Origin of the sequence: Halobellus captivus, assembly GCF_007655485.1 — an archaeon.
GTDB classification, from domain to species: Archaea; Halobacteriota; Halobacteria; order Halobacteriales; family Haloferacaceae; genus Haloquadratum; species Haloquadratum captivum.
The window spans coordinates 106,437-161,997 of sequence record NZ_VJXQ01000001.1 but is presented as its reverse complement, the minus strand read 5'-3'; the positions used below and the strand labels follow the sequence as shown (position 1 = coordinate 161,997).

Here is a 55,561-nt window from a genome sequence, read left to right as displayed (position 1 = left end):
ACGGAGTACTTCGAGAGCGAGGACGTCGTCGTCGTGCCGCTCTTCATCGCGGACGGCTTCCACACGCAGGAGGATATCCCGGAGGATATGGGACTCACAGACGACTACCGGACGGGCTACGACGTCCCCAGCGAGGTCGACGGCCACCGCATCTGGTACGCCGGAGCCGTCGGCACTGAGGGGTTGATGGCCGACGTGATCCTCGAACGCGCCGCCGACGCCGGTGCCGACATCGAATCGGCCATCGCGACGGTGCGCGAGGCGACCCGCAAGACGGAGGCGGACGGGGAGCCGGGGAAAACCGACACAGACAGAGAACCGCGAGAGACCGACACGGACGGAGAGACGCAGGCGGCGGGTGACTGACGTGCAGGCGACAGCTGTCGACGTCAGAGACGAGCAAGTCGATGCGCTCTTGAAACGGCTCGGCTCGAACGACGGTCCGATCGAGTTCGACGGGTTGTCCGCCGCCACCGACGCGGACGGATACGCGCTCTCGACACCGGAGAGCGGGGACCATCGCGGACTCTCCGAGGCCGAGTTCCGAGCAGCAGCAACCGAGGACGGCGTCGCGCCGTACGTCACCAACTGGCACTACTGGGAGGAGACCGTCGGCCACCGCGGTCGGCACCGGCGCGCCTTCCTCCGCCGCGCCGAGGCGGCGGACGAGCGGTCGGTTCCGGCGCGTTACGTCGACCTGGATTCGGGGATGGAGACCGAGTGGGGTGAGGTCGTCGTGACCGCGACGCTCGGTGAGAACGGGGACCGGCGCTATGAGATCCGCCACGCCGACGACGTCGGCGCCGCGGAGGATGAACTCGACGGCTACGACGACCCGCTCGACGCGAGGCAGATAGCGACGGACGACGACCGCGGGCGGTACCGGCCCCTCAAGAGTGCGCCGACCCTGATCTCCGGGTGGATCTTCGAGAACCTCGGCGGTCGCGACGCGGTCGAGACGCTCGACGTGCTCTACCCCGCCTCCGTCGCCAACTGGAACCTCGAACGCGAGGACGAACTCGACGTGACTCACTGGCGCGAGACTGCCGAGCGGCAGACGGGGATCTACGACATCATCGAGGACCTCCCGCGAGAGGCGGTCGAGTGGGTCGCCGAGGCGTGCTGCGTCGATTCGCAGTGTCTCAAGCGCCGCGAGTGGCAGTACGACGAGGGCGACGACCTCGCCGCCGACAACGGCGCGGGCGCGTTCCCCTGCCGGGAACCCTGCTCGCTCGTCGTCGCCGCCGCGCGCAAGTGGACGAAACTGGAAGAAGAGGAGACGCACACCTACGAGTTCGAGCTGACACCCTCCGAGAAGGAACAGGTCGAGGCGATCGTCGACGCCGTCGCGGACGGCCGAATCGACGAAATCCGCGAGGCCGACGTCTACGAGGGCGCGAACCGCTACCGGACGCGGTTCCTGCGCGCGAAGCGGTTCGACGAGGACGGAAGTCTCTCGGGGACGCCGACGGATCCGACCGACGAGAACTGACGCTCCCGAATCCTACCGCTCGTCGAGCAACGTCTCGGCGTGCTCCAACGACTGCGCTCGTTGCCACCGGACCTGTTCCGCGTCGCCGTAGGCCAACTCCTCGCGGAGTTCGTCCGGGAGAAAGCCCGCCGCGGCCTCGACAACGGTTCCCGAACCGTCACCGAATTCGACGATTCCGTACGCCTCCGGTGCGGATCCGACCGTTTTGCGAGTCAGCGGTTCCCACCCTTTTCTGAGCGCCATCACTCGCCGTCGGTGTTCTCAGCGGCGTCGGCTGGGTCGTCGGCAGCGCTCTCTTCGACTTTCTGCACGAACTCGTAGGACTGTTCGCTCCAGTCGTCCTCGACGAAGACGAACACCCGGCCGCGCGCGATTTCGGGATCGGCTTCGATCTCGGTCCGCATCCCGCCGGGACGGCGGACCGTGACGCCCGGGAAGATCTCCTCAGCGTCGCCGTCGTCGAGAATCACTCGACCGACGCCCGTCGATTCGAGGATGTCGTCGTGGGTCTTGAGATCGTTGACGTACAGCATCACGCCCTCCGTCTCCGTGGGATCGGTCACGAGGACGTGCGTCTCCTTCTTCGGGGGCGTGGTGAGCGTGTCGGTGACCGGTTCAGGAACGCCCCGGTAGACGGTCTTCCGGCCGTCGGAGTACTCGACCTCGACGCCGTAATCGAGGAGTTCGACGCCGACGGTGCTCGGCGGGACGTCGTTGCGCGCGCTCATATGTCGAGACACGAGCGGCCGACTCAAAAGGAACGCGATGGCGACGCCCGCTGCGAATGGCCTTCGTTCCGTCGAGGCGACCGCGGCGAGCGCAGGCGTTTTCACCGCGCTCATCGACGACTACGCTATGACGAATGCAGATCCGCCGGACTCGGACGCAACGCCGATTTCCCCGCCCGACGAGCCGCTGACGTACGACGATCTCTCGGTCGGTGACCGCTTCGAGGCGGATCAGACAGTGGCGTTCACCCGCGAGGAGATCGTCGACTTCGCGACGGCGTACGACCCGCAGCCGTTCCACCTCGGCGACGAGGCCGACGACGCATCGCCCTTCGAGGGTCTCGTCGCGAGCGGCCTGCACAGCTACTGCGCCTGCAACCGGCTCGCGACGGCGGCGTTCTTCGCCCGCGTCGCGTTCCTCGGCGGCCGCGGCGTCGACGATCTTAGGTGGTTCCGACCGGTCGAACCCGGCGACACCCTCTCCGTCGACGTCGAGGTCGTCGCAATGCGTCCCTCGGATTCCGACCCGCGGCGCGGCTACGTCGACGTCGACGTGACGGGACGCGATCCGGCGGGAGAACCGGTCGTTTCCTGGCGCGTGCTGGGGCTGATTCGACGCGGCGATGCCGACGCCGACGCGGCCGAGTGAGGCCGTCGTTCACAACGAACAATCGCTACACCTTTCCCTTCGGTCGACAGTCAGCGAGTATGTACGGCCGTGCAGTCGCCTTGGGGGCGGGCACCGTGCTGAACGCCCTCTCGACGGGCGTCGGGTCCGCGTTCGCGATCGACGCCGAGACGACGGCGACCGTCGAACTCGACGACTCCGAGACCGTCACCGGTACCGTCGCCGAAGACGGAGACGCCGACACCCGTCTCATCGAGCGGTGCGTCGAACTTGCGATCGAGGCGTACGGCGACGGTGACGCGACGTACGGCGGGAGCGTCCGAACCGAGAGCGCCGTCCCGATGGCCGCGGGGTTGAAAAGTTCGAGCGCAGCGGCCAACGCGACCGTGTTGGCGACGGCCGACGCGCTCGGCGCCGACCCCGAGCAGCTGGAAGCGTGCCGCCTCGGCGTCGAAGCCGCTCACGACGTCGGCGTGACCGTCACCGGCGCGTTCGACGACGCGTCGGCGTCGATGCTCGGCGGCGTGACCGTCACCGACAACGACACCGATGAGCTCCTCGCCCGCGAGGAGGTCGAGTGGGACGTGCTGGTCTGGACGCCCACCGAGCGCGCTTACAGCGCCGACGCCGACGTCGAGCGCTGCGCGAACGTCGCGTCGATGGCGGAGCTCGTCGCGGACCTGGCGCTCGACGGGCGCTACGCCGAGGCGATGACCGTGAACGGCTTGGCCTTTTCGGCCGCGCTCGGGTTTTCGGCGGAACCGGCGATCGAGGCGATGCCGCACGTCGCTGGGGTGTCGCTGTCGGGCACCGGTCCGAGCGTCGTGGCCGTCGGCGACGACGAAGGGCTCGACGCGGTGCAGAAGCGCTGGGACGAACGAAGCGGTCGAACGTGGCGAACGACGACCAGAACGGACGGAGCACGCATTCTATGAGTCAAGACACACCCGAATCGGACATTGACGCCGAGGCCGACGCGGCCTCACTGGACGAACTGCGCGAGGAGATCGAAGAGATCGACCGAGATATCGTCGAACTGATCGCTCGACGGACGTACGTGGCCGATTCTGTCGCACAGGTGAAAGACGACCGCGGACTGCCGACGACGGACGAGGGGCAAGAAGAACGCGTGATGGAACGCGCAGGGCGCAACGCGGAGAACTTCGATGTCGATTCGAATCTCGTGAAAGCGGTGTTTCGCCTGCTCATCGAATTGAACAAGGTCGAACAGCGCGAGAGCCGCTGATATCGCTGTTCTCTCCCGTTGTAGGCTATCAATTGTATGTCCGGCGGCTGTCGTTCAATCCGAACGTGAAGCCGACTGAGTTCCTCCAACGGGATCGATTCCTCTCAATAGCGGTAGTCATTAGCCGCGATGTATACATTTGAGTCCCGAGTTTGTTAGAATCCGAAGGAAACGACTTTAGGTCGTTCTGATATGATTTGGTCATGAACAGACCGGGGTATACTCGTCGCCGCCTTATCCAGCTAGGCGCTCTCGGTCTTAGCACAGGCATCGCCGGCTGTAGCGATAAAGACCCCGGGAGTAGCGCCGGAGAGGACTACGAAGACCCGCCCGAAAACGACACCGAACCCGACGGCGATACCAACGACACGCCCACCGCCGCTCTCAGCTTCAACGCCCCGAATAGGGACTACACGCTCTATCGCCTGCCCCTTGCCGAAGGTCGCCCAGACCCGGACGATATGTCCGTTGACCACCCCGATAACACGCTGTTCACCATCGAAGTTCACGGTGAGCAGATGGCAACGGCCACCCTCGAACAGACGCAGGTAGAACGAGACCTCGAACTCCGCCTCTACGTTCGTGACACCTACGGCAACTTTAAGTCTACTACCCAGACGCTCGAATCGAGCGGAGGCAACACGTTCGAAACACACGAAATCGAGTTCGATATTTCCAACATCAATCTCCCACGAGGTGCAGGCAGTATCTGTGAACTCGTCGCCGTAGACGCCACCTTCAACGAAGACTACGAATTCATCATCAAACGCCACCAGTTCGTCGGCGTCGGCCACAAGAACGGCGTCAACTGGGTGAACAGCGAGTATCTCAACCACACCTATCACACAGAACCCGACGGATTCCGCAAGCACGACAACCCCCGAGGAATCGGAGGCATCGGCGGCGGAAGCGAAACCTCCGAACCCGCCGGATACGTTGAAACCCGCGATGGGGACAACGAACGCACCGTCTTCCTCGTCACCCGGACGAATTATAACGGCGAAATCTTCGGCGTCTCCAGCCACATCAAACACGAACCCATCAACCGCTACCAGAATGGAAGCCACCGGTATCAGTACCGCTACGGCCAGCAGTACGAAGCCCACCACGCAACCGAAATCAGCCACTTCCAAGAACTCGCCACCAAAACCCACACCGCCATCGCTGACATCGGCGTCAAGGGTTCGAACAACCGCCTTGAAGTCCTCGGGGACATGATTCAGATGATTCCGTACCTCCGACAGGGAACTGACCCGATGCCCAGCGTCATCCTGTACGAACACTACGGAGACTGCTCATCCAAGTCCGTCCTCATGGCATGCATCCTTCAGAACGACCCGTGGAGTATGATGCCCGCATACATCGACTGTGAAATCAGCGGCGTTGGTCACTGGACGATTGGCCTCGACGTAGATGACCTTGGAAGCGGATTCGATAGGGACTCCGCATTCCTCGTCGAACCCTCCGACGACATGAAGAACAGTGGGTTCCCCAATACGAGCTATGCATTCTTCGACATGACCTACGACTCCACCATCGGACACCGCACCTCCGGCGTCGAAAACAGCTTCATCTACGACGAAGGAGACTTCACTCACAGGAACAACCGTTACGCAGAAAACGACTCCCCCGACTACTGAGCCCGCTCCGCAACATCCCCCTCCTCTAAGTCATCCTCCCCCGCCTGCAAGTACGACTGCATCGACCGCCCAGTAGGATTTATTTATATGCGCCGTTGCCTCAGGGCCTAAGTTGGCGTATTCCGGGGTTTCATGACGTGGATCTCTGTATTTTCCATTCGAATGTATAGTGGATTTTAGCTACCTGAACAAGGTAGAGCAACGAGAGAATCGCTGAATCTCTACTACTACTGATTGATGGCTATTCGTGCGTCTACGACCCCGTTGTCGGCTGGTTTTGACGACGTGTTTCGTCGGATTCTCGGCCAAGACGGCGTGGCAAATCCGTGGGTTTAAACCGACCCACGCGATTATTCCGAAGTGAGGGCGCTTAGCTCAGTTTGGACAGAGTGCTTGGCTTCGGACCAAGTTGTCGCGGGTTCAAATCCTGCAGCGCCCATGGCCTAACAAGGCGATTCTTCCCTAATGCTATTCTGGCCTTAGAGGACTCTATAGGCTTGTTATCTGGTTTTGAGGAATCTGATATTTTCCTCTCAGAGCCGATCAAATGTTGTGACAATCCGCGGGTCCGCGCTGTCCGGCGGTCGGTTTCGCAAACCCGAGGTGAGATCCGATGATGGATCTCTCGGGGTGGTCACCTGGAGATAGATCCCACTGCCACAACTGTGGCGCACACGTCAGCCGCGACTTCGCGCGGACCTTCGGCGACGAGGACGGCCACGTTCACCGCTGTCTCGCGTGTGACAGCCGCGCCCGTCTACAGAAGGGATCCGGCGCTGGTCAGCACGTCAGATACCCCGATCCCGCCGAGCAGCAGGGACGCAATCACGGCCCGCGTGTGCGCGCTTCTGAGGCCGTTATCATAGGAGGTGACGACGGGTGACTCCCAACGGAACCGGCCGCTCCTATGGAGGTGATCCACGTTGAGCACCGAGGTCTCACCGCGGGTCGCCCGAGCGAAAGAGATCGGCGTCGACGTCGAGTTCCGAGTCGTCGACGCACTCGGCCCCGTTCGCGTCGCCGACGATTCCGACGCCTACTACGACGCGGTCACCACCAGCGTCCTCGCTCCCGACACCGTCGCCGGTGATCTCCCGATCCGGTTCGGCGTCCCGCTCCTCGAGGTCGGCACCGAGATCGAGACGAAGAGCGCGAAGCGCCGGACGTCCAACGGCGGCGATCAAACGATCGCGGGACGGTGGCTGTTCAAAGGTCGCGACGACGGACAGCACGCAAAGCTCCTCGAGGCGAGTGCCTACTACGCGCTGTCGGTCTACGACGACGTCGACGGAGACCGCGAGCTCTTGGCCGTCGCCGTGGTCCCCGCGTCGATCGTCGACGAGCTCCTCCGTGATCGCTGGTACTCGATCGACCGCTCGGAGGGAACGCTCGCTCGGCTCTCCTGGACGCACGTCTTCGACCGCCTCGGGGGTGACGGTCGGTGATCCGAACGACGTACTTCTCGGCGCTGGCGAACGGCTACGACGAGCCCGCTCCCGAGTCGAAGGTACTCGCGGTCGTCCGTCGCGATCTTCCCGATTGGGCGGAGGAGCTCGTCGACCGTCACGTCCCGACGCTCGCGCCGCCGGACGATCTCCTGGACTCCTACAAGAAAGTCGAGGAGGCCGCCGACCGAGACGGTCACGAGGAACCTCGTCGCGTCGCGTGGAAGAGTGTCGACTTCGAGGCTCGGTTTCACGAGTATCTCGAGAAGGGTCCGACGCAACAAGTTCTCGAAGCGGTCGAACAGGAAGCCGCACAGCGCGCCGTGTGGCTCGTCTGCTGGGAAGCGTCCGATCGGTGGTGTCACCGTCGACTCCTCCGACAACGGCTACAGGACGCCCGCACCGTGACGTTCTCGACCGACGTCTCACTCCCACCGAAGGAGAACGAGTATCCGGGCCATCGCGTCGACGAGGTCGCGTGTGATCCCGGCGAACACGAGCTCGTCGACGGACCAGCGCCGTACACGAAGGTCTGCGTGAACTGCGGGTACGGTCTCGGTACGCTCGTCGACGTCCTCGGTCACGATCCCCGACGGTCAGGTAGTGAGATCCGATGACTACGGGGGAGTTCGTCGAGCCGCAATCTCACGAGGCCGATATTCACTTTGTTTTCGACGAGGACGGGTTAGATCCCTACTACGCGCTCAACTCGGTGATCCGCGTTCAGTACGACGACTGGAAAACCGAGGGAAAGCCGACCGAGACGATGGATTTCTTAGGCCAGAGTTGGGCGCTCGCCGCGGACTACGATCAACAACCGGTCGATCCGTGGGACCACGAGAGTTACCGAATGGAGTCGGTCCCGCTCTTCCGGATCTACTTCGTCGCGAAGGACGGACTGTACGACGGAGAACCAGCGCAAAAGTCTAAGCGCGTTCGTGGAGGGACGATGACGATTCGGCCTCGGTGGCCCGGGATGACGAAGGACGGCAAGAAGATTCAGGGAGTACCCGACCTCGGAAAGCCGTACATCGACGTTCAGGTACAAGCGTCGAACATCGAACACTCGCGATATCTCGAGCTCGTGAAAACGGCAATGGCCGCGTTCGGTGTCTCGTATCGGTATTTCGAGAAGCCGCACGAGATGAGCAACGTCATCGACCTCGCCCGCTACGTTCGCGTGCACCGCTCGAAGTCGAGCCCGCTGCACGCCGCGGATGGTCCGATCGCCCGCACCCACGCGGTGCTCGAGGCCGGTCAGCAGGGATACCGGAAGCACGTCGAAGACCACACGAAGATTCCGGGCTACTTCGTGACCACGACCGTCGACGACGAGCGGGCCCGGGACATCATTCCCGGCCACCAGCTCGGCAAGGAGATCAAACACTACTACCCCGAGGATCCCTCGTCGTTCGAACCCGGCGACGCGCTGTATCACCCGAAGCTCGAAGTCTCCTATCAGACGAAGCGAACGGACGAAACGCTTCGATGGAGTGAGCTTGACCAAGCGGTTCGAGAGCTCGATACGACGCTCTACAACTATCTCGACTGGGCGGACCTTCCCGTTCGAGCGGACGGCGACGTATTCGTTACAGACGAGTATTTCTCTGCCACGTCGGAGTCGCACCGATCGGTGAAGCTCGTTGAATGTCCGTTGCCCGACGTCGAGGACGAACAAGAGCACGTCGTGATGCGTCTCTGGGGAAACACGCTCGAATCGGACCGGGATCTTATTGACTCACTCATATCCGACGGTGGTCGTCCCACGCGGGACGAGCTCGCCGATCGGACGGGCTACTCGTATCGCACGGTTCGCCGGTTCGTGAACCGCTGTGAGGACGTCGTTCGCGATGCCTACGACGGGCTGAGCATCGACTCGAAGCACAAAGAGCAGATGCTCCTCAAGCGGGTTCGGACTGCGGAATCACAGTTCCGCGAGAGCGTCGAGCACGCGGTGATGAACGCCGCGGACGCCGTGGAGGACCGGGCGCGCTCGAAGTGGTCTGAGGTCAAGCAACGTTACAACGTGAGCATCAGCGAGGGGAAGGTGAAACAGACGCTCGAAGTCGGGTACCGTCCCGAAGATCGCGAGGATCTGGCCGAGGTTATTCGGTCGATTCGGCTCGCCGCTCGCGAGCGGTACCGTTCGATCCGTCGGTTCGCCCTGGAGGTGACGACGATCGACGGGGAACGCCGTCGAATCACGAACCTCGATTCGTGGCGACCGTCAGCGGCGAAGACGACGCGAGAAGTGAGTAAGCCCGACTGGGTGGAGGACGCCGAGCAGCTCGCTCAAGAACGACACGGCCGCCCGCTGGATGAGCTCTGTGACGCCCGACGTCGGAGGGTGATCGACGACGTCACCGAGTAGAGCGGTCCCTCGTGAGAGGCATCACTATCCTGTACCCCTGATTACGGCGCTCGCGCGACAATTTTCCCGGGTTCGACCCTAGTTTTGCTGTGACCGTGACCGCGATCGCGACGACGAGGAGAGCTCTCGGTCGCGGACGATCGGCCGGGGGGAGGCCGATCGTCCGTTAGAACGTGTGGCTAAGGCCACGAGTCCAAAAGACTCCGCACGCCCTCGGACGGACCACCGCCCCTGCGGCTGCGCAAAAATTCGAACCCTTCAGTTGAAACAGTGCGTTACTGAGGTTCAACTAAGGACGTCTGTCATTCCATCTGGGAGACGACCCAGTCTTCTCGACGTGTTGATCATAGTGCTTCCTCTCCTTTTTTTGCGGGCTCGTTAGAAATCCGACCGTCTGGTAACGGTAATAATTCGGATTTCGCTCGTTAAGATGAGTCAGTAATCTATTCTTCAGATCTTTTGAACTACCAATATATACCGTTTCGCCGAAAGATCTCAATTCGTAGATCCCCTTTTTGTTCGGTGCATTTGATTGGATGTGATTCGTTGTCGCTTTACTCCAGTTCTTACTTATTGGCATATTTGGATTCCTTGCGATCAGGTATTGAATAATGATATGGCAATGAAAAATAAAGTATCGTAACCGGGGTGAAAGTGAAATACCCCTGCGGCTGCGCAAAAATTCGACCCTCTATTTGAAACGCAGTAATGGGTGTAATACAACGGTTCTTCTACTCGTTTTCCGCTCCGTCGATTCGCTCAGTACAGACGAAAGCTGTATCAGTTAGTGCAGCGGATGCACGAATCGATTTGACCGGCGATTTGAATGTGGGTTAGTACCGCCTGACGAGGAGTGTGATGAGCGGTGTACCGATGACCGTTGGCCATAACCAGCGGGCAACTGGTGGAAGAAAGACGAAATTCACGGACGAGAACGCAGTGACCGTCGCAATGTACCCCGCCCCCATCCGGGAAAGATGTTCGTACAGCCACGCCCGCGATTCGGGCTGGCCGTCTCGAAACAGGCCAACATCACGGACGCCAAATCCCACGCTGATGCCACCGAAGACTGCCATCACCGTACCGAAGGACTCTCCCTCCAAGAGTCGTAGGCCTCCGAGTGCGAGAAGGCCGATGCCGACGGCAACGAGTGTGATGGCCGCGCCCCAATCGAGACCAGTTGGTGTGTCAGCTGGTCGCTTCCGCGAGAGGACACGGTAGCCCGAGAACACGAAGTAGAAACTAAACACGGCGACAAGCGCAAGAAACTGCCGTGTCGGCGTGGCATCGTAGACGAAGAGGGCGAGGGCAGATGCCGCCACGAACGCCATCGAATAGACGTATGCGCGACCGAAGCGTCGATGCGTGAGACCGCCTTTCTTCGTGAGAAACGCCCCCGCACCACCGAACAACGCGACGAACCCCGCCACGATGTGGAGACTGAGCGTCAGTGAGTCGAGGGTTTCGATGGCTGTCACGAGTTACTCCCTCGCCAACAGGGCGTACCCGACGGTCACCGGGAGCGCGTAGACGATGTGGCCGCCGACACTCCATACCTTCTCCGGCATCGTCAAGTCGGGGAATACTGGCGCGTGCGGATACCCGACGGCTTGGAGCCACAGAGGCATCAGCAGGACAGAAAGCAGTGCGGTGGTCACGACGCCGACGAGAACGGCCAATCCGAGTGCGCCACGAACCGTCGTTGCGAGTGATCGGATGGGCGACCACTGGACGGCTGCAATAACGAGGACTGCAAGGGCAACCCCGTGGAACTGATGAATGGCCCACCCAAGCAGGAGGTTCGGACCAGCTAAGCCGTACATATTCGGGAGTGCAAGCGCAATGAGCGGTTCTGGATTACCGTACTGCATCATTAGCCCAAGGGGGATACTGCCGACGAACCCGGTGAGAATGGCAGCGATCCATTGCTTCGGCGGAACGCCTCGAATACGTGATGTAAAGCCATCCCTCCGTGATGGTGGCTCTTCGTCCTCCGTACGCGAGGATGAATGGGTAGACATCTACGTCACTAATCGTATATCTTATATAAATCTATGTGGGACGCTAGCTGTGCTCCGTTCTAGCCAGCGTTCTAACCCCACCGTCGATACGCATAGCTACTGAACAGGCAATTCACTTCAGACAGTCCTCAAATCAACCAGCTTGTGAATCATCCTATGACCACTCGGAAGCGCAGTGAGAACGACGTCGGTTAGAACAGTATCTCCACGACCCACCGGAACACGCGGCGCGCGGGCTCGGTTCCGCGCTCGATCGCGACCGAAGCGCCTTCGCGTACGTGCTCCATAGCCACACCCGGGTTTGGGTCCGCCCATCCGAGCGCGAGTACGAGCGCGAGCACGACCAGGCTCGCCACCGAGTACGCGATCGCGGCCGCGCTCATCGTCGCCGCGCGCGAGCCGATCCGTTTCGCCCGCCACAGATAGAACGCCACGAGAACCAGCGAGGCGGCCCCGATAGCGCTCCCCCGGAGCCCGAGGATACGAAGGGCCTCGATGATCGCGGACATCCTCACTCCTCGCTGTTCCCGCTCAGATCAAGCGTGACCTGGGTATCCGGCGTCGACGCCTCGGCTTGTGCGGTCTGTCGCCGCTGGTAGATCAGATACCCGACGAGCCCGATGGTCGCCAGGACGACGAGCCCGCCGTACTCCGAGAGCACGACTTCGAGCGCCCCGAGAATCGATCCCGGTCGGATCGCCTCGAGCGCGGCGATCGCTGAGATCCCCATCGCGGGACCGATCACCCACCACGGGATTGTCGCCCGGGTCCGGGCTTGGATCTGCCAGAGTGCAAGGAACACCGCGATCGCGGCGAAGGCCGCTCCGATCCCGCCCGCGATCGAGTCCCCGACCGCGAACACGACTGTCGAGAACATCGACGAGAGCGTGCCCGGCGCAACGAGCTCGACGGCGGCGATCGCGACGACTGTCGAGCCGACGAGGAGCAGCGCGTTCCCTCGAATCCCGCTCGCGCCGCCGAACCGACGTCCGGCACAAAAGAGCCCCGTCACGGAGAGACCCACGGCCGGAACGACCAACACGAGCGGCGCGCCAGCTTGTTGAGTCCGGGGTGGAGCGGTGCCACCGACTCCGGAACCAGGTGCGTCCATCTGCCGGATCGTGTACGTCTCGGCGTTCCCGTCCGTCGTGAAGTCGACCGGGCTCTCCGCTCGGTCGGCGTCGATCTCTCGATCCTGGGTCTCGCTCCACAGAACGTAGCGCTCACCGGAGAGCGTGTCGTAATAGGTCACGTCGACGTTCGACGCGCCGGTCGTGTTGCCCTCGCGGATCTTGAACCGCGGCTCGTCGGGATCTTCGATCACGACCTCCGACTCGCCCGACTCGGGAACCACGTTGAGCGGAGCCGTACGCACGCGCGTTGTTGAGCCCTCCGACGCATCAGGGAGTCGGAGCTCCTGACCTCCCGAGGAGTCGACGATGACGTGTGGGGAGGCCGACCAGGACTCTTCTGACGTGTAGTGAATCCGGTCCGATCCGGAGACGTCGATCGCGAAGTCCTCCGAGCGGTCTATGATCTCAATCTCCGAGTTGAGCGAGTCGCCCTCGACGGTCGGGTCGGTGACCGTGATCTCACCGTTCAGCGTTCGGACCTTCCGACCGGTCGCCCGGACCTCGAGCGTTTCCGAGCTCTCGACGGGATCGAAGCCGACGATCAGCGTCGTATTGTCGTGAACCCACTCTTTCGGGAGCTCCCAAGAGGAACCGTTTCGGCGGACCTCTACGGAACCAATATTGACTACCTCGCCGTCGAACGGGATCGTCAGTGTCGGATCCTCTCTCGCATCGCCGAACGTGTGCGAGACGTTGTAGCGCTCGCTCCACGCTTCCGCGGAGTAGTCGACGGTTTGCTCGTCGGTGGCCTCGTGGCTGTACTCAAGCCCGACGCTCGGATCTGGTGAACCATCGGAGAGTGTACCGTCGCCGACAGAGACATTGATTCGGTTCGTTCCCTCCTCGAGTGCCGACGAATCGAGCGATAGAGTAGTCGTTTCGCCATCGGAGAGTGTTCCCGAGTGCGAGACGGTCTCGCCGTTAAGTTCGACTGTGGGATTTTCCGTAACAGTCCTTTCTATATAATCAAGCGTGTAATCGACTGTTCCCACCGATCCCGTGATATTGATATCGTTACTACCTGTCGACAAATCGAGCGCCGTGGTCTTTGTCTCTCCATCGTCAAGGTCGCCGAGAGAGGCGCTTTCTAGTCCATTGACAGAGACAGCGACGTTATCCGGAGCAGTTGATACCCCATTAACCGTAAATTGAGGGTAATAGTCTTCTGACGGTGGGTTGTCCAACGAGTAGGAAACCGTTGCCGAGTCAAAATCTTGGTGTTCATCCGGAACATCAAAACCGAAACCCACGCCACCATCGTATTCCGGATAGCCAATCTCATACTGTCCATCGTAAACTTTCTCCCAACTGTTCGACGCGACTTGAGTCCCATCGACGGACAGTGTAATAGTTACATCACTCGCGTCACACTTGCAGGATCCCCCAGTCACGAAAAGATCCCCAGAGACACGTCCGAGCGAGTCAAAACTAACCTCCGAGGAATCTATGGTAACCGATCCCTGTGTGTCCGTTGCGATGCGTTCCGAGACGGTCCCGCCGGTTACGGAGATTTGAGAATCCGGCATCGTATGTCCCTCCGGATCGGCATTGCCCTCAACATCCACGGTAAAGGGATCTCCGATCGACACAGATCCCGACACAGACTCGTTCTCCGTTGTGGTATTCCCTGTCAAATTTATCATCGGATCACTCACCGCATTGATGTCCGAGAGCTCGTACTCGAAAGTCGAACCGTCTGTGGCTGGGCTCGCGTTGATCGAGACGCCGCCCGTGAACGAGACCGTATTAGTCGAGAAGTGCGGCACGTGGAAGGTTCCGACCATCCCGTCGCGCTCGATCGCCGATTCCCAGCGCTCCCCGTCCTCGTGCGTCCCGTACGCGACCTTCGGCACGAACCCGACTCCGGCCTCGAGGACGTCAAGGTCGACGGCGACGTCGCGGCCCTCGTGGACTTCGTCGTCACGGAGGACGATCGCGATCTCGTCGTCCGCGAGCACGCTCGCGTTCTCGCCCATATACTCGTCCGCCCGCTCGGGCGTCGTGAGCACGACCTCGAGCGTGCTCGCGTGCTCGCTCGCGTAAATCGCGCCCTCGAGGTCGCTCGCGCGGATAGGCACGTCAGCGCCCGCGGCTATGTCCTCGGACACCTGCGCGTCCCCGAGCGCGAGCATCCCCGCGGGTCCGCTGTTCGTTGCTCCGGCTGGCGAGATCGCGACGCCGCCGAGACTCGAAACCACGATCAACGACGCGAGAAGCGTCGCGATGAATCTCTTTGAGTCTGTCATATCATATCACCGAATCGTTCGCCGACGTCGCTATTCAGGGGGGTAGGGGGGTGGTCGGCGTAGTAGTTGAAGCTACGCGCGCGTGCGAGGCGCTCGGATCGCGCGCTCGCGATCGGTCTGTCAGCCGCGAGAGGTGTGGATCCCGATCTCGACCCACGGGTTCGATCGTTCTTTTTCGATTTTCTCTCGAAAAATCGAATTTCGAAATCAATCATAGCCCCACCGCCTCGAGATCGAAATCGATCGAAACCTCCGCGTCGAGCCGCGCACCCCGCTTGATGTTCGGCCAGTTGATCGAAGCGTAGTTCGTCGAATTCCAGACGAGCGCCTCGCCGCTTTCCATCTGTCGCGAGTAGCGCGTCGTCGGGATCGGACACGACTTGTCGCCCGGGAGCGACTTCCCGACCGGCGGCGTCGCGCCGTTCATCGTGACCCACCAGCGCTGTTTCGCTCGGAAGAAGTGCGAGACCTCGCTCAGCGCGTGAGCGTACGTGAACACGCTCACGCCCTTTTTGCGCGCGTCCGCGAAGTCCTTCGCCCATTGGCGGATCTTCTGATACTCGTCGTGCTCGTCCTTCTCCGCGTCCGGATCGAAGAGGTTCCCCGCCTCGTCGAAGAGGATCGACGTCCAGTGAGCGAAGATGTCGCGCTTGATCCGCGCCTGGACGAACGCAAACCACCACTGGTTTGCCGGAGTCGGCGAGCTCGGTCCCGGCTCTCCCACCGGCGTCACTCGCTCCGGTCCGTGGAAGGAATAGCGAGAGACGTCCTCACAACCGCGGTGGAGCGGATCCGGGAACACCACGTAGAACTGACCCTCGACGAGCTGGCCGAGGAGATCGACCGGAGAGGAGTAGCGAACGACGTCGCGACATATCTCCTCGAGGTCGATCGTGAACGAGGAGACCTCCGGCGCTTCCGGAACGATCCGGACCTCGACGGGGATCCCCGCCGGGATCGCGATCGTCGTCCACGGCGCGAGGGGGAGCCACTCGGCGCGCTCGTTCGTTCCGGAGTCGTCGAGCGTGTCCGCGAGGAGCACCGTCTCGTTGTTGACTTGTTGAAGCACGGCCGCGGTGAAGTCCATCAGCGTCGACTTGCCGCTCCCCGGTTTCCCGTACGCTAAGTAGTCGGTCCCGCCCGCGGTCCACGCGTCGATCGTCCGCTTCCCCTGAGCTTTGAACCCGGTCCGATCGCCGTCGTCGTCGGCGATCCATTCGAGCACCTTCGCCCGAGGCCGCGAGAAGTCCTCGAGTGCCTCGTGTGACGGGTGCGGGTTTTGCGGGTCGTAGTCCACCTCTCCGGCCAACGACTCGACGAGGTCGATCTCGCGGCCCTTGAGGTGGACCAGCGGCGTCACCCACGCACTCGGGAACGTCGCGACGTTCTTTCCCTCGCGTTCGTTGAGCGCGAGGTACTTGTGAAACGGCGCGATCCCGAGATCCTTGTAGATGTCTTGCCCGTCGTTGTGTCGGTTCAGCGTGGCGTCTCCGTACGCCTGCGCGCTTTTCTCGTGGAAGTCGAACACTCGAGAGAGCTGGTCTCGAATCTCCGACTCGGTCGTGACCGCGCGAAACGCGGAGTGTAGTGCTTTGCTCATCGGGTCGGGTACTTCGCTGGACTGTGGTCGGTTTTCTCTCCGCCGGAGACAGCCTCTCCGGCGCGGTCTGCGAGCTGTTCGACGGCCGCATTGAACGCGGGTAAGAACTCGAGCGCGAGGAACGACTCGCGGTAGAACTGAGCGGCCGGGTCGTCGCGATCGACGAACATCGCACGGAGCGGTCGCTCCGACCAGAACGCCGACGCGAGGCTCTCGTCGAGCTCGCCAAACGAGGCGTGGATCGCGACCGGGATCCAGCTCTCGACGATCTCGTCTCGGGAGTCGAAGCCCGCGAGCCCGCGCTCGATCACCCACCGCTGACGCGTCGCCGTCTCTCCGAGCCCCGGCCGCATCGCGGGTTCGTCCTGGTCGGCGACGTCGACGTACGCCGGGTTGTCGTCGTCGTGGTCGCTCGTGTACTCCACGGCTGACCACCGGATCCGACGAAGCGCCGTCTGACACGCGGGGATCAGGTCACTCGACGCGACCGCGAGCCGCCACTCCCGAGCCCGCTCCGCGTCGAGAAGCGCGTCCTGGTCGAGCCACCGCTCCCGTTCCGCGTCGACGACGACCAGCGTCGTCAGCTCCGAGAGCGACATCAAGCGGTCTCGATGCCACTCCGGCGGGAGCTGTCCGAGCGTCGCGATCGTCGCCTCGTGGCACCACCGGAGGAGACCGGCCCGATCGGCGAAGCCCGCGAGCCACGATCGGAGGAGCTCACGTTGATCCCGCGAGAGCGTTTCGAGCGCCGGGCGCGTGGGTTTGTTGAAGCTCGGCGGATCGATTCTCGGTGACGTCCCCGCGTCCGAGTCCTCGTCGACGTCGGGATCGACGCCCCACGTGATCGCGTTAGTCATCCGCCGTCGCACCTCCGGAGACGTCGGCGTCGTCGATCGCCTCGGAGAGGCTCTCGGGGTTGCCCTCCTCGATCGCTGACAACACCTCGTCGAACTTCCCGAGCTCCGTCTCCTCTTTCGTCTTCTTGCGCTCGGCGACGTTCTTCCCGAGCTCTTCCTGATACTTCGATTTGAAGTAGTCGCGGTCGGCGACCTCCTCGAGTTGCTCGGTCGCGTTGATGAGCGAGACGATCACCGAGCCGAACGACGACGGCGCGACGTGCCACTCCGCGCGGCCCTTAATCGGACGCCCCACCCACATCCCGGCCGGGAGGAGCGCGACGAGCGCCCCGATCGCGCCGGAGGCCGCGAGTGCGCCGCCGAGAATCCACCCGGCCGCGACGATCCCGATCGCCGGGATGATCTTCTCCCACGCGATCGAGCTCGCGTGTACGGCCACTCGGTCGACCGTCGACGCTTCAGGATCGATCTCCGGAGCGTCGTAGAGGTGGCTCAACGACCACCCCTCACGCTCGACGGTGAGCGGATCCTCGTCGAACGGGTCCGCGAAGTAGATCGTATCGAAAATCCCCGTCCCGCCGGAGAACTCGAGGCTCGGGTCGCTCGTTCGCTCCTCGCCCATACAGAACAGCCGAAGCTCGGGGATCGCTCCTCGAGCCCGGGCGAGGTACGGCGTGATCCCGTTGACGACGAGGCCACGGACACCGCCGACCTCGGCGATCTCATACGTGCGCACGTTGACCGGGATCTCCCCGGATCCGTCCTCGTTCGCCTGCGGGGAGGTCAGATCGACGTGGATTATGCCGACGCGCTCGGTGTCGTCTCCCCACCAGTTGATCGCCGCGATCGTCGCGAACAGCGCGACGCCCGGGACGAGGATCCACGGCGCTTGTGCGATCGTATCGAGTACGTTCCGGTAGCCGAGCATCAGCGTCATAAAGCCGACAGGGACGACCCCGGCGAGGTAGAGCCAGATCGGATAGCCCGGCCCCTTCCCGGCTCGCTCGTGCCACCGATGCGCGATCTTCATCAACGCGAGCGTGAGGACCAGCGTGAGGATCAGAAAACCGACCGCCCATAGCGCGAGATCGCCCGCCGTGTCGACGTTGACGGGCTCGGCGGTCGGCGAGGTTTTGACGTCGAAGCGCCACGTCGCCGAGCCCTCCTCGCCCTCAACGAACATCGTCACGTGCCGCGCCTCGTCGTAACTCGGGCGCAGTTCGATCGCCTCCTCGGCGTACCCGCCGGAGAGCGTCACGCTCGTCTCGTCGACGGTCTGATCGACCGCCGCCGGTACGTACCGGACGTTCCCCTCGTCGTCCTCGACGCGCTGCTCTCCGTCATTCCAGTAGACGATCGTGACGTCGAGCTCCTCGTTCGCACCCCAGCCGATGAACCCGCCGAGGTAGACCTCGTCGCGCTTGATCGTCGTGCCTTTCGTGAGATATTGGTACGTCTGCGAGTCGTCGGGGTTGCCGCCGATCGAGGCGGGCGCGTATCTGAGCCATAGCTGCCCGTCGCCGTAGCGGCGGACTGACGGCGGTGCCGCCTCCGAGCCGCGGACGCCCCACGACCGAAGCTCCTCAAGCTCGTACGGCCCCGTCTGTGCCGTCGCGTTCGTCGACGAGTTGTTGGTCCCGTTCTGGGCGGCGACGCCCGTCGCTCCCGCGGCGACCGCGAGGAGAGCGACCACCACCATCGCGACGACGACGCCGCGAGAGGTTCCCGTCATCTTAATTCCGTACCGCGGCGGTTCCGGCGATGATCGCGAGCACGAGTATCGTCCCTGCGACGACACCCATCTCGACGTATCCGGCGAAGCCCGCGACCGCGAGCGTGGCGAGGACGAACTGACCGACCGCTCCCGGCCACGTCGAGACGATGTCCCCGAGGACACCGAAGAGCCCCGCGAGATTCGAGAAGGCGATCACGATCGCGAACACCGCCGCCGAGATCACGCCGATCACCTTCCGAGAGGTCCGGTCGGTCGCCCGGGTCGCGTCCTCCGTTCGTCGGTAGTTCAGGAGCCACAGCCCGACTACCCCGACGAAGGCACCGAATCCCACGATCACTGCGATCGTCGAGATCGCGCCGTATCCGATCATCTGTCTCTCCTCCGCCCCGCATCCGGAGGGATCTGTGCACCGCTCTGGGTGTTGTGCTTAGTCATCGTCGAATCTGTCCGTGAATCTATTTGTGAGTCGATACAGCGCGTAAACCGCGGTGAACAGTGCGATCGCCGTCGACGCCGCCTCGAGCGTTCCGGCCGGAAGCCAGGACACGTTCGGAGCCGCCGCCGAGAGCCGCGCCACCAGGAGATAGATGAGCCCCGACTGATCGAGGAGGAACGTCGCGAGCAACACGAGGACGTCCCCGCCGTTAACCACGAGATCAGCGGCCGCCGCGAACGTCCCGCCGACGGAGAGCGCTCCGAGGCCGTCACGGGCGCTCATATTATCACCACGATTGCCCGCCACGTCAGGTAGACCGTGCCCGCCGATATCGCGGCGACGAGCGCGAAGACCAGCGCCGAGGAGATCGGCGCGAAGATCCACGTCGACGTGGCGAGATCGCCGGTCGATTCGATCGGCGTCTCGATCACGACCTCCACGATCATCGAACCGATCGATCCGGCCTCGCTCGCGATCCCCGCTCCGGCCGACGTCAGCGACGTCCTGATCGTGTCGATGATGTCGATACCGAATCCGGCGATCGTAGCGAACAGCGAGAGCACTCCCGTGGCGATGACACCCGCGACGATCTTCCGGACTTCACTCTCGATGAGTCCGCCGTCATCGTCGGCCGTGCCGTTGTTCTCGGCGACCTCCTCGGAATCGGGGACGAGACGGTTCGAACTAGACATACCGACTCACCCCCCACAGGACGAGAGTGACCATCGCGATCGCGACGAGGACCGCGACCGGGAACGCTGCCGGTCCGAACAGCGAGAGCCCGTCGGCGGCCATCTGTGCCGCCCGGTCGAACTGTTCGGTCCCCGCGTCGAACGGCGCGCCGACGAGCGACGCGTACCACGAGCCGATCCCGTCGACGAATCCGGTCACCCCGTCACGAAGGAGCCCGATCACCGAGGCGTACGCGTACGCCAACACCGCGATCCCGATCCCGGCGATGCCTGTCGCGAGATCTCCCCACAGGACGCTCCCGCCGTCGGTGTAGTCGTCTTCGATCTCGCTGGTGTCGGCTCCGCTCATCGTTACTCGTCCTCGTCTCCCAGAATCGACCACGGCGTGATCGAGTTGTTCGAGAGGAACCACAGGAACACGAGGATCCCGGCGACAGAGACGGCCACCGCCACCGGGAACGCGGCCGGTCCGAGTAGCGCCGCTGTCCCGCTCGTGAAGGAACTCGCTGAGGTTTCCGCGCCCGCGTCGGTGATCAGGATCGGCGCGCCGAGCGTCCCTCCGATGAACGTCGCCATACCATCCGCGAAGGCCCGCACGGGAGCGAACAGCGTTCCCTGAACCGAGAGGATCAGGTCCGAGATCGCATAGCCGAGTGAGGCGAGAATCCCACCGATCACCGCGGCTTGAGCATACCCAGGAACTCCCCGCTCGTCGACGCCTTCCGTCCCGTCCTCGAGTGCGTCCGAAGCGGTGTAGTCGTCACTCGACGACATCTACGCCCCCGTATCGTCCGAGGAGATCCACGAAGCGATCCCGATCGCTCCGAGGATTCCCGTCACTCCCGCGGTGACCCACCCCCAAATCGAGGACATGAACCCGCCACCGGATGCGGGTGCGGCTCCACCGCCGCCGGAGGAACCGACCATCGCGTTCACGATCTGCTCGCCCTCGCGAAGGTCGTAGTTCAGGCCGATCGTATCGCCCGCCGTGACCGTCGTCGAGATCTCCACCTCCGAGTCACTGTCTCCGTCCTCGAGGACGCTCGTCGCGTCCGTCCACTCGACGTTGTCGACCTCGTCGATCGTCGGCAGTTCCGAGAGGTCGTGTGCATACTCGACGGATTGGTAGACCGAGTCGGGGTGACGCACCTCGTCGACCAGCGTTCCCGGCTCGACGACTTCGACCTCGTAGAGCCCGCCCGGGATCTCGAGGCCGCCGACGAGGTGGTACTTCTTCGTCTCCTCGCTCCGCTCGACGTCGGAGACTTCGATCTCCCAGTTCGAGAGCGGGGCCTCGTCGGCGCGCACTTCGACCTCGTACTCGAGATCGACGATCGTCGCGTCGCCGAACTGTTCGGTGAGCGAGGAGAGCGACGTGATCCACGTCATCCCCGCGGGCTCGACGAGCGTCTCGGTTTGGATCTCCTCGTCCTCGGAATCGTACGTCTCCCGCGTTCCGAACGACCATTCGGAATCGAGCTCGAGGTTGATCCCGTGGATCGTCAGCTCCGCGTTCGCCTCGGAAACCTCCACGATCAGCTCGTCGAGCGTGTCGAGATCGGTCCCGCCGTCGAGCTCGCCGATCTCCGTCTGATAGACGATCCCGCTCCCCTGTTCGATCGCGATCGTCGAATCGTCCGCCTCGTCTGCGTCCGGATCGATCGACGCCGTCACCGATGAACCGCTCGCGTCGACGACGTTCACGTCGACGACCGCGCCCGCCTCGAGCTGATCGATATCGAGAACGAGTTGGATCGTCTTTCGCGCTTCGCCGCTTCCGATCTCGAAGTCCGAGAACGTCGCCGAAGCGACGTCGCCCGATCCCTGCCCGCTCGTCGAGATCGAGAGCGCGTCATCGTCCGCGTCCTCGACCGTGATCGAGCCGGACGTGTCCGCCTCGTCGGTCGACCAGTGCGTCGAGTCGACGGCGCGAACGGGCGCGTCCTCGTCGTCGCCGTCGTCGTACGTCTCGCCCCGCGGAAACGCGGTGTACTCCTCGGTCTGGATTCGGCTCGGATGGAAGCCGACCGGGTTGTGCGGCTCGTCCTCGTCCTCCGGGTCCGGCGCGAGCACCGCGCCGAATTCGTCGGTGAACGACTGGACGTTGCCGTCGTTGTCCACGTAGTCGAGCGCGCCCATATCGCTCGCGTCGTGCTCTCCCACGCGGAACTGTGCGCCCTCGACGTGCGGGATCGGCGTGTACTCGCTGTCGAAGTTCGGCACGGCATCCGACTGTGCGGCTCCGACACCCGCGGTCGCGGCTGTCGCGGCGGCCGCGCCGACTCCGTAGAGGAACGTCCTCCGGGTCATCGGCTGGTTGATCGAGAGCGAGGGGATCGCGAAGTCGACGGCTTCCGGGCGCGCGTAATGGGCGGCCTCGAGGAAGGCGTCGCGGTAGTCCTGCGTCTGTTCGTCGTCAGTGTGTGTTTCTGGCATAGGTTCGATAGAATGGACGTTTCCGCCGTCCGCGGCGTGCTTGTACGTCTCTCGGAGTCGTGCGACGTAGTCGGAGAACGCCTCGCCGACCACGATCCCGGTCGGTCTCCAGGTCACGGCCGCCCCGCGTCTGTCTGTTCGCCTCGGTCGGTCTCGGTCAGGGGCTCACCCCGTCTGGTCCCGTGCATAGTTCTCTATCGGTCGAATCCTTCGACCGATAGAGCGGGCGTGACGACCCCTCCCTATGATATTCAGCCTAAACGGGTGTCTCACTCCGCGAACACTGGCCGGGAGGTAGTTTTATGACAGGAGGTCGTCAGCCGACGGCTATGCAGAAACTCAGAAAAGACAGCGGTTCCGGTCTCGTCACGATCCCGAAGTCGTTCCTGAAACAGGACGACGTCCTCGAGGACGGCGAAATCCCCGATGTTCAAGTGAGCGTCGAGCGGCTCGGTCGACGAACGTACTCGGTCCGGATCACCGACGAGGGCGATCTCCCCGAGCTCCAAAACTCCGAGATCGTCGAGCGGCTCGCCGCCCAGCGTCTGTTCAACGAGGGAATCCGACCGGAGACCGCGGACTGATGCTCGTGAACACCTCGGAGGCCCGACCTCGGCGCGCACCCTCGCAGTCACACGTAGAGAAAACACGATCCCTCGAATTGCACAAGGGACTCCTCGAAACTTGTGCGAAAGCGGTCGGCCTTCGGCGTGATCGTGGCGACGTCGAACGGCGGACACGTCGGGGGTATATAAGCGCACGTGTATTCGGCTCTGTTCGCTCGGTCGAAATCGACGCCGATTCGAGGGGGTTGTGCAAGAAATGAGGATCGAAGCGACCGACGAACGGCAACGGTTGTGGGAGAATCTTCTCGAAGCGACCGATCAGTCCGCCAAGTCGAAGGCGCTCGACGACGCCGCCCGGTACTACTGTCGGATGCGCGGCGACGTCGCGGCCTACGGAACCGGGAAGATCGAGGAATTACTTCGGACGGCTGACGAGCGAGGCTCGCTCACGGCATCGGAGATCTCAGATATCCTCGATGCTCGGGAGCTGCCCGTTACACACGAATCGCGTGTTCTCATCGGGACCGAAACGGATTGAGAATCTGATCTTGGGGCGTCTCAGTTTGCTCTTCGTCTCCAAAACTACACTCCTCTTCGGGATTAGGAGCGAGCTCCCGTTCAACCTCTGCGCTTTCTGTTTCACCGGCCTCCTCGAGGCTCTGTGCTCGGTAGAATGCTTGTGAGCGTTCAACCATCGTTTCAGCGTAGCAGATCATCTCATCGATGGTTGATTGGTACTCGTTCAACCAATCCATACCAGCATACGACTCAGCGTTGCTCCGGTACTTTTCCTCCGCTTTTTCGTATTCTTCCTTTTGCCAGATCCCATTGGCCTCTTGATGCAAACGGATCTGTTCAATCAGCAGTTCGCCCTGGTCGATCACCTGCTCGTACCGGCTTACAACCGCATCGTAGTCTTCGATCCCATACCCCTCCAACTCAGCGAGTCCTTCTTTACTTGAGTCCTCTTTCAAATCCTCTAGACGGCCAGACGCTGTAGAGAGTGTCTCTCGTAATGGATCGACGGGCAAACCCGTTCCTGAGGATCCTCTTTCATTGTCCCACGAGTTCGGCACGGCGTCGATAATCACCGCCGCGTCATTATGCAAGAGCTCGAGCCACCACACAAACCAGTAGGCGCTCTCTAGGCGAGAATAACGCTCCTGCTGATCGCTCGTCAGATCATCGGTATCGATATCCCCCCGTTCAGAGCGAGCTTCATACAGACGGTCGTTATTCCCGGCATCTTGAACAGTGGCCCCTAACGACCTCGTGTCGATTTCTGCATTGATCGAGAAATCCGTAAGTTCAGCAACGATCTTCTGTTCAATGCTATCGAGAGCTGTTACGCGTGGATCAGGAGTCGAAACTTCGGTTTCAGTCTCAGTCTCTGTAGCCTTCGATGTTGCCGACTCGGTTGGCTCGTCGGTTGTTTGAGTGGTGGTCTCTGTTTGTGTTTGAGTTGTAGTAGTTGTCGAGTCCGATTCTTGAGGTTCAGCGCACCCCGCCAGAGAAAGAATAGCCCCTACCCCCATCAACAAATCACGCCGGAAAGTCATACTGAGAATACTATTTTTTAGAATGCAAAAGACTTGGCAATAGAGTAAGGATTCTCCGCCTTTCAAGAACGACTGTACTATCGCTCACGTCGTCGGAGATCGCGGAGACCCTCAACGCGCGGGATTTCTCCGTAGAGGTGGAGACGAAGGTGTGGGTCGGGAACAGTGAGAGCAGAAGGTTCGAACTCAAATCGGATTTATCGCTTACGAGAGATCCGGGTGTTCGCTTCGCTCAAGATAGCGTCGAGCGGGATCCCGCTGACCGCCCCGAAGACTCTCTCGTACCTCACGGCATTCTTCTGCGTGGATCAACCGACGGGGTTTCGAGAACTTGATCCTGAAGTCACGAGCCTTCCCGAATCGGTCTTTGACGCCTGATGCTGCAGTATTATGCTTATGAGGTTGACTCGGTAGACCAGAGATCTTAGTCACCTGTCCCTGGTTATTCCGGAGATAGGTATCCAAGTCGTGGAGGTCAATTTCGACCGCTTCTCCGTACAGAGGTGTCTTGCCGTACTTCAGTCCAGGGCTGTCCTTCGGCATACCTCCGCTTCGGCGTGTATATCTCTCTTTGCCGTTGAAGAGAGACGAGAACCCGTGAGCCCCTTTGTCGGATAGGTGCAGTCCGTACCAGCCTGACCGGGGCAAGATTAGCGGAGTATTCCGTGCCCGAGCGATGTCACTCACGTCTTGGACGAACTTACTCAGCCGTATTCCGAGCTGATTGTCCCAAACCTTCTCGTACCCCGAGAAGGTCAGTGCGACACCTGCGAATCTGTGGTTGTCGAGCCCCTTCTCGATCTTGTCGATGATTTTTCCGTCGTTCCTGCTATTCGATTTCAATACCCCATAGTCCACGTAGACGTGGTAATAGGGGTAGACTGGATTTCCAAATCCTTTGTTTGCGGCATCACACATCGCGGACATCGCCACGTTACTGCCGTGCATCCGCTGGAGTACATATCGATCACTACTTCCCAGGACCGCAGGGACCGGGGGAACAACGTGGGCGTTTCGCGTCGAGGAGGCGTCCTCGACGATCTGACGGAAGTAGTCTTCGTAGCCGTTGTCCGCTCGTGAGTCCCGCCAGCCATCCACGAGTTTTCCGTCGGTATCTTCCAAGCGAGGAGGTACCGCCTCGTCTTCTGAGCCGAGAAGACTCTCGCGCTGAAGTTCCATAAACGGCTGGAAGAACTCTGGGAGAACCTCTATTGCACCATCAACATCCCCTGAGCGAAGCTTCTTATTGAACTTCCGCACCTTCCCTCGGCTCCGACGAAGTGCATACGTCTTCAGAACCCCCGGCATTTTGTACCGGAACAGCTCCGGAGGTTCGTAGTAAACGAACGGGTGGTCGTGGAGGTTACGGATCTCGATATCGTAACGGGAAAACTCGTTCTTAGTCCAGAGAGATTCCCAGGTGTAGCCGGGAACCGTAATGGGGGTGTTATCATCGAGAGCTCCCAGATTCTGAAGCACCACGTGAAGATCCTCGGCTCCTTTGATCTCGGGTGAGAACGCTGGTGCTTTGATATCGTCAACAGTGCTGATACGGTACTGTTCGAGTCCGTCCGAGTCGTGTGTCAGGAATGGTTTGGCAACGCTCATTCTTGGTCTACCTCATCAGCAAGGTCGTCGAGCTCTGCGAAGAACTCGTCAAGCTTGTTCAGCGGGAACATCACAGCTCCCTCTGTTCGCTCTCCTTCAAGCAGCGAGAACCGCTTTTCAGTAACGTGCACGAATAACTGTTCTCTCCGCCCCTGAGCCAGTTGCATTTCTATGATCGTATCCCCATCGTCAGATTCGATTCGACGGGTCCCGAGTCCGTGGAGCGGCTTTCCGTTTGGATAGTACAAGTACATCTGCTTGTTCTTTTTTTGCTTGTACACCTCGCGAAGACTACACAGGGTCTCGAGATGCTTCCGAACGGTTTCGTTCGACATTTCGAGGAGATCCGCGATCATTGAGACGCTAATTCCGTCTTCCCCGTACTGCCGGACAGCACCTCTTACTTGATCGAGGGCGACACTCTCACGGTATTTGTCGGTGAAGGCGTCGGGGTCCTTCTGCCGAGTGTCATCCAAATCTTCACGACTAACGGAGTCTGATCCGAGATCGAGGAGAGAAGTTCCCTCGGTATCTTCGTCAACCATTTCTTGTAACCGCTTAAGCGATTCCGTCTTATTAGTAATAAAGTTATGGGTTATCTACCAGCTCAGTATCCACTGCCTACTTCCACACCGAAATGTCGGATATCAGAAAGTAGCTAAATATCCCGAGACGTGATTTGAACCGCCTGTATCCTCAAATTGCGTCTTATCTGCAGTTGTTGGCGTCCTCCTTAGATAGACACTGATTGCATAATTCTCCTGAGGTCGGCTTCGATCCACTGGTTTCGTAACCCGAACGAGGGTAATTGCTGCAATTAGAACACCAATGCCACGTGTCTTTTCCGTTTCGACGGCGGTATTGTGATGCCATCAATCAATTATCATCATATTAATTAATAAATGTTTTCCGGGTTGATTTAATGACTCACACCAATTAATCTCTAACTACTTCCACTCCGGACGGCTCGCTTACTAGTCACCGAATCGAGAACACCGAGCCGTGATTCAAAACGCCCGCGTCCTAAGGGAGGACTGGGTCCCCCAAGAACTCAAGCATCGCGAAGGCTCACTACAACATCTCTCCGGCGAGTTGAAGCCGATTGTACACGGTCTCGGCGCGGAAGCGATTCTTATCACTGGCCCCTCTGGAGCCGGGAAGACGACGATCGCGAAGTACATCGTTCGCCAGCTCGAACAAGAGGTCCTCGGGATCCGCTGGGGGTACGTGAACGCGATCTCCGAAACCTCGATGTCGTCGGTCGTCTTCTCACTTGTACGCGATGCTGGCCGCGGTAACGATCTCCGGGCGAAGGGGACGCCGACGGGTGTAATGTTCGATCGCCTCCGCCATCTCGACGACCATTTCATCGCGATCGTCGATGAGGTCGACGTCCTCGATGACGACCAAACGATCCAAGCGCTCTGGGAGATCCCGAACCTCACGCTGATCCTAATCTGCGTCGACGACGACGATTTCTTTGCAGACCTGGACTCCCGCGTCGCGTCTCGGATCCGCGGCGCGGCGACGGTCTCACTCTCGAAGTACCAACACGAGGAGCTCGTCGAAATTCTCTGGAGTCGGATCAACACGGGACTCGCGTCGGGCGTCGTCGACGAGGAGGCCGTCGAGTACATCGCCGATGTCGCCGCCGGGGACGCCCGCCACGCGATCACGCTGCTCAGACGTGCGGTCCGTGAGGCCGTCGAGAAGGGAGACGAGAAGCTGACTGTTCAGCACGTCGTCCCGATTCGTGAGGACGCCCGCGAGGAGATCCACGAGCGCCACGTCGACACACTCGGGACGCATCAACGACACCTCTACGAGATCATCAAGGACGCGAGTGAGATCGACGCGTCGACGTTGCACGCTCGATACGAGGATCGCGTTGCGGATCCGAGGGTGAGATCAACTCGTCGGAAATACCTCCAGTCGCTAGAGCACTACAAGTTGGTCGAGTCATCGGGATCTGGCCGTGGGAGGGCGTATCGGTTTAGTGAGCCCTGATTGGTGGGGAGAATCGCTCAGTAGAGTCACAACATTGTTCAAACCACCTGGATGTGTAGATTATATGTTGAAAATGCAACTCCCTGGAAGACAAATTGAACAGCAGTATTGGGCAGACCTTCTACTCTTTTTATACTCTAAAGAGTCAAAATGGGAAAATTTTGGACGAGGAGATCCACCAGTTATAGACTCAGATCATCCACTAGTAGAGCGGACGAATCTCAATAAATCGCAAGTAAAGTCAGCCTTGTCATTCCTTGAGGGACACGACCTTATCGAGGAAGATAGTAGCGGATATTTTAAACTTACCTCGAAAGGGTTTGATGTGGCTTATGAACGGGAAATAAAAGAGAAGGAACTTCAGAACAATAGTTCCATTATATTACTTACAGTAGTTTTAGCCATAGGAGCACTTGGTCAAACTCTGGCTGGATTACAAGCTCTCAACCTTTCGCCTCAATGTCTGCTCCTTCCTGGATTGTTATTATTGATTATCGGCTACGTACTTGGAAAATATGACCGCTCTTAATACACACATAACATTTCTAGTATTTTTGATGCACAGTCGTGTTTTACCGGATGCATCACTTGATGCAGGTCTGAAAATGATGTTTCCGATATTCCGGTAATCGCATCACTGCGGCACTTCCGATATTTCCGATATTTTGCCGTTTACAAACGTCTCGAACTACTTAGAACGCCCAAATAGACGTTTGCATTCCGTTTCCGATATGACGCCCGGTTTCACTTTTTAGATACCCCTTCTCGGATCACGTGGATGCACCGAACAACACCAAATCCACGAAACGCGGACCACGTCACGACGATCGAGTCCGACGACGTCGACGGGGACGGCGTCGGCCCGATCACGCTGTTTGTCTTCGATGATCCGGATAGCCGCGTCGTCGTCGACGCAAACGACACGTGGGAGTTCGTGATCAACGAGGAGATCGCGTACGCCCGCTGGGATCATCGCGAACTGCCCGAGTGGATCGAGCCGGTCCTCTCGCGGATCGGGATTCGAGCAGTACGGCCAAAACAGGAGGAAGCGTAATGCCCGACGCGATTTTCCCGTATCCGGGTGGAAAGAGTCGCTTCGCCTCGTGGATCCTCGAACAGGTTCCCGAGCACAGGTGTTTCGTCGAGGTCTTCGGCGGTGCGGCGGGTGTCCTCGCGAACAAGGAGCCGGGCACGAGCACGGTCGAAGTCTACAACGATCGCGACGGTGACCTCGTTCAGTTCTTCGAGGTCCTCCGTGATCGGTGTGAGGAGCTCGTCGAGTGGCTCGATCGCGTCCCCTACTCGCGTGAACTACACGAGGAATGGGCGCACAAGTTCTTCAACGGCTACCGCCCGGCGGACGAGATCAAGCGCGCTGGCCAGTTCTTCTACCTGCGATACTCGCAGTGGGGGAGCAAGTATAGCAAGCAAGCCGGATTTGGCACCTCGAAAGTCAGCAGTCGGGCGCTCACTTACTCGAACAAGATCGATCGACTCGACGAGTTCGCCGAGCGGTTCGCGGAGGTCGTCATCGAGAACCTCGACTGGGCGGATCTCTTCGAGAAATACGACAGCGACGAGACCGTATTCTACTGCGATCCGCCGTACGTCGGCTACGAGGATTACTACCTCGTCAACACGATCAGTCACGAGGCGTTTGTCGACGCGCTCGATGATCTCGACGGTCGCTACCTCTGCTCGTACGAGGATCTGCCGGAGGGCTTCGAGGACGTCTACGTGCTCGATCGCGACGAGAAGCGGTTCATCAACAACGGGACGTCCGGGTCTGCGAAGTCAGCGAAAGAGCGGCTCGTGATGAACTTCGATCCGGAGGACGCGTGAGCGCGTCAGCGATGCTCGTCGATCCAGCGGCACCACGCGTGGAAGTCATTCGCGCCGCACTGCTTGGCGATCTCTCGGAGGGTGTTGCCGCTGATCTCGTGGCCCATCGGGACGGTGACGTTCCGGGTTTCTCCGGTTTTCGGATGCACGTATCGGAGTTTCAGATGGCTGCCCGTCCGGTCGACGGGCGTGTAGTTCATACTCGTCAGTGTGGAGACGATCTCTTTCCCGGTAAAATGCTGCCGGACCACAGTTACGCCTGCTCTTCGGCTTCGTCGAACCACGGCGCTTCGGGGACGCTGACCTCGTCCGGGACCGAGTCGGGATCGAGGCCCCACTCCTCCAGATCCTCGTCTGTGACGGGTTCACCAGCTTCGCGGGTGTGGAGGGCGACCGCTTCGTCGAGCATTTCTAACGCCTCTTCGCGCGTCTCGCCGCACGATGCGACACCGGTCTCCTCGTCGATCGCCGACCAGCCGCCTCTGTCCTCCTCGATCAGGCGGATCTCGCGGCCCATACTCATACTCGGTAGTAGACGACAATTCGGGATAAGCGTTCTGTCGCTACGGCTCGGGGAGGTCGTCCTCACCGACGTCACCGGCGAGGAACTCCCGACCCAAGTCGGTCAGCTCGTAGATGCCATCATTGCTTTCGATAAGCTCGGCCTCAGTCAACACCCGGAGGCGCTTGTAGACGTACTGTCGGTCATACTCGATATTTTCAGCGAGTATCTTTGGCGACACCAGTATATCGTGATTCTCCAAAAAGAGAAAAATCTCGTAATCAACTGGCGAGAACCACGGTATCCGTTCCACCATTTCTCTGAGAGCATCTGTCGACATAGTGCAAAAATCACCAGCATCGTTGTTAGATCTAACCACGTTCATATTCTTTCTAAGAATACGTTCGTAGTCAAGATTTATAATACCTCAGTTATATCGTGGATAGTGGCGGTGCTCATCGGGCCAATTTGGTCTGGAAAACACACAGACCGCTGCTTTGGACAGCGGTCCGGTGAGTGGTCGTCAGATCCTATGACAACCGATTACGGAAACGTTGGGGGCGTGGATAAAACCCCCGACACGGCGGTCGCATCGACGACGAATCACGGCACGTGCGAGAAGCGCGGGCGCGAGGTCGCGGGGATCTCCGCGGACGCTCCCGGGCGACGCACGCTCGAACCCTGCGGTCACGAAACCGGATTCCTACGAGCGAGTACGATGTACGGAAACAACACACCCACGAGCGAGGGGCATAGCCTACGAGCGGACGGACGCGGCGCACCGCTGACTTACGACAAGCCGACGCGTCGCCGTGATCGGGCGGCGTCGCACTGGTGCGAGCGCGTCGGGTCGCGGGTGTTCTGTCTGAAAGAGCAGTGCGGTCACTGCGGCGGGAAGGATGGTGAGCAGCGGTGAGTGGTTACTCAAAGAAGCTCGTGATCGTCGGCTGTGGCGCGGCGAAGCGCGACGAGCCGACACCAGCCTCGGATCTGTACACGTCGACGTACTTCGCGAAGAAGCGCGAGTACGCGGAGACGATCGGCGACGCGTGGTTGGTCCTCTCGGCGGAGCACGGGCTCATCGCCCCTGATCGAGTGATCGATCCGTACGAGACGAACATCGATGATCTCGACGAGGACGAGCTCGACGTCCTGGCGCACGAGGTCGGGATGTCGCTGATCGACTGGATCGCGAACGAGATCGGGAAGGGCGTCGACGTCGAGGAGATCGTCGTGCTCGCGGGTCGGAGGTACATCGATCCCCTTCACGAGCGCGAGGCGTTCTCGGCGGGGATTGATCCGACCGTGACGTTCCCGCTTCAGACGAACGATCTCGGTGGGATCGGCGAACAAATGGGTTGGCTCTCCGAGCGCGTGGACGTCGAGAGAGCGGAACACTCGAGGCTTGTCACTGACGGCGGCCGAACCTCGAAAGCCCCGAAGGGGAAGATCATCACCTGCGCCGGGTGCGGGTGTATCCATCCGAACGACACGCCGTGTAAGCCGTGGGGTGAATCGCGTGAGTGATCGGCTCGGGGGCGAAAAAGAGCGTCTTGCCCGCCGCTACCTCGGAGACGACTTTAACGCCGATGCCGTCACGATTCCGACCGAGAGCTGCGGTCTCTGTGGCCGTGAGGCTGCTACCGGAGAAGACGGCTGTTGTCGCTGGTGCCGGACCTACCAGCGAGAGATAGCCGAGGTGGTTCACTGTGAGTAAGAGACCCGGTGACGACGTCTATCACGTCGTCTGTCACGGATGCCCCTTCGAGCAGATCGTCGAGGGCGATCGCGTTCTCGCGGCAGTGAACGAGATCGTCCATCGGAAGCGCACTGATCACGCGGTGGAATACACGGAGATCGGCGGGGGTGACTCGGGTGGGTCGTGAGGACGACCTCGTCCCGATCACTCCCTCCGAAGCGCGCGATCTCCACCTCGAGGCGATGCAGGACGATTCCGCGGCGTGGACGCAGACGTCGCATCGGAGTCACCTGCGGGCGTTCGTCGAGTGGTGTCGTGAGGAGGGTGGGATCGATAATATGAACGATCTCACCGGCCGGGATCTCTACCAGTTCCGCGTCTGGCGTCGCGAGGGCGGCTACTCGAAAGGGATGGACGAGGAGATCGCGCCGAAGACACTCCATTCGGCGCTCGCGACGGTCCGGTCGTTCCTTCGGTTTTGCGCTCAGATCGAGGCGGTCCCGGAGGATCTGTACGAGAAGGTCGCGCTCCCGGTGCTGTCGGATGCTGAGGAGGTTTCTGATTCGACGATTGACCCGGATCGCGTTCTCGATATCCTCGATTGGCTCGGTCGCTATGAGTATGCGAGCCGTGATCACGTCGTTTGGACGTTGATCTGGCATACGGGCGCTCGCGTAGGTGCGATCCGCGCGCTCGATTTGGGTGACGTCGAACTTGATAGCCCGGAGCCTGGCCTCGATTACAAGCACCGGCCCGAGTCTGAGACGCCGCTGAAGAACGATGAGAAGGGCGCGCGTTTCAATCGGATCACTGAGCGCGTGGCGGAGGTGCTGCGGTCGTATATCGATGGCCCGCGGAAGGATGTTCTCGACGAGTACGGACGTGCTCCGTTGGTGACGACGAGTTACGGCCGTGCGTCGGGTGGGAGTATCCGCGATTCGTTCTATCGATGGACGCGGCCGTGTTTCATTGGGAAGGAGTGTCCGCACGATCGGGATCCGGAGACGTGCGAGGCGACGTCGTTCCTACATAAGAGTAAGTGCCCGTCGTCGCGGTCTCCGCACGACGCGCGGAAGGCTCGGGTGACGAAGTATCGGAACGACGGGGTTCCTCGAGCGGCGGTTTCGGATCGGTTGGACGCGTCTGAACAGGTTCTCGACAAGCACTATGATCGCGCTTCGAGGCGCGAGAAGGCAAATCGACGATGGAGGTTTTTCCAAGAATGATTAGTAGACAACTCGGTATCGAAGGGGTAGCGCATAGTTCAAATCCAGAAACCTGCAGCGCCCATTCTGCCACATAACGGTTAGCAATCGACGTACTGCGGCGGGGCGTTTATAAATATAGCCGCCCACTCCGCCGACAGTTCGTTATGCCCCATATCGATTCCAACTTACGAGCCTCGTGTCTTGCGGTTCTCTAGAGCTAACGACGGGCGGAGGTAACATAAACTCGACCCTCAGACTGTGCCGACATGGAGGTACCAAATGCAAAGCTGGTACCGGTAGTCGTCGGGCTAGACCCATCGTCTGAGTCATTCGACGCGGGACGCGAGCGTGTCAGAACCGACGACGCCGTCGAACACGTGCCCATTACGTCCCAGGGAGAACGCTGGTGCTATCAACGGGGTCGCACAGAACGTCCGGCCGTGGGTGAACCCGTTTCTCGATGGCGCTGACTTCGGTTTGGAATCGAAAGTAAACGCCGTTGATTACCCCCACTATCCAAGTGGAAACCCACCTAACGGAGTAGCCCCTATCGTATAACAATGGGATCACGCATCGCACATCTTGACATCACAGGGATGACCTGTGCCAACTGCTCGGGGACGGTCGGCGACGCCCTGGAGTCACTCGACGGCGTCATCGAGGCGAACGCCAATTTCGCCACGAACGAGGGCTCCGTCGAGTACGACCCTGACGAGGTATCGCTCGCAGAGATCTACGAGGCGATCGAGGACGCCGGATACGGTGCGGTGTCTGACACGGTGACCATCGGCATCTCCGATATGACTTGTGCCAACTGTGTGCAGACGAACGAGACCGCACTCGAGAACACGCCGGGTGTTATCGCGGCCGAGGCGAACTTCGCCACCGACGAAGCGCAGGTCAGGTACAACCCCGCGGACACGTCACTCGACGCGCTCTACGACGCTATCGAGGACGCCGGGTACTCGCCGGTCCGTGAAGACAGCGACAGCGGTGAATCGGGTGAGGATGCTCGGGACGCCGCACGACAGGGTGAGATTCGAAAACAGCTTCGACTGACGCTGTTCGGAGCCGCGCTCTCGGCCCCGATGCTGTTTTTCCTCGCAGAGAGGTTCCTGCTCGGCGGGGGAATTCTCCCGGAGACGATCTTCGGCGTCGAATTCGGCTGGGTCGAGTTCCTGCTGGCGACGCCCGTACAGGCCGTGCTCGGCTGGCCGTTCTACAAGAACTCCTACAACGCGCTGGTCAACAACAGGCGCGCCAACATGGACGTTCTCATCGCACTGGGGTCCTCCACTGCGTATTTCTACTCGGTCGCGGTACTTGTCGGACTGATCGCGGGGAGCTTGTACTTCGACACTGCCGCGTTAATCCTGGTGTTCATCACCCTCGGGAACTACCTCGAAGCCCGATCGAAAGGGCAGGCGGGCGACGCCCTTCGGAAGCTCCTCGAAATGGAGGCCGAGACGGCCACCCTCGTCGACGAGGACGGTTCCGAAGACGAAGTGCCGCTGGAGGACGTCACCGTCGGCGACCGTATGAAGGTCCGTCCGGGCGAGCAGATTCCGACCGACGGCGTCGTCGTCGACGGGCAGAGCGCCGTCGACGAATCGATGGTCACCGGCGAGTCGGTCCCCGTCGAGAAAGGCGAGGGCGACGAGGTCGTCGGATCGACGATCAACGAGAACGGTGTCCTCGTCGTCGAGGCGACGAAGGTCGGTGCGGACACGGCGCTCCAGCAGATCGTCCAGACAGTCAAGGAAGCCCAGTCGCGACAACCCGACATCCAGAATCTGGCGGACCGTATCTCGGCGTACTTCGTCCCGGCGGTCATCGCGAACGCGTTGTTGTGGGGAACTGTGTGGTTCCTCTTCCCCGACGCACTCGCCGGAGTCGTCGACTGGCTCCCGCTCTGGGGGGCGGTCGCTGGCGGACCAGCCGTAGCTGGTGGCACTGTCTCGGTCTTCGAGTTCGCGCTCATCGTCTTCGCCTCGTCCGTGTTGATCGCCTGTCCCTGCGCGCTGGGGTTAGCGACGCCCGCTGCAACGATGGTCGGGACGACTATCGGAGCACAGAACGGTGTGCTGTTCAAGGGCGGTGACATCCTCGAACGGGCGAAAGACGTCGACACGGTCGTCTTCGACAAAACGGGCACGCTGACGAAAGGTGAGATGGAACTAACCGACGTCGTCGTCTTCGACGGTGGCGGACAGTCGAGCACAGACGGCGGTGACCGAATCGACGGTTCGCGATCCCCGTCGGACCGCCGATCCGACGGCGGCCAACTAACCGCACGTGACCGCCTCACCGAGGACGACGTGTTGCGGCTGGCGGCAACGGCCGAAAGCGGGAGCGAACACCCGCTCGCGAGGGCCATCGTCAACGGAGCTGAAGCCCGCGGCATCGACGTGAGCGACCCCGATGGCTTCGAGAACGTCCCCGGCCACGGCATCCGGGCAACCGTCGGCGACAATGAAGTGCTGGTCGGTAACCGAAAGCTCCTCCGTGACAACGGGATCGACCCCTCGCCAGCCCAAGAGACAATGGAGCGTCTCGAGAACGAGGGGAAGACGGCGATGCTCGTCGCCCGCGTGCCCGCTGGCGCGGACGGGGGCGAACTCGTCGGGGTGGTCGCTGACGCCGACACGATCAAAGAGAGCGCGGCCGAGGCCGTGAGCCAACTGCAGGAGCGCGGCGTCGACGTGATGATGATCACCGGCGACAACGAGCGCACGGCCCGCGCCGTCGCCGATCAGGTCGGGATCGCCCCCGAGAACGTCCGCGCCGAGGTCCTCCCCGAGGACAAATCCGACGCCGTCGAGGCCATTCAGAACGAAGGTCGCAAGGCGATGATGGTGGGCGACGGCGTCAACGACGCGCCCGCGCTCGCGGTCGCCTACGTCGGGACTGCCATCGGGAGCGGGACGGACGTCGCCATCGAAGCCGCGGACGTGACGCTGATGCGCGACGACCCGCTCGATGTGGTGAAAGCCATCCGTATCTCGGACGCGACACTCCAGAAGATCAAGCAGAACCTCGTGTGGGCACTTGGCTACAATACGGCGATGATCCCGCTCGCGTCGCTCGGGCTCCTCCAGCCCGTGCTCGCCGCCGGGGCGATGGCCTTCTCGAGTGTGTCGGTACTGTCGAACAGTCTCCTGTTCCGTCGGTACACGCCAGATCACGATTACGAGCTGCTCGGCCGACTCCGCTAACCAGCTCGTGTCATCCGCAGCGTTCTTCCTCGTCCTCGGAAAGACGATTCTCTGGAGAAAATTCCGCCGTTTCCGACGTATCGAACGGCTGCAGGCGTCTCAACCTGTGTCGTGGCCGGAGATTCCACAACCGACGAGAAGCAGATGGTACCATTGCCGGGCAGCATTCAATCGACTATCGATCTCGGATCCAAATGTGTCCGCTCCACGCTTTCGTCGGCGGTCACGACTGTCTCGTACTCGTCGAGAAGTGACGTGACACTGGCAGCGATATCGGCGTACACGGATTCGAACACTGAGTTACCGTAGCCGTGGGGATCGGGAACCTGTATTTCGTTCCCGCCGTCGAAAATGCGAAGGAGAAACAGCTTCCCAGTCGCTTCCGGATACTGGTTCAAGTAGTGGTGATAGTTGCGGTAGTCCATCACGAGCAGCAAGTCAGCCTCGTCGACCTCGCGTGCCGTTTCGCTGGTCGCTCGATGGTCCGTCAGATCGACGTCGTACTGTTCGGCCGTCCGCCGGGCAGTTAGGGGTGAACGCGGATCACACAGTTCGGCACTTCCGGCGGATCTCACGTCGAGGGTGTCAATACCGCGAGCGGCCAACTGATTCCGGGCATAGCGCTCCGCAAACGGGCTTCGACAGACGTTCCCATGACACAGAAACAGGATCGTGCGTGAATCTGTCAATCGGTTGACTGCGGCTCGCCGACGGTTCTCACGGACAGTCGCCGTGGCGTGAAGTCGGCGCCAGTAAAACGCCTCGACGACCCGAGAGCGGAGTTCTTCTGACACGAATTGCGGAGCTAATCGAAGTAGATCGAGGATCGACTTCCCCTGCAACCTGGTCAGAAACTCCTTCACTGAAGGCATATGTACGCGCAAAACGCCGGATCGGGTTTGTTAGGAACCATCAAACTGTGACTGGGTTAACAGGACATCGCATATCGGCGGTGGATTCTTGAGACGTCCACACCACCGAGTCGTATGTCCGATCGACAGTCGTCTCCGACGGTCTCCGTCGTCGCCGTGTGCGGGAGCCTCCGCGACGAGAGCTACACGCGACGGGCGCTTGAACGCGCCCTCGACGGGGTCGAGGAGGCGGGAGGAACGGGAGCGGTGCTCGATCTCAGGGCGTATTCGCTGCCGGTGTTCGACGCCGATATGGACCAGCAGGGCGACAGCGCGGCCGTCGTCGAAAAAATCCGGGAAGCGGATGCCGTGTTGTTGGGGACGCCGATGTACCACGGCTCGTACTCGGGCGTGCTGAAGAACGCGCTCGATTACTGCGGATTCGACGAGTTCGAGGGCAAGACGGTCGGGCTCCTCGCGGTCGCGGGTGGCGGCTTTCCCGTCTCGGCGTTGGAACACCTGCGCTCGGTCTGCCGGGCGCTCGACGCGTGGGTCCTGCCGCACCAAGCGGCGCTGCCGAACGTGTCCCGTCGCTTCGACGGCGACGACATCGTCGACGAAGGGCTCGACGAGCGGGTTCGCCTTCTCGGTCAGCGGGTCGTCGAATACGCCAGGATCGAACCGGATCCGTCGACCTTCGAGGCCGACGAGAACGTCGGCGGGGCCGGTCGCTGAGGCTCCATCCGGACACCTCATCCACTGCATTTCCCGGATTCATCTCTCTGCCCGCTGCATTTACGGATCCGTCTCTCTGCCCCTGCATTTACGGATTCGTCTCCTTCCCCGCTGCACCTCCTCGACTCCCCCTCTTCCTCGCCGTACTGTCCTCACTCGCCGTGCCAACCGACTGCACCGCCACTCCCGAATTCGAGCGAATGAACAACGGTTTTGACCTTCCACCGCACTCGAACGTCGTATGCACGCCATCACGAACAGCGGATGGATCGAGGTCGTCACGGGCTCGATGTTCTCGGGGAAGACCGAGGAGGTCCTCCGCCGACTGCGACGCGCGGAGATCGCGGGCCAGGAGGTCGCGGTGTTCAAGCCCGCGATCGACGACCGCTACGGCGAGACGACCGTCGGGTCGCACGTCGGCCGCCAGTGGGAGGCAAGCGTCGTGGCCAACGAGGGCGAGGACGTCTGGGAGATTCGAGAGCATCTCAACGGCGAGGACGTCGTCGCCGTCGACGAGGCGAACTTCTTCTCGAACGCGCTCGTCGACGTGTGCCAGCAGTTGGCCGACGACGGCCGCCGCGTCATCGTTTCCGGAATCGATCAGACGTATCGCGGGGAGCCGTTCGAGCCGCTCCCGCAGTTGATGGCCGTCGCCGAGTACGTCGACAAACTCCAGGCGATCTGCGCGCTGTGCGGCGAGCCAGCGACGCGGAACCAACGCCTCGTCGACGGCGTCCCCGCACACGTCGACGAGCCGACGGTCGTCATCGGTGCCGACGAATCCTACGAGGCGCGGTGCCGCAACTGTCATACCCTCCGGAGGGACTAGGGGAGACAGACCGTGACCACGTGGGTCGAGGATCCGAGCGGCGGGCGAGAGCGCGGAGCGCGCGGGATCGCGCGGGCGTGGGTCGAGGTGATCCTGCGGCCGCGGCAGTTCTTCAGGACCGGCGTCGCGCCCGGCGATCAGGCCCCCGGACTCGTCTTCGCCATCGTCGTCGCCGTAGCGTACACGATCGGGCTGTTCACGTTCTCACCCGAACGGATTCCGGAACTAGCCGGAGGCCGAACGGTCTCCGCTTTCATCGCTCTCGCAGCCGTCGCGCTCGTCGTCGCGCCAGCGGTACTGCACCTGACCGCCGCGCTCCAGACGGTCGTTCTCATCATCGCCGTTCGCGACCGTGCGGGCATCAGCGAAACCGTGCAGGTCATCGCGTACGCGACGGCCCCGTGCGTCCTCGCGGGGATCCCCTCCCCGACGCTCAGGCTCGTCTGCGCGCTCTACGGGTCGGCACTGCTCGTTCTCGGCCTGCGCGAAGTGCACGGCACGACGACCGGTCGCGCCCTCGCGTCGGCTGCGGTTCCGGCGACGCTGCTTTTCGGATCCGCGTTCGGCGGTCTCGACGCCGGAGAGGCGGTTCTCCGCCTCGCTGGGATGATCTGACGCCGACGGCGTAGTCCGGCGACGACTGCCCGATCGGCGAGCGGGAATTCGACAGTCGTTTTAGGCGCGACCCATTTTACTCTGTCAATGGATTGGATTACGCACGACGAGGACGTCTGGTTCGATTTCAGGGGAAATTCCCCGAAACAACTCACGCCGGGGCGGTTTTACAAGGGTACCGTCGATGGATTTGCGGATTTCGGCGTTTTCGTCGATCTCGCACCCGGGGTCACCGGGCTGCTGCACCGTAGCGAACTCGACCGCCGCTTGGAGAGTCTCGATTGGGACTCTGGCGACACGGTGTTCGTGCAAGTGAAGAACGTCAGAAGCAACGGCAACATCGACCTCGGCTGGTCGATCCGCCAGTCCGAATCGGAGTTCCGCGGCGCTCGGGTTCACGATCCCGACGGCGACGACGACGGGGCGGAGATCGACAGCAGCGAGTCCGACGACGGTCCGACGCCGGTGAAGAAGAAGCCGAAGGGGATCTCAACGGCATCACGTACCGGGAACGGCACCGAGGCGGCCGCGACGCGGGAATCGGAAGCGTCGGGAGAGTCGGAAGCAGACAGCACATCCGACGACGCCGGGTCGGAGCGCACCGAAGAGAGCGCGTTCGAGTTCGACGAGGCCACGTCCGAGGGCGCATCGGCGGGCGAGGCGGCGGGGAACGGAGCCGCGACGACCGAATCGGACGCAGCGGATGTATCGGAGCCTGAATCCGACGATGCAGTCGAATCGGATGTTTCCGAGAAATCGGATGCCGCCGAGGAACCGGATGCCGCGGAATCCGCCGCGGCGGACGACGAGGAACCGGAGCGAGCCTCCGTCGACTCTCTCGACGATCGCGTCGGCGACCTCGTCAGAATCGAGGGCGAAGTCGTCGGTGCGCGACAGACCGGCGGTCCGACGATCTTCGAGGTGCGAGACGAGACTGGCGTCGTCGACTGCGCGGCGTTCGTCGAGGCGGGCGTCCGCGCCTACCCCGAGATCGAGGAGGGCGACGCGGTGCGACTCGACGGCGAAGTCGAGCTCCGCCGCGGCGAACTCCAGATCGAGACCGAGGACCTGGTCGCGCTCACCGGTGACGAGGCAGAGGCAGTGGAAGAACGGCTCGCGGACGCGCTCTCGGCGAAGGCCCGCCCCGAGTCGGTCGAACCGCTCGCCGACGACGACGCCGTCGAGGCCGTCACCGACCAGCTCGCTGACGCCGCCGAGGAGATCCGCGCGGCCGTGTTGGAGTCGCGTCCGATCGTCGTCCGTCACGCCGCCACGGCGGACGGCTACGTCGCTGGCGCGGCCGTCGAACGGGCCGTGCTTCCGCTGATTCGCGAGGAGCACGCCCGCGCGGACGCGGAGTACCACTTCTTCACGCGGCGTCCGCTCGACGACCCCGTCTACGGGATGGACGCCGCGACGAAGGACGTGACGCGGATGCTGCAGGACAACGAGCGCCACGACGAGAAACTGCCGCTCGTCGTCCTCGTCGGCGTCGGCGGCACGACCGACTCCCTCGACGGCCTCGGACTGCTCGGCGTCTACGGTGCCTCCAGAGTCATCGTCGACGCGGAGGCGGTCGATCCGGAGATCGTCGACGAGGCGAGCGCGCTCGTCTCGCCGAGCCTCGCCGATGTCGACGGAAGCGACCTCTCGACGGGCGCACTCGGTGCCAACCTCGCGGCTGCGGTCAACGCGGATGTGTCCGACGACCTCGCGCATCTGCCCGCCGTGAGCTACTGGGAGAACGCGCCGGGGGCGTACGTCGACCTCGCGGGCGACGCGGGATACGACGTCGACCGGACGCGAGAGCTCCGCGAGGCGGTCGCCCTTGAGGCGTACTACCAGTCGTATCAGGACAAGCGGGAACTCATCACCGACCTCCTGTTCGAGGACGACGGCGGCCTCGCCGGTCACGTCTCCGAGCAGTACCGGATCAAACTCGGTGACGAGGTCGAAACCGCGGAGGCGAACCTCGAAAGTCGCGAGGTCGACGGCGTCGACCTCGCCGTCCTGGATGCGGACTCCTACAGCCATCGATTCGACTTCCCGCCGACGTCGCTGCTGGCGGACGCGCTGCACCGGCAGGCCGACGACCGGTCGGTGACAGTCGTCTACGCGACCGACGAACTGTTCGTCCGCGCGGACGCCGACGTCGACGTTCGAGAGGCCGCCGCAGCCGCCGACGAGGCGGTTCCCGAGGGCGGCATCACGGCCGTCGGAATCCGGCAGAACCGCGTCGAGTTCCTCTCCGGCGCGCGCGACGCCGTCGTCGACGCCGTCACCGAGGCCGTCGTCGACCAGCTCTGAAGACAGTTCCCAGCTTTTCTGTGACGGTCTCCGATCAACGCTGAGACGGTGTCGGTCAACGCTGGAGCTGCCGTCAATCCACGCTGAGATTCCGCCGACCACGGCCAAAGTGATATCCCGACACCGCTCGGGTCGGGTTTCCGACCCGTTCGGCGTGATTTCGACAGATGGTTGGATGCTCCGGAGCGACACGCTTAACCGCGAAACGGGACCAACTGGGAGTAATGAACCGCCGCTCGTCGCGACCGCGCGAGGTGATTTCCCGATGAGTACCGACGCCGGGTCGGACCCCGAGTCGGAGGCGGACCCCACAGAATCGGAGGCGTTCCGACGCACCTGCGAGGCCCTCGTCGAGCGAATCCTGGATGGAGACGTCGAGCGCGACGACTTGGAGTCGGCGAAGCTCGAAGCCTGTTCGACGCACTCCTCGCCGAAGGTGCCGAAGAACGCGGAGATCCTCCAGTACGCCCCCGACGGACGGCGCGAGAAGGTCAAGGAGGTAGTGCGCCGAAAGCCCGTCCGAACTGCCTCGGGCGTCTCCCCGGTGGCGATAATGACGTCGCCGCATATGTGCCCGCACGGGAAGTGCCTGTACTGTCCCGGCGGCCCGGCCTCGGAGTTCGACTCCTCGCAGTCGTACACCGGCCACGAGCCCGCGGCCGCCCGCGGCGAGCAGAACGATTACGACCCCTACGGACAGGTGACGCTCCGGCTCGAACAGCTCAGACACATCGGCCACCCCGTCGACAAGGTCGAACTCATCCTGATGGGCGGGACGATGACCGCGCGGAGCCACGACTACCAGGAGTGGTTCGTCAAGCGCGCGCTGGAGGCGCTGAACGACTACGACCTGGATTCGAATCCCCGTCCCGCGGAGGACCAATCGTTCAAGCCCGATCCCGAGAACGTCGAGTTTCGATACGTCGGGGACGTCATCGCCGAGAACGAGACGGCCGACATCCGAAACATCGGCACGACGTTCGAGACGAAACCCGACTGGTGCGATCCCGAGCAGATCGATCGGATGCTCGATCTGGGTGCGACGAAGGTAGAGGTCGGCGTCCAGACGACCTACGAGCGGATAAATCGGGAGATGCACCGCGGCCACGGCGTGCAGGCGTCGATCGACGCGAACCGCAGGCTGCGGGACTCGGGGTTTAAGGTCGGGTTCCATATGATGCCGGGGCAGCCGGGGATGACGAGGGAGATGATTCTCGAGGACTTCCGGCAACTGTTCGAGCGCGAGGAGTACCGCCCGGACTACCTCAAGATCTACCCGACGCTCGTCGTGCGCGGAACGCGCGTCTACGACCAGTGGCGCCGCGACGAGTTCGAGCCCCTCGGCAACGACGAGGCCGCGGAGATCGTCGCTGAGGTGATGGGGATGATACCCGAGTACACGCGCCTCCAGCGCGTCCAACGCGACATTCCCGCGGACTTCATCGACGCGGGCGTCTGGAAGTCGAACCTCCGGCAACTCGCCGAGCAGCGCGCCGAGGAGAAGGGGATCGAAGTCAGGGACATCCGCGCTCGCGAAGCCGGGATGAACGATGCTGATCCCGATCCCGAGCGGGTCGAGCTGAACGTGAAGACGTACGACGTCGCGGGCGGCACCGAGCACTTCCTCGCGTTCGAGGACCCCGTCGAGGACTTGCTGGTGGGGTTCTGTCGGCTCCGCTTCCCGAACGACCCGGTTCGCCGAGAGCTCGAAAATGCCGCGATCGTCCGCGAGCTACACGTCTACGGGAGCGAAGCGGGAATCGGCAGCGGCGAGGGGGAATGGCAGCACAAGGGGTACGGTCGACGGTTGATCGGGCGGGCGGAGGAGCTCGCCGCCGACGCGGGCTACGATGCGCTCGCGATCATCTCCGGCATCGGCGCGCGCGAGTACTACCGGCAGAAGCTGGGGTACCATCAGGACGGGCCGTACGTCTCGAAACGACTGTCCTGACTGTCGAATCGTGGAATACTGGCGAACAGTCGGCACCCGCTATCGATTCGCGACGACGGCCTCGCTCGCGGCATTGCCATCACGTATCACACCGCGCCGACGTGCCGAGCAACCGCTGCACGACGCGGAGCAGCTCTCAGATCATAGAGGCGTTGGCCTCGTCCCGGTATAAAAACGTCAGCAACAAAATCAGCGATTCGACGCCAGTTCCTTCTCCATCTCGATGTGCGGAATCCCCGCCTCCTCGAACTCCTCTCCGAAGGCGTCGTAGCCGAGTCGCTCGTAGAACCCGCGGACCTGCGTCTGCGCGTGGAGCGCGAGTCGATCGAAACCATCGGCGTGCGCGTGCGACTCGACGGCGTCCATCACGCGACGGCCCCAGTCCTCGCCCCGCCTGTCGGCGGCGACGGCGACGCGTTCGACTTTTCCGACTTCGCCGTCGACGCCTCGGAATCGGGCCGCCCCGACGACGTCGCCGTCATCGTAGGCGACGAAGTGCGTCGCATCGGCGTCCGGCTCGTCGTGTTCGTCCCACTCGATCTCCTCGTCGACGCCCTGTTCCTCGACGAACACGGCTCGTCGAAGATCGAAGGCGTCCCGGCGTTCGGCGTCGTCCGAAACCACGAACGCACCGGTTCGGGTCTCGCTGTCCTGTCGGTCCCCCTCGTCGTCCGCTCGGTCGGCGGCGTCGCGCTCGGCAGTCACGAGGGAAGAGAAGCGCGCCGCGAAACTGAGCGTTTCGGACTGCTCGTGAGAACTGGATCTGTTCAGTGAACCCGAGGTCCCCAGTCGGAGCCGAGACCTGCGGCTCAGTAGTGTGGAAATTACCCGAGTGAACTCGGGAAAATTATGTGCCGTCCATCGTCGCCGTGAGGCGACTGAAGTCGGTATTAGTTACGAACGAGGTTCGTCGCGCGCGGTCCCTTGGGCGAGGATTCGATCTCGAAGTCGACGTCCTGTCCTTCTTCGAGGTCCGGGCCACCAACATCTTCCATGTGGAAGAAAACGTCGTCGTCAGCGTCGTCCGTCGAAATGAAACCGTAACCGCCTGTGTCGTTGAAGAAATCAACCTTACCGTTTGCCATTGCAAACAAACGTACACCCCGTCCACGGATAAGACTTGTGCGGGTCACGGTACCACGACAGTCGCGGGTGCCGTTGTCGTGATCCGAGGCCGTCGATGGACGAAGCCGCACCGACGATGGACGGAACCGCACGGTCAGTGGGCGAAACTGCACCGTTGACCGCCGACTGGTGAAATCGCAGCGTTGTTCGACGTGAGGGTTAGCGTTGCGCTCCGTCGATGGCAGTCCCCGCCGTTTCGTCGGAGTCGGGCTGTGCCCGCTCCTCGCGGAGTTGCAGGTAGGAGGCCGCCATAACCCCGTAGACGAAAACGAAGAGGACGGTGCTGAGCGTGTTGGTGAGGAGTTCCGCGATCACGGGGGCGGCGGCGAGATCGAAGACGGTCCCGACGATGCCGATCGTCCCGCCGATCGCGCCGCTGAGAACGACGATGGCCGAGAGTTTCAGGCGGTTGCCTCGCGAGAGGTCCCAACTCCGTCTGAGCGCACTGAGCGTGCCGCAGTCTTCGACACCGACCGCGAAGATGAAACACAGAAAGCAGGCGGCGAGGAAGATGCCCGGCAGGAGGAAAAACGCCAGTCCGATCGTGACCGACACGCCGACGACGACTCCGCCGACGATCATCGAGAGGGTCGCACGGCCAACTCTCCGCTGATACAGTTCTCCGGGGAACGCGGACAGTTCTTCCATCGGCCGGACGAACGCTCTGGAGAGCGCCACGAAGTACATCGAGACCAGGACGAACGCGGCCGCGAAGAGGCCCCAACCGACCGACCCGGAGACGGGTAACGTCAGCCCGAGACTGCCGACCTGTTCGGACGCCTCCGGCGGGAAGGTTCCGAGGACAGCCGTGTTGATCGACGCCTGAACGAGAAACTGAATGAGGAGAAGTACCACAAACAGGACAGCGCCGGTCCGGGTGAGGACTCGCCTGATGCCGTCGACGAACGCGCGCGAGAGGTGAAACGCCATACTCGAAGACGGTCGACTCGGAAAATAAGACTACGGGAGACTCACACCGCGATTTCACTCACGGCGTCGAGGTCGCGGAAAAAATGTCGGGATGTGCGCGTCGTCGCTTACTCGAAGAGTTCGACAGCCTGCTCGTAGCGGGCGCTGGGTTCCTCCCAGTCGACGACCTCGAAGAAGTTGCCGATGAAGTCGCCGCGGGCCGGGCCGTAGTCGTGGTAGTAGGAGTGCTCCCAGACGTCCAGCGCGAGGATCGGATGGCTGCCCCAGAGCGCGCCCTGGTCGTGCTTGTCGACGACCACGTTGCGCAGCTGGTTCGAGAACGAGTCGTAGACGAGAAGCGCCCAGCCGCCAGCGGCGGACGCCGCGGCCTCGAACTCGCCCTTCCAAGCCTCATACGAGCCGAAGTCCTGCTCGATTCGGTCCGCGAGCGCGCCAGTCGGTTCGTCGCCGCCCTCCGGCGACATCGAGTTCCAGAAGAGGTCGTGGAGAACGTGACCGCTGCCGTTGTGGGTCACGTTCCGGATCGCGCCAGCCGACGAGGAGAAGTCTCCGTCGTCGCGGTTCTCTTCGAGCGTCTCCTCGGCAGCGTTCCAGCCGTTCACGTAGCCCTGATGGTGGGTGTCGTGGTGCCACGTGAGGACCTGCTCGGAGATGTGCGGTTCAAGCGCGTCGTAGTCGTACGGAAGGGGATCGAGTTCGTAGCTCATTAAGATAGCCTCCGCTCTATCACACGTTCGGATCGCTGTTAAAGTTTAAGGGGGGTGTGATAACAAAGCACGTCCCGGAACGATTCCGCAGATCAGTCGTCGCCGCGAGCAGCTTCGAACATCGCCAGCACGGCCTCCCGCCGGTCGGCGTGGTCGACGATCGGTTCGGGGTACTCCGGCGCGGCGTGGTGCCGCTGCGTCGGCGACAGTTCGTGCCACTCGTGTATTATGTCGGGGTCGGCGTCGCGGAGTTCGGGGACGTACCGCTTGATGTACTCCGCGTCGGGATCGTATCGCTCGCCCTGCGTCATCGGATTGAAGATGCGGAAGTACGGTTGCGCGTCCGTCCCCGTCGACGCGGCCCACTGCCAGCCGCCGTTGTCGTTGGCGGTGTCGTGGTCGACGAGGTACCGCCGGAAGTGGTCGTATCCCTCCCGCCAGTCGGTGAGGAGGTCCTTCGTGAGAAACGAGGCGACGATCATCCGAACGCGGTTGTGTATGTACGCCTCGGCTTTCAACTCCCGCATCCCGGCGTCGACGATCGGATAGCCAGTTTCGCCGTCCTTCCACGCGCGCAACTCGTCTGGATCGTTTCGCCACTCGATGTCGTTGTCGTACTCACGGAAGTTCTCGGAGACGATTTCGGGGTTGTAAAACAGCACGTGGGCGTAGAACTCCCGCCACGCGAGTTGGGACTGGAACTCCTCGACTGAATCCGTGTCGCCGTCGCTGTCGGCCCGGGCCGCCGCGTCATCGGTCGCGGCGTACACCTCTCGAATCCCGATCGTCCCGAACTTCAGATCAGCCGAGAGGTGCGAGACCGCCTCGCGCGTCGGGTAATCTCGATCCGCCTCGTACCGGAAGATCGGGCCCGCGCAGAAGTCGTCGAGTCGCGTCCGGGCGGCCTCGGTTCCGGCGGGCTGGATGTCGGCATCGGGCTCGTCGAAGCCCAGCTCTTGGATCGTCGGAAGCGAATCCCCCGCGGTCGGTGGCGGTAGTTCGTCGGTGGCGTCGATATCAGTGGCGTCAGTAAGTACGTCGGCATCGACGAGCGCACTGGCGGCGGGATCAGGGAACGGGTTCGGCTTCTCGCGGTCGCGCCACTTCTTCCAGAAGTAGGTGAACACGGAGTAGTGCTCGCCCTCGTTGGTGGTGATCGAGCCGGGCTCGTGGAAGATCGCGTCGTGGAACGACGCCCTGTCGACATCGACGTCGTCGAGCGCTTTTCGGACCGCCGCGTCGCGTTCGGTGGCGAGCCCCGAGTAGTCGCTGTTCCAGACGACGCGCTCTGCGTCGCACTCGACGGCGATTTCGGGGATCACGTCCACGGGATCGCCGCGGGCGACGAGGAGGTCGGAACCGCGCTCGCGGTACCACGCGCGCAGTTCGGCGAGCGAATCCAGGAGATACCGCACGCGGGGCGCCGCGGCGTGTTCGAGGACGGAATCGTCGAAGACGAAGACGGGGAGAACCGGGTCGCGGAGGGAGCCAGCACTAGCCGAGCCTTCCGGTGTGGCCGCCGTGGTCGCCTCGGCGAGCGCCCGGTTGTCCGACGCTCGGAGGTCTCTGCGGTGCCAGTGAATCTGCATACCGAGCGGACGGACGCGCGCCCCGTCAACGTAACGGCAGATTCGATCCGGCGAGGCGGTCACAATCCGTTCGATTGGTGCCCGTTCGACTGCGACCCGTTCGTTCGTGACTCGCATGGCTCATACGAGCGCGATCTGTCCGAGCGTGCCCTACGGCGTCGGAATCGGATCGATCGAATCGCGCCGCCCGTCGAGGGGCGAAAAACGCTCCCCGCGGCGGCGTTCGAGCAGGTGGAGCAGTCGCTCGGCCCACCGGAGTTTCTTCGCCTTCGACTCGGAGACGTCCGGATCGTCGAACTCCCAGCCGACGAAGCGGAGTTTTGCCGCCCCGAGGGCGTCAGCCAGAAACGCCGCCCGGTCACCGTCGGTGAATCCGCCAAAGTTGTAGACGGCGTCGATCGGTTCCGCCTGCGTCGTCGCGAGCGTGTGCGCCGATTCGAATTTCGGGACCCACGCTTCGATGAGGGGAACGTTGTCCCCGTGCGCGTGCGCGGCAACCGGCGTTCCCGTATTCGTTAGTTCGAGGGCCGTCTGGGGGTTCTTATCCAGATCGGTGACCATCAGATCGACCGAGAATCCGGCCTCACGGACGACGTCGGTCGCCGTCGAGGCGGCAAAAACCCGGTCTGCGTCATCGACGCGGTCGACTTCCGCGGGCAGCGACGGCGCGGCCCCGACGATCGCGACCGTCTCGCCGCGACAGTCGAGGCGGTCGAAATCGAACGGTTCCGCATACGCCGCGATGACGTCCCGAGCGCGCTCGTCGCCGTCGCGAGGGTAGCCGAAGTCCGCGAGGATCGACTCGTAGACCGGTTCCCACGTCTGGAAGTTCATAGCTGTCGCTCCCGGGCGTGACGGTACGAGCCGGAATGGCACCAAGTACCCCTACCCGCGTGCCCTTCCGGCTTCCAGATGTCGGGTTTAAATCGATCCGTCATAAGCTTTCCCGTGTTCACTCGGTTCAGACAGGGTGATACGAGGTGTCTGACGCGCGAAATCGGGATAATCGCAGGTTTGAGGCGTTTGACGAACGAAGCGAGCCGGACAGTCATCGTGCGGATTCGCTGATCGTTTCGAGTGCCGCGAGGAGGCCGTCGTCGGTGAACCGACTCTCGAAGACCCTCAAGAGCGTCGCGTATCCGCGTGGCGTGCCGAACAGCAGAACTGTTCGACCGGGGCTCCTCCCGCCGGGCTCACCGCCGTCGGTCGTTGCGCTCGCCACCGCCGCCGTATTTGGCACGACTGTTACACCGGCCTCGGCGGCTGCGGTCGAGAGCCGTCCGACTGCCGCATCCGACAGTCCGGATAGTTCAAACGTGCGGACGACCGCGTCTTTCGACGCGTCGACTGACGACTCGACGCCGACGCGTTCGAGGTGTCGCCGCGCCTCGCGAGTCGTCGTCACATCCAGTTCCTCGACGGCGACGTCGCCGGAGTCGGCACCGTGCGACGACGCCCGGTTGCGAGAGCGGGAGGCCGCAAACTCGTATCCGATCAGCGCCGCGTCGCGCGTCTCTCGGACGTCGTGCGTTCGGACCACACGCGCGCCGCGTTCGACCGCCATCGACGTCGCCGCCAGCGAAACCGGGAGGGACTCCTCTGTCGACCGCCCGGCGATCTCTCGGAGGAAGTTCTTGCGATTGATCGAGACGAGGATCGGACGGTCGAGACCGCGGAACTCCCGGAGGCGACGGAACGTCTCCCGGTCGTCTTCGAGCGTCTTCTCGTCGGACCAGCCGCCGAACGCCGGATCGACGATGGTCTTGTCGGTGAAGCCGTTCAGCGAGAGCGCCTCGTAGATGTCGTCAGCGTAGCTCCGGCTCCGCTCCCGTTCGGCGGCGCTACGCGCCGCCCCGTCCGTGGATTCGACCGCTCCGGGCCGAGTGAGATCCGGCGGTGAGGCCATCTTTGCGACCGCGACATCGTAGTCCGCACAAACGCGCGGCATCTCGGGATCCGCGAACCCGCAGATGTCGTTGACCATCTCGAAGCCGCGCGAGAGCGCCGCCGCCGCGACCTCGTGATACCGCGTCTCGATCGAGAAGACGGCGTCGCCGGAGACGCTTTCGATCGCCTCGATCGCCGTATCGAGCCGTTCGAGTTCCTCCTCCGCGGAGAGCACCTCGAAGCGTTTGTTCGCCGATTCGAGGCCGACGTCGACGATGTCGGCCCCCTCGTCGATGAGTTCGCGATCGACGTAGGCGGCGGCCTCGCCGGGGTCGTCGAAAACGCTCGGGTCGTACGGCGATTCCTCCGAGACGTTCAGTACGCCCATAACCCGTGGCGGGTGCTCGTCGCCGATCGACAGCCCGGCGGCGTCCACAGTTCGCATACCTGATTCTCGGACGGCGGACACATATACTGACTGGCAGCGCGATGCGGACTCGGGTGGTGTCCGGACGCTCGCGGTTTGGGGGGAGACAGGAATCGTCGTCGACTCAGCGGGACGGTTCAGTCGGATGGGATAGCTCGATTCGACGAACCGCCGCCAATCGACGAAAGCGCCGCCCGGGACTCGTCGGGACTTTTGGCCTCGGAAACTAACGTGACGGTATGCCGAAACCGAAATCGGAGTTCGAGACGCTCTATCCGTACCAGTTGTACGAACCCGAAGACGTCCTCGATGCGGGCATGATGTACACCGTCTCGGAAATCGCCCGGCTGCTACAGGGGCTGGATCCCGAGGCCCGGCTCGATGCGGACAGCGAAGACCGCGTCGTCGCGTGGACGATTCCCTGGCTGATGGCGCACGCCGACGAACTCGTGATCAACGATCCCGTGGGCGACGAACCCGGGTACTTCGGCGTCGCGAGCGACGACCGCCCGCCCGAGGAAATCCCTGACGACGCCGACGTGTGATCCCTGACGCGTCGACGCGTGGCTGGCAGTGTGGTCGCGTTGTCGCCGATGTATGACTCACGGCGGCGCTGTCGTGTCGCAGTCGGCCCCATAGCCCTCAGACGACTGATTTCTAGGAGAGTCGGTTCAGGTAGACCCATCGACGCGACCAGAGTTGGTACAGCGTCGATCCGGCCAGTGCGGCGAGAAAGACGGTCGCAACGATGAGCGGGTCGATCACCGAAATGACTGGAGCGTCGACCATCGTCAGGACGATCAAAAACAACGAGAGGACGCCGAGCGATCGATAGTACGACGCCCACGTCATTCCGTACTTCGTTACGACTTCCATATAGACGTCGACCGTGCGCGCCTCCTCGCGAAGCGTGATCGTCTTCCGGTCGCGGTCGTAGTCCACGACGCCCGCGTCGTCGAGTTTCGGCAGGTGGCTCTGGTGCAGCGAGATATACACGCTGTCGCGGATGTTCCGCGGTGCCGGTGACTCGCCGGTCTCCCGTTCGGCGATCTCCTCTGCGAGGTCACGTAACATTACCTCGCGCCCGTGCGACTGGAGGCACTTAATCGTCTGTCGTCGTCGGTCGTTTCTGAGGAGATCGTGAATGTCGGTCTCCGAAAGGCTCTGCTCGCGCTGTATGGCTGGATAGCTCATGTATGGCTCCCGTACTGCACCGGTAAGGAGATGACAATATAGTAATGAGTTCGGATAATTTTCGACTGTTCGATTGAATGTGCCGTTAATTCGAGTATGATACCCCTTAACGGAATGACTTGTTTCTCTAAGCGGAGGCTTCCACGGTGGTTCTCACGGTAAGTGGTGCATATACTACGGACTTTGATCGAATATATAATACGTCGTTCGATCGCGTATTAGCCGCTCAAGGTCCTAAAATCATCGTATTAAACGACCGAGGGTCGCATTAGGTCAGAAAAGCCGCAATTAGCTATGGGGATAGTCCCGGTGGGGTTGAGATGAGGATCAACCCACACTGGGCTCGTGCCGACTCTTCTGTGAGGGTCTGCACGCGGCGGTTCGACTCCGCCGGTGGGCATCCCCCAGACGGGGGGAGAATGACCCATGACAGAGAAGTTTGAGATCTCGCGGCGGAAAGCATTGGCTGGACTCGGAACCATCGGCGTCGCATCTGCGGGCGCCGGACTGGGGACGAGTGCGCTGTTCAGCGATACGGAATCGTTCGAGAACAACATCGTGACGGCCGGGACGCTCGATCTCCTGGTCGATTACTACTCCTACTGGGACCAGGGTTCGGCTGGCACTGGAACCGTGTCCGGAACTGCCGACGGTGAAGCTGTCACGGCGGAGCTGGGAGACGTGAAACCGGGAGACAGCGGCCTGATCGCCTTCTGTCCCCGGATCGAGACGAACCCGGCGTACCTGTGGATGTGCGGGGCGCTCACCGATTCGAGCGAAAACGGGTACACGGAGCCAGAACCGGAGGACGGCAACGGCGAGGGTGAACTCGAGGAAAACATCCACGTCGACGTCAAGTACTGTGAAGTCGGTGAAATCGGAGACAACTTCGGCCCGGAGGACGTCTCGAAAGTCGCGAAGGCCTGGTCGGGCACGCTCGCAGAGCTTCTTTCGATGGGCCAGTCGGGGATCACGCTCGATGGGGAGGCAACGGTCCCGAACGGTGGGTTCCCGGAGCCTGGAGAACAATCTCCCTTCCTTGGATCCAATGACGGTGAAAACTACTGTCTCTGTCTGGACTGGAAAGTGCCCAGGAAAGTCGCCAACGAAATCCAGGGCGATTCACTCAAATTCGATCTCAAATTCTACGCTGAACAGTCGCGAAACAACGACGGATCCGATAATCCGTGTAGTGAGACCTTCCGGATAAATCGGGCATTTAGCGGAACGGACTCACAGAGCTGCGACTTTAGTGATCCGATCGAACTACCCTACGGCGACCTCGGCGACGAACAGGTGATGAACGTCGCCTTGTTCGGGGACCCGGTCGTCATCACGATCGATTTAGCGAAGGATCCTGTTGATGGGCAGTTCCCCGACAATTTCGGGCTGGCGTTCGACACCGACGATGACGACGTCGGCGATTTCCAGGTTCTCTACACCGAAGGGACCGGATTCGAATACGAAGAACCAGTCGCCTCAGGAAATACTGGACCGCTTCCGAGTGACATCAGCGCGTCAGCGGACGGCAACGCCCGGTTCACCATCCAAATCGACCGGAGTAAACTGGGTACCAGCTTCTCTCTCGGTGGAAAGGCTGGCTACGCCAGTGAGACACCACCCAGCGGCAGCGGAAACGTCGTCGTGAACCTGACGCCGGAGTTCTGCTTCGGACCTGACGGGTTCGACGACGCGAGCACCTACCAGGACGTCACGCTCGAATAGCCACGCGACAGTCAGCCGACCCATTTCGAGACGAGGGCTCTCGGGAGACCGAGATCACCTTGTTCGGCCGGTAACGGCGGTTCGACTCCGCCGGTGGGTCTTCCCCCGAGTGGGGGCAGCGACCGCGGCAAAGACGGTCACGAACGAGGAAACCACGATGACAGAATACGAACTCGATCTAACGCGGCGCAAAGTGCTCGGCTCCATCGGAGCCATCGGCGCGGCTTCGGCCGGTGCCGGACTCGGCACGAGCGCGCTGTTCAGCGACACGGAATCGTTTGAAAACAACACCATCACGGCGGGCACGCTCGACCTCAAGGTCGACTGGCAGCAGTCCTACTACGGGGCTTCGGAGTCTTGGGAGTTCGTCAACGCCCACCCCGATCACGACGACGACGGAGAACAGTCGATCGACCTCGGTGGAAACACTGGCGTCGTGAAGTACAGCGACGACGACAAGAACATCGTCGACGCGCTCACCTGCGAGAACTTCGATCAGAACTACGAGGAGAACTTCGGCGACCAGGAGAGCTTGGTCTCGCTGAACGACGTCAAGCCCGGCGACGAGGGCGAGATCACGTTCAGTCTCCACCTCTGTGACAACCCGGGGTACATCTGGCTCACCGCGGACAATTTCAGCCAGAGCGGCGGTACGACCACCGAGCCCGAGGAAGCGGAACTGGAGCAGGGAGAAGAAGACGACGGCGAACTCGCGGAGAACACGTTCGTCGAAATCTGGTACGACGAGGACTGCGACAACCAACTCGACCGGAGCGGCGAGGAAGGCCAAGAGCTGGAGGTCGCGCTGGTCAGTGACCGATCCGGCTCGATGAGCGGCTCCATCGGCGACTTAGAGACCGCGGCGAAGAACTTCGTCGATCAGCTCTCGACGCCCGACGAGGGTGCCGCCATCTCCTTCGCCAACGGCGCGTCGCTCGATCAGGAACTCACCACCGACTACCAGGCGATCAAGGACGCAATCGACTACACCGCCGACGGTTCGACGGATATGAGCGACGGCATCAGTACCGCCCACGACGAACTGATGAGCGGAACCAACGCGACTCCTGGTGCGAACAAGGTGATGATCGTCCTCGGCGACGGCGATCCGGATTCGGAGTCGGACACTGAGGACGCCGCCGACGATGCGAAAGACGATGGCATCCGCATTTTCACCATCGCACTTGGGGACGGTCCCGACGAGGACTTCATGGAGGGCATCGCGTCCAACCCCAGCGATGCCTACGCGGCCCCAGATTCGTCGGACCTCCAGACGATCTACGACGAGATCGCGCAGGTCGTGATCTCCGGCGAGCAGGTCATCCTCGGCGAGGGCGACGGCGAGCACGACGATCCGGTCACGCTCGCGGAGGCGATGGACATCATCCAGAACAACGGCGGGATGGTGCCCCTCGACGGCGACGGTGATATGGGATACGACGACGGAGACACCGCGGAAGCGCGGGACTGTTTCGACCCGGAGACAGGTCACTGCATCGGTGTGCACTGGTGGGTGCCGACCGACGTCGGCAACGAAATTCAGGGCGATTCCGTGGACTTCGACCTCGGATTCTACGCGCAACAGTGCCGCAATAGCGACGGATCGCGACCGGAGGCTTCGGTCTAAGCGTCCCTGCACGCGCGAATCGACCCACGCGGGCGCGGCGCATCGATTGCGCCCGGCGGTTCGACTCCGCCGGTGGGCCTTCCCCCGAGTGGGGGGCAGCGACCGCGGCGAAGACGGTCACGAGCGAGGAGACCACGATGACAGAATACA

The 55,561-nt window shown here is 62.0% G+C and carries 60 protein-coding genes and 1 tRNA gene (1 of these 61 running past the window's edge); 30 read left to right on the top strand and 31 right to left on the bottom strand.

What is annotated here, in order from left to right:
- On the top strand, positions 1-366 hold the final stretch of the coding sequence (locus tag FJT57_RS00765) for a CbiX/SirB N-terminal domain-containing protein (protein ID WP_144900906.1). Its footprint begins 582 nt before the window's first position; the window shows 366 of its 948 coding nt (coding positions 583-948); the start codon falls outside the window, past its left edge; it ends in the stop codon at positions 364-366.
- A complete protein-coding gene (locus tag FJT57_RS00760) occupies positions 359-1,492 on the top strand; it encodes a DR2241 family protein (protein ID WP_203229061.1) in 1,134 nt (377 codons plus the stop codon). Before FJT57_RS00765 ends, FJT57_RS00760 begins: the two co-directional genes overlap by 8 nt.
- A 12-nt stretch (positions 1,493-1,504) precedes the next feature.
- On the opposite strand, the gene FJT57_RS00755 is transcribed toward FJT57_RS00760, so the two are convergent.
- Complete coding sequence (locus tag FJT57_RS00755; RefSeq protein WP_144900905.1) at positions 1,505-1,735, bottom strand: DUF7508 domain-containing protein; 231 nt, start codon at positions 1,733-1,735, stop codon at positions 1,505-1,507.
- Entirely contained in the window at positions 1,735-2,220 is a 486-nt protein-coding gene (locus FJT57_RS00750) for a DUF5796 family protein (protein WP_144900904.1), read from the bottom strand. The genes FJT57_RS00755 and FJT57_RS00750 overlap by 1 nt, the downstream gene beginning before the upstream one ends.
- A 127-nt stretch (positions 2,221-2,347) precedes the next feature.
- Here FJT57_RS00750 and FJT57_RS00745 point away from each other — a divergent pair, with 127 nt between their 5' ends.
- From FJT57_RS00745 to FJT57_RS00705, 9 genes are all read left to right on the top strand, one after another.
- Positions 2,348-2,869 (top strand): MaoC/PaaZ C-terminal domain-containing protein, encoded by a 522-nt coding sequence (locus FJT57_RS00745; protein ID WP_144900903.1) that lies wholly within the window; start codon positions 2,348-2,350, stop codon positions 2,867-2,869.
- A 59-nt stretch (positions 2,870-2,928) separates the two neighbouring features.
- On the top strand, positions 2,929-3,783 hold the full coding sequence (locus FJT57_RS00740; RefSeq protein WP_144900902.1) for a shikimate kinase: 855 nt from the start codon (positions 2,929-2,931) through the stop codon (positions 3,781-3,783).
- A complete protein-coding gene (locus FJT57_RS00735; RefSeq protein ID WP_144900901.1) occupies positions 3,780-4,094 on the top strand; it encodes a chorismate mutase in 315 nt (104 codons plus the stop codon). The genes FJT57_RS00740 and FJT57_RS00735 overlap by 4 nt, the downstream gene beginning before the upstream one ends.
- A 203-nt stretch (positions 4,095-4,297) precedes the next feature.
- Positions 4,298-5,734, top strand: coding sequence for a hypothetical protein (locus tag FJT57_RS00730; RefSeq protein ID WP_144900900.1), 1,437 nt, complete (start codon positions 4,298-4,300; stop codon positions 5,732-5,734).
- Positions 5,735-6,098: 364 nt separating this feature from the next.
- Positions 6,099-6,173 (top strand) — tRNA-Arg (locus tag FJT57_RS00725).
- 174 nt (positions 6,174-6,347) lie between these two features.
- Positions 6,348-6,617: a DUF7563 family protein gene (locus FJT57_RS17410; protein ID WP_144900899.1), complete on the top strand. Its 270-nt coding sequence runs from the start codon at positions 6,348-6,350 to the stop codon at positions 6,615-6,617.
- A 40-nt stretch (positions 6,618-6,657) separates the two neighbouring features.
- Positions 6,658-7,179, top strand: coding sequence for a hypothetical protein (locus tag FJT57_RS00715; protein ID WP_144900898.1), 522 nt, complete (start codon positions 6,658-6,660; stop codon positions 7,177-7,179).
- On the top strand, positions 7,176-7,796 hold the full coding sequence (locus FJT57_RS00710; protein ID WP_144900897.1) for a DUF488 family protein, N3 subclade: 621 nt from the start codon (positions 7,176-7,178) through the stop codon (positions 7,794-7,796). Before FJT57_RS00715 ends, FJT57_RS00710 begins: the two co-directional genes overlap by 4 nt.
- Complete coding sequence (locus FJT57_RS00705; RefSeq protein WP_144900896.1) at positions 7,793-9,550, top strand: DUF7845 domain-containing protein; 1,758 nt, start codon at positions 7,793-7,795, stop codon at positions 9,548-9,550. The genes FJT57_RS00710 and FJT57_RS00705 overlap by 4 nt, the downstream gene beginning before the upstream one ends.
- Before the next feature lie 289 nt (positions 9,551-9,839).
- Here FJT57_RS00705 and FJT57_RS17340 read toward each other — a convergent pair whose 3' ends face one another.
- The 14 genes from FJT57_RS17340 to FJT57_RS00635 all read right to left on the bottom strand — a co-directional run bounded on the left by FJT57_RS17340 (position 9,840) and on the right by FJT57_RS00635 (position 22,823).
- Positions 9,840-10,130 carry a DUF7508 domain-containing protein gene (locus tag FJT57_RS17340; RefSeq protein WP_144900895.1) on the bottom strand — a complete coding sequence of 97 codons (291 nt, stop codon included), beginning with the start codon at positions 10,128-10,130 and terminating at the stop codon, positions 9,840-9,842.
- A 253-nt stretch (positions 10,131-10,383) separates the two neighbouring features.
- Positions 10,384-11,019 (bottom strand): DUF2306 domain-containing protein, encoded by a 636-nt coding sequence (locus FJT57_RS00695; RefSeq protein WP_144902455.1) that lies wholly within the window; start codon positions 11,017-11,019, stop codon positions 10,384-10,386.
- A 12-nt stretch (positions 11,020-11,031) separates the two neighbouring features.
- Positions 11,032-11,571 (bottom strand): hypothetical protein, encoded by a 540-nt coding sequence (locus FJT57_RS00690; protein ID WP_238993869.1) that lies wholly within the window; start codon positions 11,569-11,571, stop codon positions 11,032-11,034.
- A 191-nt stretch (positions 11,572-11,762) separates the two neighbouring features.
- The gene (locus FJT57_RS00685) at positions 11,763-12,080 is read right to left on the bottom strand and encodes a hypothetical protein (RefSeq protein WP_144900894.1); all 318 of its coding nucleotides are present in this window, start codon (positions 12,078-12,080) and stop codon (positions 11,763-11,765) included.
- Between the two features lie 2 nt (positions 12,081-12,082).
- The gene (locus FJT57_RS00680; RefSeq protein WP_144900893.1) at positions 12,083-14,950 is read right to left on the bottom strand and encodes a hypothetical protein; all 2,868 of its coding nucleotides are present in this window, start codon (positions 14,948-14,950) and stop codon (positions 12,083-12,085) included.
- 211 nt (positions 14,951-15,161) lie between these two features.
- On the bottom strand, positions 15,162-16,550 hold the full coding sequence (locus FJT57_RS00675) for a hypothetical protein (protein ID WP_144900892.1): 1,389 nt from the start codon (positions 16,548-16,550) through the stop codon (positions 15,162-15,164).
- Positions 16,547-17,407, bottom strand: a complete 861-nt coding sequence (locus tag FJT57_RS00670; protein ID WP_144900891.1) for a hypothetical protein — start codon at positions 17,405-17,407, stop codon at positions 16,547-16,549. Before FJT57_RS00670 ends, FJT57_RS00675 begins: the two co-directional genes overlap by 4 nt.
- Positions 17,400-19,139: a hypothetical protein gene (locus tag FJT57_RS00665; protein WP_144900890.1), complete on the bottom strand. Its 1,740-nt coding sequence runs from the start codon at positions 19,137-19,139 to the stop codon at positions 17,400-17,402. The genes FJT57_RS00670 and FJT57_RS00665 overlap by 8 nt, the downstream gene beginning before the upstream one ends.
- A gap of 1 nt (position 19,140) precedes the next feature.
- Positions 19,141-19,512 carry a hypothetical protein gene (locus tag FJT57_RS00660; protein ID WP_144900889.1) on the bottom strand — a complete coding sequence of 124 codons (372 nt, stop codon included), beginning with the start codon at positions 19,510-19,512 and terminating at the stop codon, positions 19,141-19,143.
- 57 nt (positions 19,513-19,569) lie between these two features.
- On the bottom strand, positions 19,570-19,860 hold the full coding sequence (locus tag FJT57_RS00655) for a hypothetical protein (protein WP_144900888.1): 291 nt from the start codon (positions 19,858-19,860) through the stop codon (positions 19,570-19,572).
- Positions 19,857-20,270 carry a hypothetical protein gene (locus tag FJT57_RS00650; RefSeq protein WP_144900887.1) on the bottom strand — a complete coding sequence of 138 codons (414 nt, stop codon included), beginning with the start codon at positions 20,268-20,270 and terminating at the stop codon, positions 19,857-19,859. Before FJT57_RS00650 ends, FJT57_RS00655 begins: the two co-directional genes overlap by 4 nt.
- Positions 20,263-20,619 carry a hypothetical protein gene (locus FJT57_RS00645; RefSeq protein WP_144900886.1) on the bottom strand — a complete coding sequence of 119 codons (357 nt, stop codon included), beginning with the start codon at positions 20,617-20,619 and terminating at the stop codon, positions 20,263-20,265. Before FJT57_RS00645 ends, FJT57_RS00650 begins: the two co-directional genes overlap by 8 nt.
- 2 nt (positions 20,620-20,621) lie before the next feature.
- Positions 20,622-21,044 carry a hypothetical protein gene (locus FJT57_RS00640; protein WP_144900885.1) on the bottom strand — a complete coding sequence of 141 codons (423 nt, stop codon included), beginning with the start codon at positions 21,042-21,044 and terminating at the stop codon, positions 20,622-20,624.
- The gene (locus FJT57_RS00635) at positions 21,045-22,823 is read right to left on the bottom strand and encodes a twin-arginine translocation signal domain-containing protein (protein ID WP_144900884.1); all 1,779 of its coding nucleotides are present in this window, start codon (positions 22,821-22,823) and stop codon (positions 21,045-21,047) included.
- Between the two features lie 212 nt (positions 22,824-23,035).
- Between FJT57_RS00635 and FJT57_RS00630 the strand changes: the two genes are divergently transcribed.
- Both FJT57_RS00630 and FJT57_RS00625 read left to right on the top strand, forming a co-directional pair.
- Positions 23,036-23,290, top strand: a complete 255-nt coding sequence (locus FJT57_RS00630; RefSeq protein ID WP_144900883.1) for a hypothetical protein — start codon at positions 23,036-23,038, stop codon at positions 23,288-23,290.
- Between the two features lie 238 nt (positions 23,291-23,528).
- Positions 23,529-23,810, top strand: coding sequence for a hypothetical protein (locus FJT57_RS00625; protein ID WP_144900882.1), 282 nt, complete (start codon positions 23,529-23,531; stop codon positions 23,808-23,810).
- On the opposite strand, the gene FJT57_RS00620 is transcribed toward FJT57_RS00625, so the two are convergent.
- The 3 genes from FJT57_RS00620 to FJT57_RS00610 all read right to left on the bottom strand — a co-directional run bounded on the left by FJT57_RS00620 (position 23,788) and on the right by FJT57_RS00610 (position 26,984).
- Positions 23,788-24,831 (bottom strand): hypothetical protein, encoded by a 1,044-nt coding sequence (locus FJT57_RS00620; protein WP_144900881.1) that lies wholly within the window; start codon positions 24,829-24,831, stop codon positions 23,788-23,790. The genes FJT57_RS00625 and FJT57_RS00620 overlap by 23 nt on opposite strands.
- Before the next feature lie 204 nt (positions 24,832-25,035).
- Positions 25,036-26,439: a glycoside hydrolase family 25 domain-containing protein gene (locus tag FJT57_RS00615; RefSeq protein ID WP_144900880.1), complete on the bottom strand. Its 1,404-nt coding sequence runs from the start codon at positions 26,437-26,439 to the stop codon at positions 25,036-25,038.
- A complete protein-coding gene (locus FJT57_RS00610; RefSeq protein WP_144900879.1) occupies positions 26,436-26,984 on the bottom strand; it encodes a hypothetical protein in 549 nt (182 codons plus the stop codon). Before FJT57_RS00610 ends, FJT57_RS00615 begins: the two co-directional genes overlap by 4 nt.
- A gap of 457 nt (positions 26,985-27,441) precedes the next feature.
- Between FJT57_RS00610 and FJT57_RS00605 the strand changes: the two genes are divergently transcribed.
- The 4 genes from FJT57_RS00605 to FJT57_RS00590 all read left to right on the top strand — a co-directional run bounded on the left by FJT57_RS00605 (position 27,442) and on the right by FJT57_RS00590 (position 30,288).
- Positions 27,442-28,446, top strand: a complete 1,005-nt coding sequence (locus FJT57_RS00605; protein WP_144900878.1) for a Cdc6/Cdc18 family protein — start codon at positions 27,442-27,444, stop codon at positions 28,444-28,446.
- Positions 28,436-28,975, top strand: a complete 540-nt coding sequence (locus FJT57_RS00600; protein ID WP_144900877.1) for a helix-turn-helix domain-containing protein — start codon at positions 28,436-28,438, stop codon at positions 28,973-28,975. The genes FJT57_RS00605 and FJT57_RS00600 overlap by 11 nt, the downstream gene beginning before the upstream one ends.
- 249 nt (positions 28,976-29,224) lie before the next feature.
- Positions 29,225-29,500, top strand: a complete 276-nt coding sequence (locus tag FJT57_RS00595) for a hypothetical protein (RefSeq protein ID WP_144900876.1) — start codon at positions 29,225-29,227, stop codon at positions 29,498-29,500.
- A complete protein-coding gene (locus tag FJT57_RS00590) occupies positions 29,500-30,288 on the top strand; it encodes a DNA adenine methylase (RefSeq protein WP_144900875.1) in 789 nt (262 codons plus the stop codon). Before FJT57_RS00595 ends, FJT57_RS00590 begins: the two co-directional genes overlap by 1 nt.
- 5 nt (positions 30,289-30,293) lie before the next feature.
- Here FJT57_RS00590 and FJT57_RS00585 read toward each other — a convergent pair whose 3' ends face one another.
- From FJT57_RS00585 to FJT57_RS00575, 3 genes are read right to left on the bottom strand one after another with little or no spacing between them, the layout of a single operon-like run.
- Positions 30,294-30,539: a type II toxin-antitoxin system HicA family toxin gene (locus FJT57_RS00585; protein ID WP_144900874.1), complete on the bottom strand. Its 246-nt coding sequence runs from the start codon at positions 30,537-30,539 to the stop codon at positions 30,294-30,296.
- 2 nt (positions 30,540-30,541) lie between these two features.
- Positions 30,542-30,811, bottom strand: coding sequence for a type II toxin-antitoxin system HicB family antitoxin (locus FJT57_RS00580; RefSeq protein WP_144900873.1), 270 nt, complete (start codon positions 30,809-30,811; stop codon positions 30,542-30,544).
- A 40-nt stretch (positions 30,812-30,851) separates the two neighbouring features.
- Positions 30,852-31,130 (bottom strand): helix-turn-helix domain-containing protein, encoded by a 279-nt coding sequence (locus FJT57_RS00575; protein WP_144900872.1) that lies wholly within the window; start codon positions 31,128-31,130, stop codon positions 30,852-30,854.
- A 192-nt stretch (positions 31,131-31,322) separates the two neighbouring features.
- Between FJT57_RS00575 and FJT57_RS00570 the strand changes: the two genes are divergently transcribed.
- From FJT57_RS00570 to FJT57_RS00555, 5 genes are all read left to right on the top strand, one after another.
- A complete protein-coding gene (locus tag FJT57_RS00570) occupies positions 31,323-31,706 on the top strand; it encodes a hypothetical protein (RefSeq protein ID WP_144900871.1) in 384 nt (127 codons plus the stop codon).
- A complete protein-coding gene (locus tag FJT57_RS00565; protein ID WP_144900870.1) occupies positions 31,703-32,317 on the top strand; it encodes a DUF6884 domain-containing protein in 615 nt (204 codons plus the stop codon). The genes FJT57_RS00570 and FJT57_RS00565 overlap by 4 nt, the downstream gene beginning before the upstream one ends.
- 182 nt (positions 32,318-32,499) lie before the next feature.
- Positions 32,500-32,676, top strand: coding sequence for a hypothetical protein (locus tag FJT57_RS16350; protein WP_162524290.1), 177 nt, complete (start codon positions 32,500-32,502; stop codon positions 32,674-32,676).
- Between the two features lie 55 nt (positions 32,677-32,731).
- Positions 32,732-33,715, top strand: coding sequence for a site-specific integrase (locus FJT57_RS00560; protein WP_144902452.1), 984 nt, complete (start codon positions 32,732-32,734; stop codon positions 33,713-33,715).
- A 542-nt stretch (positions 33,716-34,257) separates the two neighbouring features.
- Entirely contained in the window at positions 34,258-36,912 is a 2,655-nt protein-coding gene (locus tag FJT57_RS00555; RefSeq protein ID WP_144900869.1) for a heavy metal translocating P-type ATPase, read from the top strand.
- A gap of 167 nt (positions 36,913-37,079) precedes the next feature.
- On the opposite strand, the gene FJT57_RS00550 is transcribed toward FJT57_RS00555, so the two are convergent.
- Positions 37,080-37,706, bottom strand: coding sequence for a low molecular weight protein-tyrosine-phosphatase (locus tag FJT57_RS00550; RefSeq protein ID WP_162524289.1), 627 nt, complete (start codon positions 37,704-37,706; stop codon positions 37,080-37,082).
- A 192-nt stretch (positions 37,707-37,898) separates the two neighbouring features.
- Between FJT57_RS00550 and FJT57_RS00545 the strand changes: the two genes are divergently transcribed.
- From FJT57_RS00545 to FJT57_RS00525, 5 genes are all read left to right on the top strand, one after another.
- Entirely contained in the window at positions 37,899-38,498 is a 600-nt protein-coding gene (locus tag FJT57_RS00545) for an NADPH-dependent FMN reductase (RefSeq protein ID WP_144900867.1), read from the top strand.
- Between the two features lie 241 nt (positions 38,499-38,739).
- The gene (locus tag FJT57_RS00540) at positions 38,740-39,327 is read left to right on the top strand and encodes a thymidine kinase (RefSeq protein WP_144900866.1); all 588 of its coding nucleotides are present in this window, start codon (positions 38,740-38,742) and stop codon (positions 39,325-39,327) included.
- A 12-nt stretch (positions 39,328-39,339) separates the two neighbouring features.
- Entirely contained in the window at positions 39,340-39,942 is a 603-nt protein-coding gene (locus tag FJT57_RS00535; RefSeq protein ID WP_144900865.1) for a YIP1 family protein, read from the top strand.
- A gap of 87 nt (positions 39,943-40,029) precedes the next feature.
- Entirely contained in the window at positions 40,030-42,249 is a 2,220-nt protein-coding gene (locus FJT57_RS00530) for a DHH family phosphoesterase (protein WP_144900864.1), read from the top strand.
- A 265-nt stretch (positions 42,250-42,514) separates the two neighbouring features.
- A complete protein-coding gene (locus FJT57_RS00525) occupies positions 42,515-44,200 on the top strand; it encodes a tRNA uridine(34) 5-carboxymethylaminomethyl modification radical SAM/GNAT enzyme Elp3 (RefSeq protein WP_203229060.1) in 1,686 nt (561 codons plus the stop codon).
- Between the two features lie 189 nt (positions 44,201-44,389).
- Here the strand turns inward: FJT57_RS00525 and FJT57_RS00520 are convergent, their stop codons facing one another.
- The 7 genes from FJT57_RS00520 to folP form a co-directional block, all read right to left on the bottom strand.
- Positions 44,390-44,824, bottom strand: coding sequence for a GNAT family N-acetyltransferase (locus FJT57_RS00520; RefSeq protein WP_203229102.1), 435 nt, complete (start codon positions 44,822-44,824; stop codon positions 44,390-44,392).
- 266 nt (positions 44,825-45,090) lie between these two features.
- Positions 45,091-45,285 carry a cold-shock protein gene (locus FJT57_RS00515; RefSeq protein ID WP_144900861.1) on the bottom strand — a complete coding sequence of 65 codons (195 nt, stop codon included), beginning with the start codon at positions 45,283-45,285 and terminating at the stop codon, positions 45,091-45,093.
- 199 nt (positions 45,286-45,484) lie between these two features.
- The gene (locus FJT57_RS16815) at positions 45,485-46,255 is read right to left on the bottom strand and encodes a hypothetical protein (RefSeq protein WP_238993867.1); all 771 of its coding nucleotides are present in this window, start codon (positions 46,253-46,255) and stop codon (positions 45,485-45,487) included.
- Positions 46,256-46,362: 107 nt separating this feature from the next.
- Positions 46,363-46,962 carry a superoxide dismutase gene (gene sod / locus FJT57_RS00505; protein WP_144900860.1) on the bottom strand — a complete coding sequence of 200 codons (600 nt, stop codon included), beginning with the start codon at positions 46,960-46,962 and terminating at the stop codon, positions 46,363-46,365.
- A gap of 92 nt (positions 46,963-47,054) precedes the next feature.
- Entirely contained in the window at positions 47,055-48,551 is a 1,497-nt protein-coding gene (locus FJT57_RS00500; protein ID WP_144900859.1) for a cryptochrome/photolyase family protein, read from the bottom strand.
- A 150-nt stretch (positions 48,552-48,701) separates the two neighbouring features.
- Entirely contained in the window at positions 48,702-49,385 is a 684-nt protein-coding gene (locus FJT57_RS00495) for a 6-hydroxymethylpterin diphosphokinase MptE-like protein (RefSeq protein ID WP_144900858.1), read from the bottom strand.
- Positions 49,386-49,599: 214 nt separating this feature from the next.
- A complete protein-coding gene (folP, locus tag FJT57_RS00490) occupies positions 49,600-50,883 on the bottom strand; it encodes a dihydropteroate synthase (RefSeq protein WP_144900857.1) in 1,284 nt (427 codons plus the stop codon).
- Between the two features lie 221 nt (positions 50,884-51,104).
- Between folP and FJT57_RS00485 the strand changes: the two genes are divergently transcribed.
- Positions 51,105-51,410, top strand: coding sequence for a DUF5827 family protein (locus FJT57_RS00485; protein WP_144900856.1), 306 nt, complete (start codon positions 51,105-51,107; stop codon positions 51,408-51,410).
- Positions 51,411-51,522: 112 nt separating this feature from the next.
- Here the strand turns inward: FJT57_RS00485 and FJT57_RS00480 are convergent, their stop codons facing one another.
- Positions 51,523-52,059 (bottom strand): DUF7344 domain-containing protein, encoded by a 537-nt coding sequence (locus FJT57_RS00480; RefSeq protein WP_144900855.1) that lies wholly within the window; start codon positions 52,057-52,059, stop codon positions 51,523-51,525.
- Positions 52,060-52,485: 426 nt separating this feature from the next.
- Here FJT57_RS00480 and FJT57_RS00475 point away from each other — a divergent pair, with 426 nt between their 5' ends.
- Complete coding sequence (locus FJT57_RS00475; protein WP_144900854.1) at positions 52,486-53,784, top strand: SipW-dependent-type signal peptide-containing protein; 1,299 nt, start codon at positions 52,486-52,488, stop codon at positions 53,782-53,784.
- 157 nt (positions 53,785-53,941) lie between these two features.
- Positions 53,942-55,411, top strand: coding sequence for a vWA domain-containing protein (locus FJT57_RS00470; RefSeq protein ID WP_144900853.1), 1,470 nt, complete (start codon positions 53,942-53,944; stop codon positions 55,409-55,411).
- Positions 55,412-55,561 lie beyond the last annotated feature (150 nt).

What these genes read in the sequence shown, in the direction of transcription:
- FJT57_RS00755 (WP_144900905.1), bottom strand. Translation starts at nt 1,735, where the DNA reads ATGGCGCTCAGAAAAGGGTGGGAACCGCTGACTCGCAAAACGGTCGGA.
- FJT57_RS00750 (WP_144900904.1), bottom strand. Translation starts at nt 2,220, where the DNA reads ATGAGCGCGCGCAACGACGTCCCGCCGAGCACCGTCGGCGTCGAACTC.
- FJT57_RS00745 (WP_144900903.1), top strand. Translation starts at nt 2,348, where the DNA reads ATGACGAATGCAGATCCGCCGGACTCGGACGCAACGCCGATTTCCCCG.
- FJT57_RS00740 (WP_144900902.1), top strand. Translation starts at nt 2,929, where the DNA reads ATGTACGGCCGTGCAGTCGCCTTGGGGGCGGGCACCGTGCTGAACGCC.
- FJT57_RS00735 (WP_144900901.1), top strand. Translation starts at nt 3,780, where the DNA reads ATGAGTCAAGACACACCCGAATCGGACATTGACGCCGAGGCCGACGCG.
- FJT57_RS00730 (WP_144900900.1), top strand. Translation starts at nt 4,298, where the DNA reads ATGAACAGACCGGGGTATACTCGTCGCCGCCTTATCCAGCTAGGCGCT.
- FJT57_RS17410 (WP_144900899.1), top strand. Translation starts at nt 6,348, where the DNA reads ATGATGGATCTCTCGGGGTGGTCACCTGGAGATAGATCCCACTGCCAC.
- FJT57_RS00705 (WP_144900896.1), top strand. Translation starts at nt 7,793, where the DNA reads ATGACTACGGGGGAGTTCGTCGAGCCGCAATCTCACGAGGCCGATATT.
- FJT57_RS17340 (WP_144900895.1), bottom strand. Translation starts at nt 10,130, where the DNA reads ATGCCAATAAGTAAGAACTGGAGTAAAGCGACAACGAATCACATCCAA.
- FJT57_RS00690 (WP_238993869.1), bottom strand. Translation starts at nt 11,571, where the DNA reads ATGTCTACCCATTCATCCTCGCGTACGGAGGACGAAGAGCCACCATCA.
- FJT57_RS00685 (WP_144900894.1), bottom strand. Translation starts at nt 12,080, where the DNA reads ATGTCCGCGATCATCGAGGCCCTTCGTATCCTCGGGCTCCGGGGGAGC.
- FJT57_RS00680 (WP_144900893.1), bottom strand. Translation starts at nt 14,950, where the DNA reads ATGACAGACTCAAAGAGATTCATCGCGACGCTTCTCGCGTCGTTGATC.
- FJT57_RS00675 (WP_144900892.1), bottom strand. Translation starts at nt 16,550, where the DNA reads ATGAGCAAAGCACTACACTCCGCGTTTCGCGCGGTCACGACCGAGTCG.
- FJT57_RS00670 (WP_144900891.1), bottom strand. Translation starts at nt 17,407, where the DNA reads ATGACTAACGCGATCACGTGGGGCGTCGATCCCGACGTCGACGAGGAC.
- FJT57_RS00665 (WP_144900890.1), bottom strand. Translation starts at nt 19,139, where the DNA reads ATGACGGGAACCTCTCGCGGCGTCGTCGTCGCGATGGTGGTGGTCGCT.
- FJT57_RS00660 (WP_144900889.1), bottom strand. Translation starts at nt 19,512, where the DNA reads ATGATCGGATACGGCGCGATCTCGACGATCGCAGTGATCGTGGGATTC.
- FJT57_RS00655 (WP_144900888.1), bottom strand. Translation starts at nt 19,860, where the DNA reads ATGAGCGCCCGTGACGGCCTCGGAGCGCTCTCCGTCGGCGGGACGTTC.
- FJT57_RS00650 (WP_144900887.1), bottom strand. Translation starts at nt 20,270, where the DNA reads ATGTCTAGTTCGAACCGTCTCGTCCCCGATTCCGAGGAGGTCGCCGAG.
- FJT57_RS00645 (WP_144900886.1), bottom strand. Translation starts at nt 20,619, where the DNA reads ATGAGCGGAGCCGACACCAGCGAGATCGAAGACGACTACACCGACGGC.
- FJT57_RS00640 (WP_144900885.1), bottom strand. Translation starts at nt 21,044, where the DNA reads ATGTCGTCGAGTGACGACTACACCGCTTCGGACGCACTCGAGGACGGG.
- FJT57_RS00630 (WP_144900883.1), top strand. Translation starts at nt 23,036, where the DNA reads ATGCAGAAACTCAGAAAAGACAGCGGTTCCGGTCTCGTCACGATCCCG.
- FJT57_RS00625 (WP_144900882.1), top strand. Translation starts at nt 23,529, where the DNA reads ATGAGGATCGAAGCGACCGACGAACGGCAACGGTTGTGGGAGAATCTT.
- FJT57_RS00620 (WP_144900881.1), bottom strand. Translation starts at nt 24,831, where the DNA reads ATGACTTTCCGGCGTGATTTGTTGATGGGGGTAGGGGCTATTCTTTCT.
- FJT57_RS00615 (WP_144900880.1), bottom strand. Translation starts at nt 26,439, where the DNA reads ATGAGCGTTGCCAAACCATTCCTGACACACGACTCGGACGGACTCGAA.
- FJT57_RS00610 (WP_144900879.1), bottom strand. Translation starts at nt 26,984, where the DNA reads ATGGTTGACGAAGATACCGAGGGAACTTCTCTCCTCGATCTCGGATCA.
- FJT57_RS00595 (WP_144900876.1), top strand. Translation starts at nt 29,225, where the DNA reads ATGCACCGAACAACACCAAATCCACGAAACGCGGACCACGTCACGACG.
- FJT57_RS00590 (WP_144900875.1), top strand. Translation starts at nt 29,500, where the DNA reads ATGCCCGACGCGATTTTCCCGTATCCGGGTGGAAAGAGTCGCTTCGCC.
- FJT57_RS00580 (WP_144900873.1), bottom strand. Translation starts at nt 30,811, where the DNA reads ATGAGTATGGGCCGCGAGATCCGCCTGATCGAGGAGGACAGAGGCGGC.
- FJT57_RS00575 (WP_144900872.1), bottom strand. Translation starts at nt 31,130, where the DNA reads ATGTCGACAGATGCTCTCAGAGAAATGGTGGAACGGATACCGTGGTTC.
- FJT57_RS00570 (WP_144900871.1), top strand. Translation starts at nt 31,323, where the DNA reads ATGACAACCGATTACGGAAACGTTGGGGGCGTGGATAAAACCCCCGAC.
- FJT57_RS00560 (WP_144902452.1), top strand. Translation starts at nt 32,732, where the DNA reads ATGCAGGACGATTCCGCGGCGTGGACGCAGACGTCGCATCGGAGTCAC.
- FJT57_RS00555 (WP_144900869.1), top strand. Translation starts at nt 34,258, where the DNA reads ATGGGATCACGCATCGCACATCTTGACATCACAGGGATGACCTGTGCC.
- FJT57_RS00545 (WP_144900867.1), top strand. Translation starts at nt 37,899, where the DNA reads ATGTCCGATCGACAGTCGTCTCCGACGGTCTCCGTCGTCGCCGTGTGC.
- FJT57_RS00540 (WP_144900866.1), top strand. Translation starts at nt 38,740, where the DNA reads ATGCACGCCATCACGAACAGCGGATGGATCGAGGTCGTCACGGGCTCG.
- FJT57_RS00530 (WP_144900864.1), top strand. Translation starts at nt 40,030, where the DNA reads ATGGATTGGATTACGCACGACGAGGACGTCTGGTTCGATTTCAGGGGA.
- FJT57_RS00525 (WP_203229060.1), top strand. Translation starts at nt 42,515, where the DNA reads ATGAGTACCGACGCCGGGTCGGACCCCGAGTCGGAGGCGGACCCCACA.
- FJT57_RS00515 (WP_144900861.1), bottom strand. Translation starts at nt 45,285, where the DNA reads ATGGCAAACGGTAAGGTTGATTTCTTCAACGACACAGGCGGTTACGGT.
- FJT57_RS16815 (WP_238993867.1), bottom strand. Translation starts at nt 46,255, where the DNA reads ATGGCGTTTCACCTCTCGCGCGCGTTCGTCGACGGCATCAGGCGAGTC.
- sod (WP_144900860.1), bottom strand. Translation starts at nt 46,962, where the DNA reads ATGAGCTACGAACTCGATCCCCTTCCGTACGACTACGACGCGCTTGAA.
- FJT57_RS00500 (WP_144900859.1), bottom strand. Translation starts at nt 48,551, where the DNA reads ATGCAGATTCACTGGCACCGCAGAGACCTCCGAGCGTCGGACAACCGG.
- FJT57_RS00495 (WP_144900858.1), bottom strand. Translation starts at nt 49,385, where the DNA reads ATGAACTTCCAGACGTGGGAACCGGTCTACGAGTCGATCCTCGCGGAC.
- folP (WP_144900857.1), bottom strand. Translation starts at nt 50,883, where the DNA reads ATGCGAACTGTGGACGCCGCCGGGCTGTCGATCGGCGACGAGCACCCG.
- FJT57_RS00485 (WP_144900856.1), top strand. Translation starts at nt 51,105, where the DNA reads ATGCCGAAACCGAAATCGGAGTTCGAGACGCTCTATCCGTACCAGTTG.
- FJT57_RS00480 (WP_144900855.1), bottom strand. Translation starts at nt 52,059, where the DNA reads ATGAGCTATCCAGCCATACAGCGCGAGCAGAGCCTTTCGGAGACCGAC.
- FJT57_RS00475 (WP_144900854.1), top strand. Translation starts at nt 52,486, where the DNA reads ATGACAGAGAAGTTTGAGATCTCGCGGCGGAAAGCATTGGCTGGACTC.
- FJT57_RS00470 (WP_144900853.1), top strand. Translation starts at nt 53,942, where the DNA reads ATGACAGAATACGAACTCGATCTAACGCGGCGCAAAGTGCTCGGCTCC.